This is a genomic window from Pseudomonas parafulva, from assembly GCF_002021815.1.
Lineage (GTDB): Bacteria > Pseudomonadota > Gammaproteobacteria > Pseudomonadales > Pseudomonadaceae > Aquipseudomonas > Aquipseudomonas parafulva_B.
Genome location: NZ_CP019952.1, coordinates 1,592,373 through 1,649,674, shown reverse-complemented (window position 1 = coordinate 1,649,674; position 57,302 = coordinate 1,592,373). Strand labels below are relative to the sequence as shown.

Below are 57,302 nucleotides of genomic sequence, written 5' to 3'. Positions count from 1 at the left end.
TCGCCCAAGGAAAACCGCGAAGTGCCGCCGCTGCGCTATGACGTCGCCGCGCAACTGAAAGCTGATTTCCCGGACCTTGAGATCGTGCTCAACGGCGGTATCAAGACCTTGGCCGACTGCCATTCCCACCTTCAGACCTTCGATGGCGTGATGCTGGGCCGCGAGGCCTATCACAATCCGTACCTGCTGGCCGAGGTGGATCAACAGCTGTTCGGCAGCGTTGCACCGGTGGTCACCCGCACCGAAGTGCTGGCGCAGTTACGGCCTTACATCGTGGCGCATATGCAGGCAGGGGGTGCGATGCATCACGTGACCCGGCATATTCTCGGCCTGGCCCAGGGCTTCAAGGGCGCTCGCCGGTTCCGCCAGCTGCTTTCGGCAGACATCCACAAGGCGGCCGAGCCGCTGGCCGTGTTCGACCAGGCCGTCGAGTTGTTGCAGGGGCGTTGAGGGCGCTGGCGTGTCACGCAAGCGCCTGCCGGTTGCGCGACACGATGCAGGGCCCAGCCTGAAGGGAACCTGGGAGACGGTGGGTACTCGAACATTCACCTCTCGTACAGCCGGGCCCTTGAGCGACCGTGGGGGCTGGGGTAATGTCGAGCCCATTGCACAGGACAGAGCACGCCCATGACCTCCAAGCTGGAACAACTCAAGCAGTTCACTACCGTGGTCGCCGACACCGGTGACCTGGACGCCATCACACGCCTGAAGCCGGTAGATGCCACCACCAACCCGTCGCTGCTGCTGAAGGCTGCTGCCATCCCGGCCTATGCCGAGTTGCTCAAGCGCGTAAAGGGCGAGGCCAACGGTGATGTGGACCAGGCCTGCGACATGTTCGCGGTGGCGGTGGGTTCGGGCATTTTGAAAGCCATCCCCGGGCGTATCTCGACCGAAGTGGATGCGCGGCTGTCGTTCGACGAACCTGCCCTGCTGGCCAAGGCGCGCTCGCTGATCGAGCTGTACGACAAGGCCGGTGTTGGCCGTGACCGTGTGCTGATCAAGCTGGCGTCTACCTGGGAAGGCATACGCGCCGCCGAAAAGCTGGAGAAGGATGGCATCCAGACCAACCTGACCTTGCTGTTCTCCTTCGCCCAGGCCCAGGCCTGCGCCGACGCCGGTGTGTTCCTGATTTCGCCGTTCGTGGGCCGGATCTACGATTGGTACAAGAAAAGCACGGGCAATGAATACACCGGTGCCGATGATCCAGGCGTACAGTCCGTCACGCGGATCTACAACTACTACAAGGCCAACGGCTACGACACCGTGGTCATGGGCGCCAGCTTCCGCAACACCAACCAGATCGAACAGCTCGCCGGTTGCGATCGCCTGACCATCAGCCCAGAGCTGCTGCAGCAGTTGAGCGAGGATCAAGGCGACCTGCAGCAGGTACTGAAGCCAGGCAATGCCGGGGAGCCCAAGCGTCAACTGAGTGAGAGCGAGTTCCGCTGGGACATGAACGAAGACGCCATGGCTACCGAGAAGCTGGCCGAGGGCATCCGCCAGTTTGCGCGCGATCAGGAGAAGCTTGAGAAGGTCATGGCTGAAAAAGGCTGATCCAGCCATGTTGGGGCGAGACAGCTTTGCCGGTGCCTCTCTGGGCCGCGATGCGGCGGGGTAGCCCGAAATTTATACCTTTGAGCTCATATCGCCGGGCCCGCTGCGCGGGCCATCGCGGCACAAGACCGCTCCTACAGGTAACGCGTAATGCTCAGGACAGCTTTGGCCGTTCGGAGCACTTGCACTGCATCTGGATGCTTGAGTTTTGCCTGGGAGCATTCCCGGCCGTGCTGGGCGGCGCAGCAGGCCCAGGACTTCAACGTCGCGGTCCTACCATCGGGCTACCGCCCTGTTTGCACTACTTCTGAACCGGCTCATAAAGGCTCACGGCACTCGCATCCACCTTTTTCGGCAACAGCCCTTCACGATAGAAGGCATTGGCGATGCGCTGCTGCTCGCCCAGGTTTTCTGGCCTGACCGGCTGTACGTCGTAACTGCGCCGGGCGTTGGCCTGTTGCACCGTGGCACTGTCCAGGTTGCCCCACAGTGGACCGAGAATGCGCGCGGCCTGGGCCGGGTGGGCTTTGGTCCAGGTGCCGGCCTCACGCAAGGCGAGGTAGACCTGCTGCAACACCTCAGGATGAGCCTTGGCATAGTCGCTGCCCGCCAGGTAGTAGCGCTGATAGCTGGCCAACTCGCTCCCATCGGCAAGTATGCGTGCATTCTGCTGACGTTGGGCGCTGGCCACATAAGGGTCCCACGTCACCCAGGCATCGACCTTGCGGTTCTCGAACGCGGCGCGGCCATCGGCCGGTATCAGGTAGGCGGGGCTGATGTCCTTGAACGTGAGCCCGGCCTGGGCCAGCGCCTGGATCAGCAGGTAATGGCTGCCTGCTGCCTTGGTCACGGCCACGCGCTTGCCCTTGAGGTCGGCCAAGGTCTTGAGGGTCGAATCCGCAGGCACCAAGATAGCCTGAGCGGTCGGCGACGGTGTCTCTCGGGCGAAGTACGTAAGCTTTGCACCTGCTGCCTGGGTGAACACAGGCACAGTGTCGGCAACATCCGCCGAAATATCGACATTGCCCAGGTTCAGCGCTTCCAAAAGCGGCAATCCGCTTGGAAATTCATGCCACGTGACGCGAATGCCCTCGGCCCGCAGGCGCTGCTCCAGGCTGCCACGAGCCTTGAGCAGCGTCAGCAGGGTCGAGGATTTCTGATAACCGATGCGCAACGTTTGGTCGGCGTTAGCCAGGCTTGGCAGCACCGTGCTGGCCAATAGCGCCAGGCAAAGTCTGCGCAGAGTGTTTACGCTCATCAGGATATCTCCGGGTCAAGGTTGCGCAGCCAGCTTGGTGCTTTTGGGAACGGTAAAGCCGCTGGCGAAAGTGGGTGCCACTTCAAGGCGTTCAGTCATCAGCCCGTGGGCATGGTAGAAATCGGCCGTCTCCTGCTGAGTGGCGATGGTTTGGGGGTCGATCACCTGCCAGCGCAAGTGGCGACGCTCAAATTGCAGACGGGCCGCGTCCTGGGGGAAGCCGATGATAGCGGCAAGGGTTTTCGAGTAACTGTCCAGGTGCTGGTTGGCCCAGACCTGCGCCTGGGCCAGGCGGTTGAGGTAGTCCTGCACTGCAGCCTGCCGTGCAGGTTCGCTCAACGCCTTGTCGGTAGCGGCGAGGAAGCTGTTCCCACTGGAAAGACCCCGCCCATTGACCAGCACCCTTCCCTGCCCACTGAGCTCAGCCAGCGCGGTGTAAGGCTCCCAGGTGGCCCAGGCGTCTACCGAGCCATTGGCCAGAGCGATCTTGGCATCCACCGGCCCGAGAAACCGCAACTGCACATCCTTTTCGCTCAGCCCGACCTGCGCCAAGGCCTTGAGTGCCAGATGATGCCCGATGGAACCTCGCCCGGTTGCAATGCGCTTACCCTTGAGTTCAGCCGCTGTGCGCACCGGCGAATCGGGCCTGACCAGCAGCGCGGTACCGTAGGGATCAGACTTGTCGACCGCCACGGCCTTGACCGGCGCCCCTGAGGCGAGCACGAACAACAGCGGCGCATCACCAATGATGCCGGCATCGATCGCACCGGCATTGAGCGCTTCGGCGAGGGGCGCAGCTGCGGGAAATTCCGCCCACTGGATGTCGTAGGGGAGATCGCGCAGCGCGTCAGCCGCCTCCAGCTGGGCCCGCATGTTGCCCTTTTGATCACCGATGCGCAGGGTCAGGCGCTCCAAGGCGCTGGCCTGGCCCATCAACAGGATGGCTGCCGCCAGGGTCAATACTTTCATTCGAATGAACATGGAACGCCTCTTCGTCCTGTGGGGCGGCGTCGTGCAGCCCGAGCGGACGACTCTAGCGACTATTTTTTAATAACTTAAATTGATTTTAGGAATAACCTAATATGCATTTTTGAATTATTGAGTATCGGTCATGGCATTTCTGCTGATCGGGATTATGCTAATGCCTTATTTTTTTACCGTTCAGGCAAGAGCCGAATCATGAAAATCGATGACATGGACGCGTTCGTCGCCGTCATGCGTTGCCAGTCGACCAACCTGGCTGCCGAGGCGCTGCATGTCACCCAACCGGCCATCACCCGGCGTGTGCAGAACTTCGAACAAGACCTTGGCGCGACCCTGCTCGACCGCAACACCAAGCCCCTCAAACCTACCCCCATGGGGCTGCGGGTCTATGAACAATGCAAAGCGATCCTGCGCGAGATCGACTCGTTGCGCGAACTGGTGGCCAACGACGGCGCCCCGTCCGGGACGTTGCGCCTGGGCGTTCCGCAGACCCTGGGGGACGTGGTGCTGCTCGACGCCTTGGCGCAGATCCGCCAGGCCTACCCACAACTGCGCACCCAGGTCACCAGCGGCTGGGGTAGCAGCCTGATCGGGCGTATGGACAACGGTGAACTGGACGCTGCCGCCGCGTTGTTTCCCCCTGGCAAGATCTTTCCCGACGGGATCGCCAGCCAATCCATCGCACGTATGCCGCTGAAGGTGGTTGCGGCCAAGGGTAGCGCGGGCAAACGCAGTTACAAACTCAAGGATTGTTACACCCGCGGCTGGGTACTGAACCCCGATGGCTGCGGCTTTCGCGCGGGGCTGCAACGCGCCCTGAGCGAGCAAGGGCTGAGCCTTTCGATCAACCTGGAGACATTCGGCACTGAGTTACAGCTGGGGTTGGTCGCAAATGGTCAGGGGCTGGGGCTGGTTCCGGAGCCCTTGCTGCAAGCCAGCCGGCACCGCGATTCGCTCGATGTACTCACCGTCAGTGATTTCAAGCCACAGGTAGACCTGTGGCTTTTTCATCCTCGCTACCTGGGTAATCTTCAGGAGCCGGTAGAGTTGTTCGGCAACGTGGCCGGGCAACGTTTGCAGGGCTGCTATCACCCTGGCTGATCTAAACCTGAATCATCAGGGTGATGAAACTCAACGCACGATATACGTAAATCGCATAACTAAATTTGGATTAAATTCTATTTACTGATAATTAGCATAGAACCAAAAAGACTTTTACAGCGTTCATCCATACGAATACGGTCTTAAGGAACACACCGTCATTCAGGGATGAAACCCATGAGTCACCCCTCAGGCAGCGCGCTCGCCGAGCTGACGCAGGCCCTTGCGGCCAATGCCGAGCGCTATGACCGCAGCGCTCGGTTCCCTCAGGACAATTTCGACCTGCTGCACCGCCACGGGCTGCTCGCCTACACAGTGCCGCGCCACCTTGGCGGTGGCGGTGCGGACCTGGCGAGCGCGCGCCGCGTGATCAGCGCAGTTTCCAAGGGCGACCCGGCCACCGGGCTTATCCTGGTGATGCAGTACTTGCAGCATGTCCGTGCGCATCGGGCAGCAGACTGGCCGGAACGCCTGCGTCACCGCATCGCCCGCGACGCCGTGGAACACGGTGCACTGATCAATGCGCTGCGCGTCGAGCCCGAACTTGGCACCCCGACCCGCGGCGGCTTGCCCGCCACCGTGGCGCGCCGCACGGCGCAGGGCTGGCGCCTGAGCGGGCGCAAGATCTACTCCACGGGCAGCCATGGTCTGACCTGGTTCCTGGTCTGGGGCCGCAGCGACGACGCTGTCCCTTTGGTAGGCGGCTTTCTGGTACACCGCGACACACCCGGCATCAGCATCGTCGAGGACTGGGACCACTTGGGCATGCGTGCCACCTGCAGCCATCAGGTGCATTTCGAGGACGTGCTGATCCCGCTTGATCATGCCGTCAGCGTCAGCCCGACCAACGCCCCGAAAGCCGAACTCGATGAAGACAGCCTGCTGTGGATGAGCGTACTGCTGCCAGCGGTCTACGACGCGGTGGCACAGGCGGCGCGCGATTGGTTGGTGGCATTTCTCACGCAGCGCACACCGTCGAACCTGGGTGCACCTCTGGCGAGTCTGCCGCGTTTTCAGCAGACGATCGGGCGCATCGATACCCTGCTCTTTGCCAACCAGAGCCTGCTCGATGGCGCTGTCGCCGGGCACACCGCAGCCCACCATGCCGGGCAACTGAAGCAGCTGGTCAGCGCCAATGCCATCGAGGCCGTGACGCTGGCGGTCGAAGCGGCGGGCAACCCTGGGCTTTCGCGGCACAATGCCCTGGAACGGCACTACCGCGACGTGCTCTGCAGCCGCATCCACACCCCCCAGGACGACGTCGTCTTCAGCCAGGCCGGCCGAGCCGCACTGGCACAGGTGCAGGCATGAGCCATTCAACGATTGCCAGCCACCTCGACGCCCAGGCCAATCACTACCTGCGCAAGCAGTTACCGGGTCATCGAGTCATCGATGTTCCTCCCGGTCAGCTGAGCCTTGAAGTGGCCACCGACGTGTTCATCCTGCGCCCGATCAATGTGCGGGGTCAGCGGATCGACAGCCCGCCGGTACAGTGGCCCTGGGGGTTGAAGTGGGTGCAACTGGTGTCTTCGGGCATCGATCTTTACCCCGAATGGATCTTTGGCGGGCCCCCTGTCACCAGCGGCAAGGGCGCCAATGCCGAGCAAGTGGCCGAGTTCGCGTTGGCACTGATGTTCGCCGCGGCAAAGCAATTGCCAAGCCTCTGGGTCAAGAACGCCGACTGGCGCCTCACCGCACTGGCGCCTTTGCGCGGGCGCACCTTGGGCATTCTGGGCTTCGGCAGTATTGGCCAGAGCCTTGCTCATAAGGCCGTGGCGCTCGGCATGCGGGTAACGGCCCTGAGCCGGCCAGGGCAGCCTATCACCCAGGTGCGCGGCGTGGAGCGCGCCAACGATCTACGACAGTTGTTCGCACAGAGCGACCACCTCGTGCTGGCCGCCCCACTCACCCGTGACACCCGTGGGCTGATCGATCGGCACGTACTGAACGAGGCCCGACCAGGCTTGCACCTGATCAATGTCGCCCGTGGCGGGCTGATCGATCAGCAGGCGCTGCTGGAGGCGCTGGACAGCGGTGTAATCGCCCGCGCCAGCCTGGATGTGACCGATCCCGAGCCGCTGCCCGCTGACCACCCGCTTTATCACCACCCACGCGTGTTCCTGTCGCCCCACACCTCGGCCATTTCCGATGAAGGTTACCCGGCGTTTCTCGAAGCCTTCATCGCCAATTTCCACCGCTACCGCGAGCGAGCACCCCTGACCAATCTGGTCGACACCGCCCGTGGTTACTGATCACCGGAGAACACCTCAATGAGTTCACTGTCTGCCGTCAAGCCCACCGCCAACAACGTGCGCGACCGGGTCAGCACCGAAGAATGGGAGGTGCGTGTCAAGCTGGCCGCCGCCTACCGCCTGGCGGCCCTGTTCCGCTGGACTGACCATATCTACACGCACTTTTCCGCCCGTGTACCAGGGCCGGAGGAACATTTCCTGATCAATGCCTTTGGCTTGCTGTTCGACGAAATCAGCGCCTCGAACCTGGTCAAGGTGGACGTCGACGGCACCATCATCGACGACCCGCTGGGCCTGGGCATCAACCAGGCCGGCTATGTAATTCACAGCGCCATTCACCGCGCCCGGCCCGACCTCAAGGCTGTGCTGCACACCCACACCCGTGACGGCGCAGCGGTGTCAGCCCAGCGCGCCGGCCTGCTGCCCATTTCCCAGCATGCCCTGGCGTACTACAGCCGGGTGGTTTACCACGATTACGAGGGCGTGGCCCTGGACCTGGACGAGCAGCAGCGACTGGTGGCCAACCTCGGTGACAGCAATATCCTCATCCTGCGCAACCATGGGCTGCTGACCGGGGGCATCAGCGTGGAACATGCATTTCGCGAACTGCATGGGCTAGAGCGTGCCTGCAATATTCAGGTGGCCGCCCAGGCCGGGGGCAACGATCAATTGCTGCATGCATCGCAGGCGGCCATTGCCAAGGTGCATGAGCAATCCAAGCGCTTTTCCGATGGCAAGGGGGAAGGCATCCAGCGGCATTGGGACGCGTTGATCCGGCAACTGGATCGCGAGAGCCGCGACTACCAGAACTGATCGCTCCAGGCTGGATGTGCCTGCGCTAGGGGCAAGCTCGCCCGCTCAGGCGCCTCCATGTTCCGACGATCGACACGTTGTCAGTGGCGACCGGCTCGCCTTGCGCGTGGCCGGACACCGACGCACTCATCTCCTTGAAGGACCACGCAATGCCCCCACTGCACCACCTGTTTGCCTTCGGCGCCCTGACCCTGGCCCTCACTGCCTGCTCCCCTGGCAATGAAGCCAGTGCTGGCAAAACACTCAACATCGCCTTCTGGGGCGACAACACCACCCTGGTCAGCCTCGATCCCTTCCAGGTCTACTGGTTGGAGCACCGTGTGCTGCTGCGCAACGTGGCTGAGTCGCTCACGGATCAAGACCCCGACAGCGGGCAGATCATCCCTTGGCTGGCCAAAAGCTGGGAAGTCAGTGCCGACGCCCTGAGCTACACCTTCCACCTGCGTCAGGACGTCACGTTCAGCAATGGCGAGCGCTTTGACGCGCACGCCGTCAAAGCAGCCTTCGACAGCAACAAGGCATTCGCGGCTCAGTTGCCCGCCACCTTCGGCGCTACCTACCTGGCAGGCTACGACCATGCCGAGGTGGTCGATGACTTCACCGTGCGCCTGGTGCTATTGCGACCCAATGCAGGCTTTCTGCAGGCCACGTCCACCACCAACCTGGCTATCCTCGCCCCAGCTTCGTACCAGCTGCCCGCCAAAGCGCGCTCATTGGGCAACATCATCGGGACGGGACCGTTCACCCTCGACCACTACACACCCGAAGTGGGCGCCCGCCTGGTCAAGCGCAGCGACTACGCATGGCCCTCGGCCAACGTACATAACCGGGGCGCTGCGCATGTGGACGCCATCAACATCAGCTACATCCCTGAAGAAAGTGTGCGAAATGGCCTGTTCCTTCAGGGCAAGGCCGATATCCTGTGGCCGCGCAACCCCTTCTCGGAGGTCGATCTCAAACTGTTCCAGGCCAAGGGCGCCACCATCCAGAGCCGGTCCTTGCCAGGCCCCGCGTTGAACCTCTACCCCAACACCCGTGACAACCGCTTGCTGGCTGACCGACAGGTTCGCCTTGCGCTGCAAAAAGCCATCGATCGCACCAGCTATGCGCATACCGTGTACAACGCGCAGTTCCCCGTCGTGAGCGGCGTGTACGACGTCACCACGCCGTACTTCAAGCCCCAGGCCAACAAGCTCGTCTATGATCCGGCTGGCGCCGAACAGTTGCTCGAAGCTGCCGGTTGGCCCAAGGGCAAAGACGGTTACCGGTACAAGAACGGCAAGCGCCTGACATTGCGCTACAACCTCACCCCGGCCGAAAGCGCCGGTGACGTGTTGGTGCAGGACCAACTGCGCAAGGTCGGCATTGACCTGAAACTCAATGTACTGACCCGCGCCGAATGGGTCGCGGGTAACGCAGCAGGCAGCTATGACCTGACTTCCACCTACATGACCCGTGCCGACCCGATCATTTTGCAGACGATTCTTGACCCACGTTCGGCCAACAGCGCCACGCTGGCCACCAATACCTACGAGCCGCAGACCCTGACCCGGGCACAGGCGCTGCTCGACAGTGGCATCACCGCGACTGACGATGCGCAACGGGCCCAAGCCTACGGGCAGCTGCAAGACCTGCTGATCGACGAAGCCTCCGCCTTCCCGCTGTACGAGCGCGTCTGGCAAGCCGCCACCGCACCTCGGGTCAAGGATTTCCGCTGGACCGCCGAGGGCTTTGCGCTGTTCAGCGACATCGAGGTCAGCCAGCCATGAAGCGCTATCTGATCACCCGCTTGGGTCAGGCGCTGCTGGTACTGTGGGGCGCGTACACCATCACGTATTTCATCCTCTACCTTTTGCCTGGCGACACCCTGACGATCATGCTCAGTGCCTCCGGCATGGAGGCCGATGGCCTGTCACCCGAAGCATTGGCCAAGGCCCGTGCTTTCTATGGGCTAGACAAAGGCCTGTTCGAGCAATACATCGACCTGCTGTGGCGTGCCCTGCACGGTGATCTGGGGCAGTCGCTGTCGCTGGGGCGACCTGTTACCGCGCTGCTGGCCGAACGCTTGCCGCAAACCTTGGCGCTGGCGGGCTCTGCCATCGTGCTGTCGGTGGTGGGTGGGGTCGGCCTTGCCTACCTGACCGCCTACCTGCAATGGCGACCGCTCAAGACGGCACTCGCCCGGGTGCCTTCGCTGGGCTTTTCCATCCCCGTGTTCTGGATGGGCCTGTTGCTGATCCAGGTCTTCGCCTTCGCGCTGGGCTGGTTCCCGGCCACTGGCAGCCAAGGTTTTGCCAGCCTGGTGCTGCCGGCAATCACCCTGGCGATACCCAGCGCCGCTGTGTATGCCCAAGTGTTGCAGCGGGGCTTTCAAGGGGTGTGGCAGGAACCCTACATCACCACCGCCTTCGCCAAAGGGCTCAGCCGCGCCCAGGTCCAGGCCCGCCACGGCCTGCGCAACGCCACGCTGCCGCTGCTGACCCTGATCGGCCTGCAGGTCGGCAACACGGTGTCCGGTGCCGTGCTGGTCGAGACCATCTTCTCGCGCAATGGCGTAGGCCGGTTGGCCCAGGAAGCCGTGCTGCGTCAGGACATACCGGTAGTGCTGGCGATTGTCGCGGTATCGGCGGCCGCTTTCGTGCTCGTCAACCTGATCGTCGATCTGCTCTACCCCTACCTCGACCCTCGCATCACCCCTACGGCCAAGGTGAACTGAGATGACCATGGATATTCCCCTGATCGCACCCGACGCCGCCTCAACCAGCGATGAGCCGTGCACACGCCGCATCTGGGAACGACGCACGCGGTATCAGCGCGTCCATCGCGCCTTGACGCCGCTGTTGCGCCGCCCTGGCTTCAGCCTGGCGCTGCTGATCGTCTTGTTCGCTTTATTTGCCGCACTGGCACCTCAGCTGCTCACCAGTTTCGACCCCTACGCCACGGCACCCGCCGACAAGCTCACGCCTCCAAACCTGGTGCATTGGTTCGGTACCGACGAGTTGGGCCGCGACCTGTACACGCGGGTGGTGTATGGCGCGCGCCTGTCGGTGATGGCGGCATTGCTGGCAGTGGCCATCGCCCTGGTGGGCGGCCTTGGCCTTGGCGTACTGGCGGGATTTGCCGGAGGGCACCTGGATGCAGCCCTGATGCGCCTGATCGACGTCTTGCTTGCCCTACCCGGCTTGCTGTTGGCGCTGGCGATCGTCACGGCCATCGGCTTTGGCACGGTGCCCGTGGCCGTTGCGGTGGGTGTCGGGATCATTCCAGGCTTCGCCCGCACGACCCGCGCCGAGGTGCTGCGCATCAAATCGCTGGCGTACGTCGAAGCGGCGCGCCTAGCCGGCGCCAGTTGGACGCGCACCCTGATGCGCCACGTACTGCCCAATGCGTGGGGCCCGGTGGCGGTACTGGCCACCCTGGACTTTGGCGCCGCGATCCTGGCCACCGCTGGGCTCAGCTTTCTGGGCTTCGGCGCAGCGCCGCCCGCTGCTGAGTGGGGCACGCTGATCGCCAACGGGCGCCATTTTCTCGTTACAGCGCCGTGGGTATCCCTGCTGCCGGGGCTGTTCGTGGTGGCCGTGGTGTTCAGCCTCAATCACCTGGCGCGTAGCGCCGAGGAGCATGCCCGATGAGCCAGCAACCCTTGGTCAAGGTGCGCAACCTGACCATCAGCTACGCCGTTGCAGGGCAGCGCACCCAGGCCGTGAGCCAGCTTTCGTTCAGCCTGGCCAAAGGCGAAACACTGGCTATTGTCGGGGAGTCTGGCTCCGGCAAGTCGACCCTCGCCAACGCCCTGCTCGGCCTACTGCCGATCAGCGCCCAGATCGATCAAGGTCAGTTGTGGGTGGACGGGGTCGATGTGGCCCAGGCTGACGAGCGCACCAGGCGCCGCTTGCGTGGGCGCACCATTGCCTTGGTGCCGCAGGATCCAATGGTCAGCCTCAACCCTACCCTGCGCATCGGCCAGCAGATCGGTGAAGCACTGGTGTTGGCCCGAGGCCGTCGTTATCCCGGCCTGGCCACAGACATTCAGGCTCTGCTGGCCCAGGTAGGTCTGGACCAGCCCGCGCAGCGCGCTCGCCAGTACCCCCACGAGTTGTCCGGTGGCATGCGCCAGCGGGTACTGATTGCCATCGCGCTGGCCGGCGAGCCCAAGTTGATCGTGGCTGACGAACCCACCAGCGCCCTGGATGTCACGGTGCAGCGGCGGATCCTCGACCACCTGCAACACCTGACGGCCGAGCGCGGCATCTCGCTGCTAATCATCACCCATGACCTGGGCATGGCGTGCGACCGTGCTGACCGCCTGCTGGTAATGAAGCACGGCAAGCTCATCGAGCACGCCTCGCCCAGGCAGATTCTCTGGGGTGCGCAGCAGCCCTACACCCGTGAACTGCTGGCGGCAGCGCCCGCCTTCGTGTCGCGACGCAGCGCCGTCTTGCCAACCGATAAGCCTCCCCTGCTTCGGCTGCACAACATCTGCAAACGCTTTGTCTTGCCTGGGCAGCCCAGCCCGTTCACCGCCCTGCATGACCTGAACCTTACCGTGCACGCGGGCCAGACCTTGGCCATCGTAGGCGAGTCTGGCTCGGGTAAAAGCACAGCGCTGCGTATTGCTTTGGGGCTGGAAACGCCGAGCCAAGGCCATGTGGAATTGGCAGGGCAACCTGTCAGCGCATTGAGTTGGCAGCAGCTGCGTCCCTTACGCAGGCGCATCCAGCTGGTGCAACAGAACCCGTTTGCCGCGCTGGATCCACGCTTCACCGTGTACGACAGCATCGTCGAGCCGCTGGTGTCGTTCGGCCTGGGCAAAGGTGAGGCACTGGAGCGCAGGGCGCGGGAATTGATCGCCAAGGTGCACCTGCCTGTGCATTTCCTGGATCGCCTGCCGCATGAGCTGTCAGGTGGCCAGCGCCAGCGCGTGGCCATTGCCCGAGCCCTGGCACTGGAGCCGGATCTACTGCTGCTGGACGAACCGGTCAGTGCCTTGGATGTGTCGGTGCAGGCACAGATTCTTGCCCTGCTCTCAGAACTACAGCGCGACCTGGGCATGGCCTACGTGCTGGTCTCTCACGACCTGGCAGTGGTGGCAAGCATGGCCGACCACGTGCTGGTGCTGCAACACGGGCAGGTCGTCGAACAGGGCCCGGCCGCAGAGGTGTTCGGCCGACCCGCCAGCGCCTACACGCGGGCACTGATCCAGGCCATACCAGGGCACTCGCGCAGCGTGCTGCCGGTAGCGATCTGACCACTGCGCCGCGCCCGTCCACTGCACTACCTAACGCCTGTCAAGCCACATGGCTTGGCGTCTTCCCCACTGGAGCAGGAGTATCACCCCAATGACCCTCGAATTCATCGGCCTGATCGGCCCTCAGGAAAGCAGTGAATCGCAAGCGCCCCGTGGCCCGCTTGTCGATCTGGCGTTTATCAAGGCATTCGCCCAGGCGCAGGAATACGCCGGTTTCGACAAAGCGCTGCTGGCGGTCAGCACCAGTGCGCCGGACTCGATGATCCTGGCCAGCTACGTCGCTGCGCTGACCGACCGCATTGGCCTTCTGGTGGCGCATAGGCCCGGTTTTCAGGCGCCCACCTTCGCCGCCCGGCAGTTCGCCACCCTCGACCAATTGAGCGGTGGCCGCGCCGCGATCAACGTGATCACGGGCGGCGACAGCGGTGACCTGCAGCGCGACGGCGACTATCTGGACAAGGATGCCCGCTACGCCCGCACCGACGAGTACCTGGAGGTGATGCACAACACCTGGACGCAGCGCACTGCCTTCGATCATCACGGCACCCATTACCAAGTTGAAGACAACCTCACACTGGTCAAGCCCGTCGGCAAATTACCCGTCTACTTCTCGGGCGCCTCGGAGGCAGCAGTGGAGGTCGCGGCCAAGCACGCCGATGTGTACATGATGTGGGGCGAGCCACTGGCGCAAGTGCGCGAGCGCATTAGACAGGTGCGCAAGGCTGCAGCCCGCTACGGGCGAGAACATCACATTCGCTTCAGCCTGTCGCTGCGCCCGATCCTCGGCGCCACAGAAGCAGAAGCCTGGGCGCGTGCCGAGCGCATTCTGGCCGACGCCCAGAACACTATCGGCATCCGTCAAGGCAACCGCCGCGAAAAGAACTTCGGCAAGAGCAATGCAGGGTCCGAGCGCCTGGTTCAGCTCGCCAAGGAACGCAAAGTGCATGACACCCGGCTGTGGACCGAGATCGCAGCCCTGGGCGGCGGGGCCGGCAATTCCACGTCCTTGGTGGGCACCGCCGAGCAAGTGGCCGAGGCCGCGCTGGCCTACTACGAATTGGGCGTGAGCACGTTCCTGTTTCGGGGGTTCGAGCAGCTGCGCGATGCAGTGGAATACGGCCAGGACCTGATTCCGCGCATTCGTCAGCAGGTGGAGCGATTCGAGGCGCAGCGCCAGACACGCTTGGGCTAGGGTGTACGCGGGTTCGAGCGCTGTCAAACAGTGCCCGACCCGCCTGGGCGTCATCCCATACCCGCGTGTGGGTGTCTGGGGTCTACCGGTTGAACCGCGGGATGGTCAGCCCAAGGCTTTCGCGCAACGTGCTGCCTTCATAAGCCGTGCGATAGATCCCGCGCTCTTGCAGCAACGGTACTACCTGCTGGGTAAAGCGGCGAAATTGCCCAGGGTGCCCAATGTAGATGTTGAAACCGTCCAGGGCCCTGGCTTCGAACCACTCGGCCATCTTGGCCGCTACGGTCGAGGGCGACCCCACGAACGCGCCCGGGCGCAGCTGACGCCCGAATTCCACCGCCTGGCGCAAGCTGAAGCCTTTCTCACGGGCTTGGTCGGCAATGCGCTTGGCGTTGGTGTAAAAACTGCTGCGCGCGTAGTCCAGACTCTGCTGCGGGAAGGGTGCGTCCAGGTCGTACTGACTGAAATCATGCCACCCAAAATTGCGCCCGAACTCTTTGAGGGCCAGTTCGAAGCTGTGGTCGACCTGATGGTAGTGACGTTCGATCTCTCGGGCAGCTTCGTCGGTATCGCCTACGTAGATCTCCGCCCCCGGCAGCACCAGCAATTGCTCCGGGTCCCGCCCCAAGCGCTGGGCACGGCCCTTGATGTCCCGGTAGAACGCCTGCCCCTGCTCGATGCTGGCGGCGTGGGTGAATACCACATCGGCAGTGGCGGCGCCCAGGTCGCGGCCCTGCTCGGAATCGCCCGCCTGGAATATCACCGGCTGCCCCTGGGGCGAGCGCTGAATGTTCAAAGGGCCCTCGACCGAGAAGTGTTCCCCTTTGTGATCCAGACGATGCAGCTTCGAGGGGTCCAGAAAACGGCCACTGGCCCGCTCGCGTGGGAAGGCATCCTCCTCATAGGAATGCCACAGGCCTTGCACCACCTCTACATGCTCCTGGGCGCGGGCGTAGCGGGTGTCGTAGTCATAGTGCTCATCCAGGCCGTAGTTGCCTGCCGTGCCGGCATCGCCGCTGGTGACCACGTTCCAGCCGGCTCGGCCTTTGCTGATCAGGTCCAGGGAGGCGAGCCGGCGGGCGACGTTGAATGGCGCGTTGTAGGACGTGGTAAGCGTGCCGACCAGGCCGATGTGGCGAGTGCTGACCGCCAGCGCGGACAGAAGCGTCAGCGGCTCCAGGCGATTGAGGTAGTGCGAGGGTGAACCTTCGGTGATGAACTGGCTGTCGACAATGAACATCAGGTCGAACAGCGCGGCCTCTGCCTGACGAGCGATGTCGATGTACCAATCAATATTGACGCTGGCGTCTGCGGGCAGCTCGGGGTCAAGCCACAGGTTATGCCGCCCCGGACCACCGCATCCCATGGTCAGCGCGCCGAGTTTGATCTGTCGTTTGCTCATGGGGAACCTTCAGTCAATTGCGGTCGAAGCGTGGCCCGCCAAGGCCGCACCAAACGAGGTGTCGAACAGGTCTGCCGCCGGATAGGCCTTGATCAGGCCCAATCCTGCGAAGAACTCCACGGTTTTCTGCGCGTCGGCGATCACCTGCTGGTCCAGTGGCGCAAGGTCAGTGCGCGCGCGGGCGAACCATACGCGGGCGATGTCTCGATCGGCGCGGGTGCGCTGAGCCCAGGCGTCGGCATAGGCTTCGGTATGGGCAGGGTCGCTCAGAGCCCACTCCCGGGCTTTTTTCAGGCGCTCGAGGAAGTCGGCTATCTGCGCACGCTTGTGCTCCACGGCCTGGCTGTTGGCGACCACGAAACTTTGCGCCGGTATCACACCCTCGGCGGTAGCCAGTACCCGAGCACCTTGGCGCTCCTGCTGGGTGACATAGGGCTCCCAGGTAGCGATCACATCCACAGCTGCGCCATCCAACGCATGGGAGGCGTCCAGTGCACTGAGGTAGCGCAGCTGGAGGGTATCGCGGGGCACGCCGGCCTTGTCCAAGGCACTGAACAGCAGTTGCTGGCTCCACGAACCTTTCCAGATTGCGGCGCGTTTGCCGCGTAGATCCTGGAGGCTACGTATCGGCGAGTCCTTGCGCACCAGGATGGCCACCCCCGCAAGGTTCTGCCGACTGACGGCGATCACCTTGATCGGCGCCCCCAGGGCGCCCAGAAACAGCGGCGGCGCATCGCCGAGCAAGCCGATGTCCAGACTGCCAACATTGAGCGCCTCGGCCACCGGCGAGCCTGCGGTGAACTGCTTCCACTCCAGTGAATAGGGCAGATTGTCCAGCACGCCGGCGGCTTCCATGACGGCGCGGGCGTTGTAGCTCTGATCGCCCACGACCAGCGCCTGGGCAGCGGCGGCGAGGCTGAAGGTTGTGGCCAGCACGGTGGCTGTCAGGTGTTTGAGATAGCGCACGTTCGTCTCCGTAGACCCATTAGGGGATGTGAGGCGATCCGCGCGTGCGGTCTGGCCGGTGGTCAGGTTATAGCTTCAAAGCATTAACATTCAGTTTTTTATAATCTAATGCGCAAATATCAGCTTGTGAAATGCGCTTTAGGCATAACCTCATGCAAGATTCATCTTTTGCGCAAGCGCAAACCCCCTAATCTTTATATTCTCAATTTACATATTAGGTTATTACTATTTTGCATTTTGCGAATATATTACCGATTTGTTAGGGTCTTTCAAATCCTGGACCACCGAGCCTGACCCATGCCCCACCCCCTTCGCCCGGAGCGCCTGCGCCGCTTTATCGACCAATTCGCCACATTGCTCGACCAACAGCCTGACGAGATAACCCTGCTTGATCGGGGCAAGCATCTGCTGGCTGAATTGGTAGTCCATGACGACTGGCTGCCAGTCGATCTTGCCCAACCCGATCCAGAGCGTTATCAGCAATACCTGCTGCACTGTGACTCACGCCAACGCTTCTCGGTGGTCAGCTTCGTCTGGGGCCCCGGGCAGCGCACCCCCATCCATGACCATCGCGTCTGGGGCCTGATCGGCATGCTGCGTGGCGCTGAGCTCGCTCAAGGCTTCGCGCGCGGTGCATACGGTGCGTTGCAGACCGAGGGCGCGCCGGTACGCCTAGAGCCTGGCCAGGTCGAAGCGGTATCGCCGGCCCTTGGGGACATCCATCAAGTCAGCAATGCCTTCGCCGACCAGGTGTCGATCAGCATTCACGTCTACGGCGCCAACATCGGGGCCGTCACGCGCGCCGTGTACACCGTGGACGGAAGCGAAAAACCCTTCATCTCCGGCTACTCCAATGCCCACCTGCCCAATATCTGGGACCTGTCCAAAGAGAACCCTGCCCGATGAGCACCGTCAGCACACGCCACTACCAAGACATCCGCCGTGCCCTCCTGGCGCAAGAAGAGCTAGCCCTGATCGACGTGCGCGAAGAAGCCCCCTTTGCCCAAGCCCACCCCCTGTTTGCGGCCAACATTCCCCTGTCAAAACTGGAGTTGGAAGTGCTGGCCAGAGTGCCGCGGGCAGACACCGCCATCACCGTATACGACAACGGCGAGGGCCTGGCAGCAGAAGCCTTGCAGCGGCTACGGTCACTGGGCTACAGCGACGTGGCGCTTCTTGAAGGGGGACTGGCCGGCTGGGAGGCTGCAGGTGGGGAGCTGTTCCGCGACGTGAATGTACCAAGCAAGGCCTTTGGTGAACTGGTGGAAAGTGTGCGGCACACGCCATCGCTGAGCGCCGAGCAGGTACAGGCGTTGCTGGAGCAAGAAGCCAACGTGGTGGTGCTGGACGCGCGCCGCTTCGATGAATACCAGACCATGAGCATCCCGGGCAGTGTCAGCGTACCTGGCGCCGAGCTGGTGCTGCGGGTGGCTGAGCTGGCACCGGACCCGAGCACCCAGGTGATCGTCAATTGTGCTGGCCGTACTCGCAGCATCATCGGCACTCAATCATTGGTCAATGCGGGCATCCCCAACCCCGTGGCAGCGCTGCGCAACGGTACCATCGGCTGGACGCTGGCGGGCCAGCAGTTGGCCCACGGCCAGCAGCGACGCTTCAGCGAAGTCGAGGCAGGCACCCAGGCCCAGGCTGGAGTCAAGGCTCGCGCAGTGGCCGACCGTGCCGGTGTCCTGAGGATCGACCGCGCCGGGCTTGCCCAATGGCAGGCTGATACCAGCCGCACCACTTACCTGTTGGATGTGCGCACGCCCGAGGAATATGGCTCAGGCCACCTGCCAGGTAGCCGCTCGGTGCCAGGTGGCCAGCTGGTACAGGAAACCGACCACGTCGCCAGTGTACGTGGCGCGAGAGTCGTGCTGGTCGATGACGACGGCGTGCGCGCGAACATGACGGCCTCGTGGCTGGCGCAGATGGGCTGGCAGGTGGCAGTACTCGACGGTTTGCACGCTGCTGACTTCACCGCCACCGGCCAGTGGCAGCCACCGTTGCCAGCGTTACCACCGGTCAGCACGGTTGAGGTGGAGCAACTGGCAGCCTGGTTGGAAGAAGGCGATACCGTATTGCTCGATTTCACCACCAGCGCCAACTACGTTAATCGCCACATCCCAGGTGCCTATTGGGCCATCCGTGCCCAACTGCCGAAAGTCTTGGAAAACGTGCCACAGGCAAGCCGGTTTGTGCTGACCTGCGGCAGCGGCCTGCTGGCACGCTTCGCCGCCCGTGACCTCGAAGCCCTCACGCGCACGCCCGTCTACCTGCTTGAAGGCGGCACTGCACAGTGGATCGCTGCCGGGAATCCGCTGGAGAGCGGTGAGTCACGGCTTGCCGTGCCGCGTAGCGATCGCTACCGACGACCTTACGAAGGCACGGACAATCCCCGGGAGGCCATGCAGGGATATCTGGATTGGGAATTTGGCTTGGTCGATCAGCTCGGCCGCGATGGCACCCACCGTTTCAGGGTGGTTTGATTTACCGCAGGCATTGGCCTGCAGCCTGTGCCCTCGTAGGCTTGCACCGGGTACAGGTAGCGCAGCAGCTAAACGACACGTGTTCACCGGCTGCTGTCAGTCAAAAAGAGGCGCCACCTGCTCAATGTTGCCTGATGGCCCTGCCATCAGCGCACGCTTACAGCTACCGCGTAGTTGGCCACTTCTGGTGAAGCGGCCATTGGCCCGTCACAATGCAGCGAACAGGGTCAACTGCGCTCCAGCGCACTCACCAGGTCATGAAAGGCTTCGCGATTGGACTCATTCAAGCCCATCAGAATACGGTGCGCTTCCAACACCTTGGCGCGCACCACCTCCTCGTTCTGATCCTGGGATGGCAGGTCGGACAGGCATTCGGGGCATGGGATGGGGCGGTCGACGATGTTGAACACCTGATCGAACCCCATCGATTGCAACAGGCGGGAAATATCCGGGTTGGTAGTCACGACGGTCGGCAGCAGACCCACTTTCTGTCGCGACAGGATCGACAACTTGGCGAGCAAGCCAAGGGTGGTGCTGTCGATGCTTTCGGTTTCGGTCAGGTCGATCACGATGGTCGAGAAATTCAGCGCGGTGAATATTCGCTCGATCGTTGCATCGAGCGCCGAACACAAGGTCAGGCGCACTTCACCGACGAACTTCAGTACGAAGGTACCGTCCTGCTCGGCGAACTGGATTCTACCGGTACTCATTGAAGGTTCCTGCTCAACACCAATAGGGCGATATCATCCGGCATCTCCCCTAGCGTAGCCAATCCAAAACGTTGACGCAGCCCATCCAGGCTACCCTCTGCCGCCCTGACGATTTCAGGCAACGCGGCTTCTTTATCTTTGAGCGTATCACCTGGCAAAAGGTCCAGGATGCCATCGGACATCAGGCTCAGGCTAAAACGCGGTGGCAGTTCGATCACCAGGTCCTGATAGCGGGCCTCCTCGAACAGCCCCACCGGCAAGCCGCGGCCTTCAAGGTAGCGGGTGTGCTCGGGCGTGTGCAGCACCGGCAGCGGCAAGTGCCCGCCTACGGCATAGGTCAGCAACCCGGTGTCCTCATCGATCACCCCGCCCACCATGGTCACGTGCTTGCCCAGCTTGCAGTTGATCAACCCACGGTTGATGTGGCTGAGTACTTCAGAAGGCTGGAACTCGCGCATGTTTTTGCCACGCTTGAATTCGAACAGAAGGCGGGTGGTCATGAACTTCAGCAGCACGGTGACAAAGGCCGAAGAAGCGCCGTGCCCGGACACGTCGGCCAAGTAAAAAACAATGCGCCGCTCATCCACACGGAAGTAGTCGGCGAAGTCACCTGACAGATACAGCGACGGGATGATCTGGTGCTCGAAGGCAAAATCACCCACATGCCAAGGGCTCTGGGGCAACATGTTCATCTGCACTTGCCGACCGGCGGTCTGGTCTTCCTGCAACAGGTGCAGACTGGCCTCCAGTTCGCGGTTGGCAGCCTCGAGCTTCTCGCGGTAGCGCTGGTTTTCCAGCACAAGGTGGGCGCGATCCAGCGCACGGCGCACCGAGTGCTCCAGCACCGCCAGGTCTTCGAGTGGCTTGATCAAGTAGTCCGCAGCGCCCAGGCGCAATGCATCCACCGCATCGGCCATGACACCGGCACCCGACACCACGATCACGGGTAACTGCGGTGCACGCGCGCTGATCTGACGAATTAGTTCGAGCCCGCCCATTTGCGGCATGCGCAAATCGCAGATCACAAGATCAGGCTGGTGTTCTTCGAAGACCTGAAGCCCCTGCTGGCCATTGCCAGCCTGGAGAACGCTGAAGCCACTGTCTTCAAGATACGCGGCGAGGCTTGCACGGACCACGTCGTCGTCATCGATGATCAGCAGCGTTGCACTGGTTTTCTGCATGTGGGCGAACGGCGCCGATTGGGGTTTGTGCAGCGAGCCGGTAAGGCAGACCAACAGCTGCGGGAATTCTTAACAGGTCGCAGGCTCTTTGCAGTTGTAGGGCAAGAAGGCCTACCCGGCAACTGAGAGATATGCGGTGTAAGGCGCAGACGGTACTCCCATCCGCCAGGGGTTTCAAGCATCGAACGGTACGCTTGAGCGGCTTTACAGGGCAAATCACCGAGACTTATAAGAAACCTTCACGATGTAACCTCACAGGAAGGATGCAGCATGCTCGATACCGCCACCAGCCACAGCGAGAAACGCGATTTCATCCGCATGCGCATCGACACGCCGGTCACCCTGGTGCACGAGGGTAACGTCATCGCCGCCGTGTGTCTCGACCTGTCCAGTAGCGGGATGCAAGTAAAAGCCCCTCAGCCGTTCCAGGTCGGGGATCGGCTGGAGGTGCGCCTGGAGTCTGATCACCCGTCGCTCGAAGGCTTGCACGCCACGGCGGAAGTGGTGTGGATCGCGGCCCAGGCGGATGGGCAGCATACGTTCGGGCTGCGCATCCTGGCCATGCGGTAGGGTTAGAAATCGTCCTCGACTTCGCCGTCGCGCACCTTGAACTCACGGTTCTGCAGGTAGGCGTTGCGAATGAAGATGTATTTGTCCCCCTGAATCAGCTTCTCGGCCGGCAGCAGGCTCGCACGGGTATCCACCACATCCAGGGCGAAGGCCGAGTTGCGGGTAGGGACATGGTCCACGTAGCGATAAGGCCGGGTGAAGGTGTCCGGGTACTTGGCTACGCCATCGCGCACGGTGCTGGGGCCGAGCAACGGAATGACCACGTACGGGCCGCTGGGTACACCCCAGTAGCCCAGGGTCTGACCGAAGTCTTCATCGCTGCGCTGCAGGCCCATCTTGGTGCCGACATCGAAGAACCCCGCCAGGCCGAAGGTGGTGTTGACGATCAGGCGCGCCGTGTCCACCCCTGCCGCATGGGGCTTGAGCTGCAGGACGTTGTTGGCCAGGTTGGTCACATCGCCCAGGTTGCGGAACATATTGTGAATGCCGTCTTCGAGAAACTGCGGCGTCACGGTGTCGTAGCCCTTGGCGAGCGGCTTGAGCGCGTAGGTATCGAGGGTATCGTTGAAGCGGAAGATCGGGCGATTGACCGCTTCCCAGGGGTCTTCTTCGGTCGCGGCCTGGGTAGCCGCCACGGGCGCCAGCAGCATGCTGGCGCATACACAGGCCTGGGTGACTCGTTCGATCACACTGGCACCGATCCTACGCATAGTGTTTCTCCATCAGGATTATCGGCCGCAAGCGCAACGGGCGCGCTGCTGTAGTGCGGCAGTATAGAGTTTTGCAGGCCGATAGACAGCTTTCGGCAGCCATGAAGTTTAATGTGACCAAGTGTTGCGTCAGTCGTGCTACGCGATGGCTGCAAGATTCAGCGGAAAAGCCATTGGTCGCCTGCCTTGTGGATGAAAATCATCGCTTGGCAGTTGATACGCGAGAAATACAGACACAGCCCAGCGGCTGCCAGTCATGCAAATCCAAGGCGAAGGGTTTACGCTCAATACAGGCCAGAACCTTTGCCGCCTCGCTGAGGTCCATGGCTTGCCAAACCCATGATGGAGAATTGCCAATGCCTGCCCGCGAATTGCAAGAGCGCCTCAACAGCCTGCGCGAGCAACTGGATCGCAACGTGCCACTTTCGGACGAAGAGCTGGCTGCGCTCCACGAAGAAGCGCGCCAGATCGAAGCGCAACTGAAGCTGGAAAACGCCACGCCTGACAACAACCTGGCCGACGGTGTGAACCTCGCCGTGGAGCGATTTGAAGCCGACCACCCTGACCTGACGGCCACCCTGCGCAGCATTGCCAACTCGCTGCACAGCATGGGTATCTGAAACATACCGCTCGGGCTGCTGCGCGCCCAGCGCAGCGCAGTGGCCTGTCTTGACCCGCACTCAGGCCAGAGGCGAACAGCACATGGCCTGCTGTCAGGATCGGCTGCAGTTCAACGCAGGCGCACCTCTGCGGCGGTCACTGCCTGGCCAGCCGCCCATTGTTCACGACGATTTCCCCCATGCTGCGGTAGGGGTTGATGTCCAGCCCACCTCGGCGCACATACCGGGCATAAACGGTCAAGTGCTCAGGCTGCACTAGATTTTTCAGGTCCAGATAGATGCGCTCCACGCATTGCTCATGGAAGTCCGCATGCTGGCGGAAGCTGATGAGGTAGGTCAGCAGGCTGGCATGATCAAGCGCGCTGCCTTTGTAGGCCACTACCACACTCCCCCAGTCAGGCTGTCCGGTGACCGGGCAGTTGGACTTGAGCAAATGGCTGTGCAGCGTCTCTTCGACCACCTGATGGGCATCGCATTGCAACAGCTCCGGTTGCGGCTGCGCATAGTTGGAAATAGCCACGTCCAGCCCATCGATGCAGGTGCCTGGCAAAGCGACCACGCCTTGGGCCTCAACCTCTTCCAGCGTTTTGACCTTGACCCCTACCGCCTTGCCGGCGGCCGCCGAGAGATCCCTCTCAAGGCACGCCTGCAACGGCTCAATGCCCGCAAAAACGGTCTGGTTCAACGAGTTCAGGTAAAGCTTGAATGACTTCGATTCGATGATGTTGGGCGAATCAGCCGGGATGGCGAACTCGCCTATGGCTACCACGGGCTTGCCCGAGGGCAGCAGCCAGGACAGCTCGAAGCAATTCCAGTAATCCACACCTTGCCACGGTAGCGTCTGCGCGGTGACACCCAGCTCCGCCCACTTGGCGGTGCGTGGGATCGGGAACAACAGCTCCGGGGAATAGGTGGCGACGTATTCACTGGACTTGCCCAGCGGGGAGTGTTCGGCGGCAGGGTGCATTGGAACTGACCTGAAAGTGTGGAGTGGACGCTAGCGTTCGTACGGTGCGCGCCCCCATTCTGGGGCAATCGTGTCGTGTACAGGATGACGCGTAGGGCGCCCAGTCTACCCTTTTGCTTGCCGCCTTGCAGCGCCACTCATTCGATGATCAGCGGCCCCACCATGCCCGCTTGGTAATGGCCTGGCACATTACAGGCGAATTCGATGGGTGCAGAGGCCTTGAAGGTCCAGGTCAACTCGGCGCGCTGGCCAGGCATCACCAGCACCGTGTTACCGCCGCCATGCCCATGGCCTGCGCCATGATCATGTCCGCTCATGGCGCCATGCCCCATGCCCTGTTCGCCTACGGCCGCAGTGAACAGCTCGCCTTGCATGGCAATCATCTGCTTCTGGTGTTCGGCATGCATGGCCTTGTCACCCAGGTTGAACTCGTGGGGCAATTGCCCTTCGTTGATCAACACGAAGCGCACCGTCTCACCCGCCTTGACAGTGAGGCTGGCGGGCTCGAAGGCGATGTCCTTGAGCCTCACCTCGACCGTGCGGGTGGCTTTTTCGGCTGGCGCAGGCTCACCGAAAGCCAGTGTATGGGCGGTGCCTGCCTGAGCAAGACTACTGGCCAGCGTCAGTGCGCAGGCAAAGATAAAGCGAGACATCGGGGTTTCCATTCGTTGGATTGAACAGCGCGATGTTAAGCCCATGCGACTGCCATGAACCTGACCGCTGCATTACAAGCCTGTCAGTTTGGCCGAACGCCGCGCAGGTCACGTATGATCCTGGCACCTGTGCGCCGGCTGGACTCCACCGCGGCGCCGCATCGCCAGCCGGAGCTTGCCTCAATGAAACTGTTGATCGTCGAAGACCAAGTGCGTACTGGCCAGTACCTGCATCAGGGCCTGAGCGAGGCCGGCTTCACGGTAGAGCTGGCCACCGATGGCGAGACAGGCCAGTTCCTGGCCCTGACGGGCGATCACGATCTGCTGATCCTGGATGTGATGCTGCCAGGGCGCGACGGCTGGCAGATCCTCAAGGCCGTGCGACAAGCCGGTATCGATACGCCTGTGCTGTTTCTGACCGCCCGCGATGCCATCGAGGACCGGGTACATGGCTTGGAACTGGGCGCCGATGATTACCTGATCAAGCCATTCGCCTTTTCGGAGCTGCTGGCGCGTGTGCGCAGCCTGCTCAGGCGCGGGGCTACGCCCAGTGCCGATACCTCGCTGGCGGTGGCGGACCTGCGCCTTGACCTGATTCGCCGGCGTGTCGAGCGCGGCGGCCAGCGCATCGACCTGACCGCGAAAGAATTCGGTTTGCTCGAGCTGCTGTTGCGCCGTCAGGGTGAAGTGCTGTCCAAGGCGCTTATCGCGTCCCAGGTATGGGACATGAACTTTGCCAGCGACACCAACGTGATCGAAGTGGCCATTCGGCGACTGCGGGCCAAGGTGGACGATGCCTACGACGACAAGCTGATCCACACGGTGCGCGGCATGGGTTATGTGCTGGAAGTGCGTTCATCGTGAGGCGCCGCATTTCGCTGACCAGCCGCCTGGCGCTGCTGTTCGCCGCCTGCACAGCTGCGGTTTCGCTAGGGGCGGGCCTTGTGTTCAATCAGGCCAGCGAGCAGCATTTCATCGAACTCGACCAGCAGTTGCTGGCGTCGCGCCTGTCATTGTTGCGCCGTCACCTCACTGACGTCGGCACACAAGCCGATCTGCAAACCCGCCTGCCTGCCCTGCACGAGGAGCTGAGTCATCAGGCCGACCTGTCCGTGCGGGTCACCTCAGGCAATGGCGCCACCTGGTTCGAGAGCCGCGCTGGCCTCCCCCCTGCGCCCTCCTCCACGGGTTTGAACACGCTGCACGCGCAGGGCACGGACTACCGTAGCCTTGCTGTGGCGCTGATGCCCGGCAGCGCCTCACCGCACCTTGTGCTGTACCTTGACATCACCCATCACCAGCATTTTCTGCAAGGCATGCAGCGTCTGGTCTGGCTGACAGTCGGGCTGTCGGCGCTGGTCACCGCCCTGCTGGGCGGCTGGGCAGCACGTAGTGGCCTGCGCCCCTTGAGGCAGATGGGGCGCATCACCGCACGCGTCTCTGCCCGCTCGCTCACCACTCGCCTACCTGTGGAGCAGATGCCTGCCGAACTGGCCCAATTGGCTGACAGCCTCAATGCCATGCTGCAGCGCCTGGACGATGCGTTTCAGCGCCTGTCGGCGTTTTCGGCCGATATCGCCCATGAACTGCGTACGCCGCTGTCCAACCTGCTGACCCACACCCAGGTCACCCTGACTCGTCCACGCAGCCTCGACGCCTACCGGGAGGCCTTGCATGACAATCTCGAAGAGCTGCAAGCAATGGCGCAGATGATCAATGACATGCTCTTCCTGGCCAAAGCCGACCAGGGGCTATTGGCACCCGGTGACACTCCACTGGCGCTGCATGATGAAGTGGATTCGCTGTTGGAGTATTACGCCCTGGCGGCTGAAGAAGCGGCCGTGCAGCTGACACGAGAGGGGCAAGCGTGGCTGCCCGGCGACCGGACCATGCTGCGCCGGGCACTTTGCAACTTGCTCGACAACGCCTTGCGCTTCACGCCGGCGGGCGGACAGGTGCGGATCACACTGGCGGCAGGGCCGAGCATTACCGTGGCCAACACCGGCAGCGCCATCGAGGCGACGGCACTGCCACGGCTGTTCGATCGTTTCTACCGGGTAGACCCTTCCAGGCATGACGGCGGCGAACACGCCGGCCTGGGCCTGGCGATCACGCAGTCGATCGTGCAGGCCCATGGCGGGCGGATTCAGGTGGCGAGCGAGTCCGACTGGACCCGCTTCACGCTGGACTTCACAGGCCGGTAAAGGCTCCGTCAAACCGCCAAGCCAATGGCCGGTTGTACCTGGGAAGCCCGGTAGGCTGGGTAGAGGGTAGCCAAGAAGCTCATCACCAGCCCCGCCGCGCAGATCATCACCACGTCCCCGCTTTGCAGCTCCGATGGCAGGCTGCTGATGAAGTACACGTCGGAGGTGAAGATATGCTGACCGCTGATCCGCTCCAGCCAGCCCACGATCTGGCTCACGTTGAGCGCGGCGATCACCCCCAGCACGCCGCCGATCAGCGTGCCGACCACGCCAATCAAGCTGCCCTGGACCATGAACGTACCCATGATCTGCGCAGGCGTTGCCCCGAGGGTACGCAGGATGGCGATATCCGGCCCTTTGTCGTTTACCACCATGACCAAGGTGGCGATGATGTTGAACGCGGCCACGGCAATGATCATCAGCAGCAACAGGCCGATCATGGTCTTTTCCATCTTCATGGCGCTGAACAGGCTACCTTGAGTATGGGACCAGTCATCTGCCCGATAGCCCTCACCCAGCTGCGCTGCGATGGCCTTGGACACCTGCGGGGCGGCGTACAGGTCATGCAGTTTCAGCCGCACACCCTGCACCTGGCCGGGCGCCCAACGCTGCATGCTCGCGGCATCGGCCATGTGAATGTAGGCCTGGGAACCATCGAGTTCGGCGCCCACCTTGAAGATGCCCACCACGGTCAAGCGCTGCATGCGTGGGGTGATCCCGCCAGGCTCGCTGCTGATCTCCGGCACGATCAAGGTCAGTTTGTCCCCGGTATTCAGCCGAAAGCGGCGGGCCGTCAGCTCGCCGATCACCACGCCAAACTCGCCCGGCTGCAAGTCCTGCAGGCGGCCCTGAACGATGTGCCGCCCTACGATCGACACCTTGTTTTCCTCGGCCGGGTCGATACCGCCAACCTGAATCGGCTGCATGGCGCCCTTGTAGGACAGCATGCCTTCCATTTCGGTGATCGGGGCCGCGGCAACCACGGCAGGGTTTTTCATGGCCGCATCGGCCACCTGCTGCCAGTTGTCCAGCGGCTGCTGGCCCAGGATGGCCGCGTGGGGTACCAGGCCCAGGATGCGCGAGCTCATTTCGCGCTGGAAGCCGTTCATCACCGACAGCACCACGATCATGGCCAGCACGCCCAGGGACAGGCCGATCATCGAGGTCATGGAGATGAACGAGATGAAATGGTTGCGACGCTTGGCCCGGGTATAGCGCGCGCCGATGAAGATGGGCAGGGGTCTGAACATGTGCGGATACACCCAATCAAAACAGGTCGCGGGATGAAAGGGTCACCCCGCTCGGTCGGTCAGATCGCCACCAGGTGGCCATTGTCGAGTTTCAGTACACGGTCCATCTGACGCGCAAGGCTCAGGTCGTGGGTCACCACCAGGAACGCCGTGCGCGAAGCGCTGGACAGTTCCTGCATCAACTCCTGGATGCCCTGTGCAGTATGGTGATCGAGGTTCCCGGTGGGTTCGTCCAGCATCACCAGGCCTGGGCGGTTGACCAGCGCACGTGCGATGGCCACTCGCTGACGCTCGCCGCCAGACAGCTCGGCCGGCTTGTGATTGAGGCGATGCCCCAGCCCAACGCGTTTGAGCAGCGCCTCGGCACGTTCACGCGCCTCTGGAATAGCCGTACGGCCTATCAGCAGTGGCATGCACACGTTCTCGAGGGCCGTGAATTCGGGCAGCAGGTGATGAAACTGGTACACGAAGCCCAACTCGCGGTTGCGCAGCAGGCCCCGGGCGCGCTCGCCCAACGCCGACAGCTCTTCGCCGGCCAGCCAGACACTGCCCCGGGTGGGGCGATCCAGGCCGCCCAGCAGGTTGAGCAAGGTGCTTTTGCCCGACCCCGAACTGCCGACAATGGCGATGCGCTCGCCGGCGTGCAGTTCCAGGTTCAGGCCAGACAAGACCTGCACCGACTCGGGGCCCTCATCGTAGGACTTGCCCAGGTTGCGGCAACTCAGAACGGCTTTATCACTCATGCGCGACTCACTCATAACGTAACGCCTCTGCCGGCTGGGTGCGTGCCGCACGCCAGGCAGGGTACAGGGTGGCGAAGAAACTCAGGACCAATGCCGCACCACAGACCATGTACACATCCTGGGCCTGGATCTGCGAGGGCAGGTAATCGATGAAATACACGTCGGCGTTGAGGAATTTGTGGCCGATCAGGTGCTCGATACCGGCGATGACCGTGCTGACGTTGAGCGCCGCAATGATGCCCACCACGGCCCCGATCAACGTGCCCACCACACCGATCACAGTGCCCTGCACCATGAAGATGAGCATGATTTGCCCAGGGGTGGCGCCCAACGTGCGCAGGATGGCGATGTCCCCCCGCTTGTCGTTGACCACCATCACCAGTGTGGAAATGATGTTGAACGCGGCAACCGCGACGATCAGCAGCAACAGCAGGCCGATCATGGCTTTTTCCATGCGAATGGCCTGGTAGAGATTGCCATGGGTACGGGTCCAGTCGCGGCTATAGAAATCCTGGTCACCCAGTTGTTGGGCGATGTCGTAGGCCACGCGCGGGGCCTGGAACAGGTCATCGAACTTCAAGCGCAGGCCCTGCACCTGGTCGGGCTTCCAGCGGTGCAGGCGCGACAGGTCGGCGATGTTGGTCAGCCCCAGGTAACCGTCGATCTCGCCGGCCCCCACATGGAAGGTGCCCACCACGGTGAAGCGCTTCATGCGCGGGAACATGCCGGCCGGCGTGACGCTGACCTCCGGGGCCACGAAGGTGAGTTTGTCGCCTACGGCCACACCCAACTTGGCCGCGGCCTTGTCACCGATCATGATGCCCCACTCGCCGGGCGCCAACTGGTCCAGCCGGCCCTGCTGGACGAAGTTGTCGATGATCGACACCTCCCGTTCCCGGGCCGGATCGATGCCGTTGAGCAGGACCTTCTGCACCTTGCCGTCATGGGTGAGCAGACCCTGCATCTGGGTGAAGGGCGCGACCGCCACCACCTGCCGATTCTGCTTTACTTGTTCGGCAAGGGCAGGCCAGTCGGCGATGGGCTGGCCGCTCTCGAGCGTGGCGTGAGGGATCATGCCCAACACGCGGGTGCGCATCTCGTGGTCGAACCCGTTCATCACCGACAGCACCACGATCATGACTACCACGCCCAGGGCGAGGCCGATCATCGAGGTCAGGGAAATGAACGAGACGAAGTGATTGCGACGTTTGGCACGGGTATAACGCGTGCCGATGAATGCGAAAAGAGGTCTGAACATGTCGGGGCTTGTTCGGATGGAAGGGAACGTCCTTGTGGCGAGGCGCCTATGGCGGCTTTACACTCGGACCACCGCCGCTACCATGGGTTCGCCATGACGACATTAGACGAAGAAGATCGCCGCGAATACTACCGCATCGCCGATCGGATCGCACTTCAAATCAGCCCATTGAGCGCGGCCGAAGCCCTGGATCCAGATGTGTTGCAGGATGATTCCCCGCTGTTCAATCTGCTCAGCGAGCTGCACCTGGCCGACTTCGAGGCCCAGCACCTGCTGCGCCAGCTCAGCGACAAGGACCGCACCCTTGCAGCGTTTTTGCGGGTACAAAACAAGCGCCTGGACGTGCTCAGCGCCGTGGTCGCCCATACCCTGCTGGGCGAGGTAGGCCAGCCGCAGGCAGTCGTGGTGTCCGAAGGTGGCCTGGAGTGCATCCAGCCAGAGCCCTTTGCACAGGGTACCCAGGTGAAGGTACAAATGGTGCTGATGCCGCGCGCCCACGGCCTGCTGTTGCGCGGCAAGATCGCCCATTGCGAGGCCAGGCCCCAGGGCGGCTTCGAGGTCGGCATCGAATTCATCGACATGGTCGATGCCCAGCGCCAACTGCTTGCCCGCTACATTCTGCAACGCCAGCAACAGCAAAGACGCCAGCAACTGGAACAGAACGCCCCATCACCCTGACTCATTTTCTCACTGAAGGAACGAACGTGACCCTGATCTACGGCCATCGCGGCGCCAAGGGCGAAGCACCCGAGAACACCCTGAACAGCTTCCGCCAGTGCCTGTCCCACGGCATCATGCGCTGCGAGCTGGATCTGCACCTGTCGGCCGACAACCAGCTGATGGTGATCCATGACCCTACCCTCAAGCGCACCACCGGCAAGCGCGGCAAGGTGGTCGAGCACCCGGCCGAAGACCTGGTCAAGCTCGACGCACGTCAGGGTGGCCCGGGCTGGGTCCAGCCCTGCCCCATCCCACGCCTGGAAGAGCTGTTCGAGAAGTGCCCGTTCGAGCACTGGCAGCTGGAAGTCAAGAGCGCCTCGCGCACCCGCGCAGCCACTACGGTGCTGGCCATACGCGAGCTGGCCCAGCAGTTCGGCTTGCTGGACAAGGTGACGATCACCTCAAGTTCACGCGAAGTGCTGGGCGCCGCTCAAGAATTGGTGCCGGACGTGCAACGCGGCCTGGTGGCCGAATACGCCTGGCTCGACCCGCTGAAGGTTGCACAGAATTATGGTTGCCAGATGCTGGCACTGAATTGGACGTTGTGCACCCCGGAACGCCTGCAAAAAGCGCAGAAGCAGGGTTTGCACGTATCGGTATGGACGGTCAACGAGCCGGCGCTGATGCGCAGGCTCGCTGATTTTGGCGTGGACAGCCTGATTACAGACTTTCCCGGTTTGGCCAGGACCACCCTCGGGCAGGGTTGAATTCGGTCTCTCCGACCGGCTCAGGCCACCGGTCGGAGCCGCTCAAAAAAGCCGGTTCAGACCGTCATAGGCCGCTACCCGATAGGCCTCTGCCATGGTCGGGTAGTTGAACGTGGTGTTCACAAAGTACTTGAGGTTGTTCAGCTCGCCTGGCTGGTTCATCACTGCCTGGCCGATATGCACGATCTCGGATGCCTGGTAGCCGAAGCAGTGCACACCCAGCACCTGCAGGGTCTCGCGGTGGAACAGGATTTTCAGCATGCCCTGGGGCTCACCGGCGATCTGCGCCCGGGCCATGCTCTTGAAGAAGGCCTTGCCCACTTCATAGGGCACCTTGGCCTGGGTCAGTTCCTGCTCGTTCTTGCCGATCGAGCTGATCTCCGGAATGGTATAGATGCCCGTCGGCACATCGTTGACGAAACGCCAGCTGCCGTTGTCGACGATGCTGCCTGCGGCCGAGCGGCCCTGGTCGTGCGCGGCACTGGCCAGGCTCGGCCAGCCGATCACGTCGCCTGCGCCGTAGATATTCGGCACGCTGGTGCGGTAGGCCTCGTCCACTTCGATCTGACCGCGGCTGTTGACCTTGATGCCGATGTTCTCCAGCCCAAGCTTGTCGGTATTGCCGGTCCGCCCGTTGCACCAGAGCAAGGCATCGGCCTTGATCTTCTTGCCCGACTTCAGGTGCAGGATGACGCCGTTGTCCAGGCCCTCGACCCGCTCATAATCTTCGTTGTGGCGCACGGTGATGTTGTTGTTGCTGAAGTGGTAGCTCAGGGCCTGGGAGATTTCCGAATCCAGGAAACTGAGCAGTTGCCCTCGGTTGTCCACCAGCTCGACCAGCACACCAAGGCCGCTGAAGATCGAGGCGTACTCGCACCCGATCACGCCGGCGCCATACACAATCAGCTTGCGCGGGGTGTGGCTGAGGCTGAGGATGGTGTCGCTGTCGTACACACGCGGGTGGTTGAAGTCGATGTCTGCTGGTCGGTAGGGGCGCGAACCGGTGGCGATGATGATGTGCTTGGCGTTGAGTTTTTCCACCACGCCATTGGGGCAGACCACTTCGACGGTCTGCTCGTCAGCGAAGCTGCCGGTGCCGAAGAACAGGTCGACGCGGTTGCGGGCGTAGTAGCCCGTGCGCGAGGCCACCTGCTTGGCGATGACCTTTTCGGCGCTCTTGAGCACGTCCGGGAAAGAGAACCAACGCGGCTCGCCGATGGCGCGGAACATGGTGTTGGTGTTGAACTGCATGATCTGCCGCACCGAGTGACGCAGTGCCTTGGACGGGATGGTGCCCAGGTGGGTGCAGTTCCCCCCGACCTGGCGACGGGTGTCGACCATTGCCACCTTGCGCCCTGCTTTGGCGGCGTTCATTGCCGCACCTTCCCCGGCCGGGCCGGAACCCAGCACCACTACGTCGTAGTTGTAGACAGCCATGCGTACTCCTTCAGAACTGGCCCGCAAGCCACGGTCGCTTGCGGCGCACGATCATGCCGCCTCGGCGCCATGAGAAAAATCGGGTGCAGTCTAATCAAGCGTGAACGGCGCGCACATTAACCCTTGGTCGCGTCGTAGGCCAATTTCGCCCGCACTACATAAAGCACCGTCTCCCTGGCGGCAATCATCCTTGTCCACGCTTTCGACCACCTTGCACTGCCTGCTCAGACGGAAAAACCGCCCAGGCACCTGCGAAACGGCGGTTATTGTCCCTGAAATGTTGCGCTGAGTCACTCGATGACCCCCTGCGCTCTGCTAGGACAAGCGCCCTTGCACGGCAGCGCAAACGAAAACGGGAACCCAAAGGTTCCCGTGTGTTCAGCGTCTGACTGGCCGATCAGCGTGGAAAGGCAGGCGGGTTGACCCCGGCCATGTCTTCCATCACGCGCACGACCTGGCAGCTGTAGCCGAACTCGTTGTCATACCACACGTAGAGCACGACGCGATTGTCGTTGCAGATGGTGGCTTCGGCGTCTACCACACCGGCGTGGCGCGAACCCACGAAGTCGGTGGAGACCACTTCCTGGGAGCTCACATAGTCGATCTGCTTGTGCAGGTCCGAGTGCATGGCCGTCTGGCGCAGGTACTCGTTGATTTCCTCGCGGCTGGTGGCCTTTTCCAGGTTCAGGTTGAGGATTGCCATCGACACGTTCGGCGTCGGCACGCGAATGGCGTTGCCGGTCAACTTGCCCTTGAGCACAGGCAGGGCCTTGGCGGCGGCGGTGGCAGCACCGGTTTCGGTGATGACCATATTCAGCGGCGCGGCGCGGCCACGGCGGCTGCCCTTGTGGAAGTTGTCGATCAGGTTCTGGTCGTTGGTGAACGAGTGAACGGTTTCGACGTGGCCGTTGACGATGCCGTACTGGTCGTTGACGGCCTTGAGCACCGGCACGATGGCGTTGGTGGTGCAGGAGGCGGCGGAGATGATCTTGTCATCGGCCGTGATCTCGCCGTGGTTGATGCCATGCACGATGTTCTTCAGGGCACCCTTGCCAGGTGCGGTGAGGATCACGCGGCTGGCACCCGGGCAGGCCAGGTGCTGGCCCAGGCCGTCGGCATCACGCCATACGCCGGTGTTGTCCACGATCAGCGCGTTGTCGATGCCGTACTGGGTGTAGTCGACTTCGCTCGGGTTCTTGGCGTAGATGATCTGGATCAGGTTGCCGTTGGCCGTCAAGGTGTTGTTGGCTTCGTCGATGGTGATGGTGCCATCGAACGGCCCATGCACCGAATCACGACGCAGCAGGCTGGCACGCTTGACCAGATCGTTCTCGGCGCCTTTGCGCACGACGATGGCACGCAGGCGCAGGCCGTCGCCACCACCGGTCTTCTCGATCAGGATACGCGCCAGCAGGCGACCGATACGGCCGAAACCATACAGCACGACGTCGGTGCCTTTGCGCGCGGCGGCGTTCTGCTGGCCCACCACGTCAGCCAGTTCTTCACGCACGAACTGCTCGGCGCTGCGGCCGTTGCCTTCGAGCTTGAACTTGTTGGCCAGCTTGCCCAGGTCGACCGAGGCGGCGCCCAGTTTCAGCTCGCTCATGGCCTTGAGCAGGGGGAATGTCTCGTGAACGGACAGTTCGGTTTCGTCGGTCTGGCGATGACGCGCAAAGCGGTGTGCCTTGAGGATCGAGATAACCGAACGGTTGATCAGGCTGCGGCCATAGATCGAGCTCACCACATTGTTGTTGCGGTAGAGCTGACCGATAAGCGGGATCATCGCTTCAGCCAGGGCTTCACGATCGATCCACTCACCAAGACACTGGTCGGGCTTCTGAGTCACGGGAACCTTCCACATGTAGGGACAGAAAAAAGGGGCTACATTATGACGCCCCGATGCGTAACCGGCAATGAGCGCCTGTCGTGGTCACGCACATCGATCATCCTGCCCCATTGGAGCCTGACAGCCGCCAGCGTCACCGGTACAATCGGTCTCTTTGCCGAAACGCTTGGAGTGCAATCTCCCGTGTCAGTTCTGCGCCTACCGCAACTGTCGGCTACCGCCGGCAAACAAACCTGGGGCAACCTGCCCGGTGCCGCCCTCAGCCTTGCCATCGCCGAGGCCGCCAGCAGCGCTGGCCGCTTCACCCTGCTGCTGACGGCAGACAGCCAGGCCGCCGACCGCCTGGAGCAGGAACTGAAGTTCTTCGCGCCCGAGTTGCCGGTGCTGCCGTTTCCCGACTGGGAGACCCTGCCCTACGACCTGTTCTCGCCCCACCAGGACATCATCTCCCAGCGCATCGCCAGCCTGTACCGGCTGCCGGAGCTGAGCCACGGCATCCTGGTAGTGCCCATCACCACGGCCTTGCATCGCCTGGCCCCTACCCGCTTCCTGCTGGGCAGCAGCCTGGTGCTGGACGTGGGCCAGACCATCGATGTGGAGCAGATGCGCAGCCGCCTGGAAGCCAGTGGTTACCGCTGCGTGGACACCGTCTATGAGCATGGCGAGTTCGCCGTGCGTGGGGCCTTGATCGACCTGTTCCCGATGGGCAGCAAGCTGCCCTACCGTATCGACCTGTTCGACGACGAAATCGAAACGCTGCGCACGTTCGACCCCGAGACCCAGCGCTCGATCGACAAGGTCGACTCCATTCGCCTGCTGCCGGCACGCGAATTTCCGATGCAAAAAGAGGAAGTCACCCGGTTCAAGGCACGCTTTCGCGAGCGTTTCGACGTGGATTTTCGCCGCAGCGCGATCTTCCAGGACCTGGCCAGCGGCATCATCCCGTCCGGTATCGAGTACTACCTACCGCTGTTCTTCGAAGAAACCTCGACTCTGTTCGACTACCTGCCGGCCGATACCCAGGTGTTTTCGCTGCCGGGCGTTGAGCAGGCGGCCGAACACTTCTGGAACGACGTACGCGGGCGCTACGAGGACCGCCGGGGCGACCTGAGCCGGCCCTTGCTGCCGCCGGCCGAGCTGTTCATGCCGGTTGAAGACTGTTTCGCGCGCCTCAAGCAGTGGCCACGGGTGGTGGTCAGCCGCGATGACCTGGACCCAGGCGCCGGGCGCCAGCGCTTCGCCGCTCGCCCCCTGCCTGACCTTGCCATCGAAGCCAAGGCCAACCAGCCGCTGGCGGCATTGGCAGGGTTTCTCGACCAGTTCGATGGGCGCGTGTTGTTCACCGCAGAATCGGCCGGACGCCGCGAAGTGCTGCTTGAGCTGCTCGAACGGCTCAAGCTGCGCCCGAACACGGTCGAAGGCTGGACCGACTTCGTCACCGGTAGCGAACGCCTGAACATCACCATTGCACCGCTCGACGAAGGCCTGCTGCTCGACGACCCGGCCATGGCCCTGATCGCCGAAAGCCCGCTGTTCGGTCAGCGGGTGATGCAGCGCCGCCGCCGCGACAAGCGCGGTGAAACCGCCAACGATGCCGTCATCAAGAACCTGACCGAGCTGCGTGAAGGCGCGCCGGTGGTGCATATCGATCATGGCGTGGGCCGCTACCTGGGCCTGGCGACGCTGGAAATCGACGGCCAGGCCGCCGAGTTCCTGACCCTCCAATACGCCGAGGGCGCCAAGCTCTACGTACCGGTTGCCAACCTGCACCTGATCGCCCGCTACACCGGCAGCGATGACGCGCTGGCGCCCCTGCACCGCCTGGGCTCGGAAACCTGGCAGAAAGCCAAGCGCAAGGCCGCCGAACAGGTACGCGACGTCGCCGCCGAGCTGCTCGACATCTATGCCCGCCGTGCAGCGCGCAAGGGTTACGCGTTCGCCGACCCGGCCGCCGACTACGCCACGTTCAGCGCAGGCTTCCCGTTCGAAGAAACCCCCGACCAGCAAGCGGCCATCGAAGCGGTACGCGCCGATATGCTGGCGCCCAAGCCCATGGATCGCCTGGTGTGCGGCGACGTAGGCTTCGGCAAGACCGAGGTGGCCATGCGTGCAGCGTTCATCGCCGTGCACAGCGGTCGCCAGGTGGCTGTGCTGGTGCCCACCACCCTGCTGGCCCAGCAGCATTACAACAGTTTCCGCGACCGTTTTGCGGACTGGCCGGTCACCGTCGAGGTGATGAGCCGCTTCAAGTCGGCCAAGGAAGTGGCCAACGCCGCGGCCGAGCTGGCCGAGGGCAAGATCGACATCCTGATCGGCACCCACAAGCTGCTCCAGGACGACGTGCGCTTCAAGGACCTGGGCCTGGCCATCATCGACGAAGAGCATCGTTTCGGGGTGCGTCAGAAAGAGCAGCTCAAGGCGCTGCGCAGCGAAGTGGACATCCTGACCCTGACCGCCACGCCCATCCCGCGCACCTTGAACATGGCCGTGGCGGGCATGCGCGATCTGTCGATCATCGCCACGCCGCCGGCCCGGCGCCTGTCGGTACGCACCTTCGTCATGGAACAGAACAACAGCACCGTCAAGGAAGCGCTGCTGCGCGAACTGCTGCGCGGTGGCCAGGTGTATTACCTGCACAACGATGTGAAAACCATCGAGAAATGTGCCGCCGACCTGGCCGAACTGGTCCCAGAGGCGCGCATCGGCATTGGTCACGGCCAGATGCGCGAGCGCGAGCTGGAGCAGGTGATGAGCGACTTCTACCACAAGCGCTTCAACGTACTGGTGGCCTCGACCATCATCGAAACCGGCATCGACGTGCCCAGCGCCAACACCATCGTCATCGAGCGTGCCGACAAGTTCGGCCTGGCCCAGTTGCACCAATTGCGTGGCCGGGTCGGTCGCAGCCACCACCAGGCCTATGCCTACCTGCTGACGCCAACGCGCCAGAAGGTCAGCGGCGACGCCGAAAAACGCCTCGAAGCCATCGCCAACACCCAGGACCTGGGCGCCGGGTTCGTGCTCGCGACCAACGACCTGGAAATCCGCGGGGCTGGCGAGTTGCTCGGGGACGGCCAGAGCGGTCAGATCCAGGCGGTGGGCTTTACCCTGTACATGGAAATGCTCGAGCGCGCCGTCAAGGCGATCCGCAAGGGCACCCAGCCCAACCTCGAACAACCGCTGGGCGGCGGCCCGGAAATCAACCTGCGCCTGCCAGCCCTGATCCCCGAGGACTACCTGCCGGACGTGCATGCGCGGCTGATCCTGTACAAGCGCATCGCCTCGGCGGCCGATGAGGAAGGCCTCAAAGACCTGCAGGTCGAGATGATCGACCGCTTCGGCCTTCTGCCAGAGCCCACCAAGAACCTCATGCGCCTGACGCTGCTCAAGTTGCAGGCGGAGAAACTGGGCATCAAGAAAGTCGACGCCGGCCCCAATGGCGGCAAGCTCGAGTTCGAGGCCGAAACGCCAGTCGATCCTCTGACCCTGATCAAGCTGATCCAGGGTCAGCCCAAGCGCTACAAGTTCGAAGGCGCCACCCAGTTCCGCTTCATGGTCCCGATGGAGCGGCCTGATGAGCGTTTCAACACCCTTGAGGCGCTGTTCGAGCGCCTGACACCAAAGCCTGCCTAAGGAAGATCCATGCGCGCCATTCGCTGTCTGACCCTGCTGCTGGTGGCGTTTGCCCCAGCGGCATTCGCCCAGGGCCCGTATCAGGTCGAAATGATCCTGGTAAGGCAGAACAACGTACCCGCGTTCACCAGCCCGTTCGCGCCTGAAGACTGGAGCGCTGGCGCGCCACGGCTGGACAAAGGCGCAGAGCAGCGCCCGGTGCTCGAAGACGAGGCCACACGCTTGAGCGCCACGGCCGACTACACGGTACTCATGCACCGGGCCTGGCAACAGCAGGTAGGCGATGGGCCCAGTCGCATCGCATTCGGTGAAGGTACCGAGCAGTTCGGCCATTTCCCGATCGAGGGCAACCTGAGCATCACCCAGGGTCGCTTCATCCAGGTCGAAGCCAACCTTTGGGTCAACCAGCTCGACGGCAACGGCAGCGTGCTGCAGAGCGAGCAGTTTCGGCAGGCCAACAGCAATGTGAAAGGCGGACAACTGACCTACCTGGACGGCGGTCATCTGGCCATGCTCCTAAAGATAACCCCACCCGGCACACCCAAGATGCCATCGCTGGACATGCTGGAGCAGTAGCCCATGAGCCGTAACGGACCTGATGCCTTCGAGCTGCTGAACGAGTACCCCAACTGGATCGAATGTTTCGACGCAGGCACTCTGAGGCGAGGCGAGGTTTACGCGAGCGAGGGCATGGCTGAGCTGGAGCACCTAAACGGGCGAAGGTTTTCCGCTCTGTGCAAAGGCAGTGCAGGACAAACCTACCGGCAGAACATCGAAGTAAGCGTGCATGCCGGGCGCCTCCTTGTAGAAGGCCGGTGCAGTTGCCCTGTTGCGCGCAACTGCAAGCACTGCGCAGCCGCGCTGCTGCTGATCAGCGATCCCTTCGACAAGCCACTGATAGCCAAGCCCACCTCTGCGCAGATGTCAGCCGAGCTCCAGCATTGGCTCAGCAACCTCGAACAAGCGCCCGCACCGGCCGAACCTGGCAAGGACAAGCGTGGGCGCTCGGTCTGCTACAACCTGAACCTCCAGGACGATGCCAGTTGCTCGGTGGTCGTGCGCAAGGGCACCGAAACAGAAGACGGCATTCGCTTCAGCCGGGTGCAATCGGTCTACGACTTCCTATATGACCGGCCAAAATTCGTGACCGAAGAAGACGCGCGCATCCTGCGTCTGCTCTCCTCGCTCAACCAGGGGGGCGGCCAAGAGCGGGGCTACAGGTTGACAGGGGCCGAAGGCGGCGAGTTGCTCCAGCGCATTATCGACACGGGCCGGCTGTACCTGCTAGACACTCAGCCACAACTGCGGCCTGGGCCGGTGCGCCAGGGCGAGTTTCGCTGGGTGCGCCTAGACAACGGTGCATACCGTGGCTTGTGGTTCACCGGCGAAGATGAATCCAACTGCGTCATCCCATTGCTTCCGCTGTACTACCTGGACCTGGTCACCCATGAGATCGGTGTCCTGGAACATGGGCTCAACTCCCACGTTGCGATGCAACTGACCCTCGCACCCGAGGTGCCGGAGCACCTGGTCGTGCCGCTCAGCCACAAGCTCAACGCCTTGAGCCATGCCGTGCCGACGCCGACCGAGGTCCAGGAGCAACACGTCGATGACATCCAGCCCTCCGCGCACCTGGTACTTGGGAGCCTGGAGTTCACCGCCTACATGCCCAAGACCGGTCGCATGCAGCGCCAGACGCAGCACCGCGCCGCGCTGTCGTTCGACTACGACGGCCTGTCGGCCAGCGGCAATACCGACAAGCCGCTGACGCGCCTGGTGGGCAGCGTGAGCCAGCGCATCAGCCGCCAGCCCAAGGCTGAGCAAGCCCTGCGCAATGTCCTGCGTGACATGGGGTTCAAGGTCGCGACCCGGCAGAGCAAGGCACTGCCCGACAGCGCCGGCGAAATGTTCCTGCTTCCCGACGACGAGGCCTGGCTGCAATTCGTGCGCACCAACCTGCCCCAGCTGCGTGAAGCGGGCTGGCAGGTGGACGTCAACCGCGACTTCGCGTTCGACTTGCAGGAGGTAGAAGACTGGTACGCCACGGTCGATGAAACGCCCGGCCATGAATGGTTCGACCTTAAGTTGGGTATCGTTGTCGAAGGGCAGCGGCACAGCCTGCTGCCCATCGTCCTGCAACTGTTGCGCAACAGCCCTGAGCTGCTACGCCCGAGCGAACTGGCCAAGCGCAACGACGAGGAGCACCTGCTGATCGATCTCAACCGCGGCCGGATCGATGCCCCTGCCCTGCGCGTAGCTCTGCCTTATGGCCGGGTCAAGGCCGTGATGGCGACCTTGGGCGAGCTCTACCTGAGCGAACCTGAGGCCGGGACGGCACTGCGCATGAGCCGAGCAGACGCTGCGCGCCTGAACGGGATCGAAGCGCTGCCCCTGCATTGGGAAGGCGGTGAGCATGTGCGCGACCTGGGTCGCCGCCTGCGCGATGCCAGGGATCTGCAGGTCGCCCCCCCTGCCGGCTTGCAAGCCAACCTGCGCGGCTACCAGCAGCAAGGGCTCAACTGGCTGCAAGCACTGCGGGAAATGGGCACCGGTGGCATCCTTGGGGATGACATGGGCCTGGGCAAGACCTTGCAGGCCCTGGCCCATGTGCTGCTGGAAAAAGAAGCGGGCCGTTTAGGCGCGCCAGCACTGGCTGTCATGCCGACCAGCCTGATACCCAACTGGCTGGACGAGGCGCAGCGCTTCGCACCCGGCCTTCGGGTGCTGGCCCTGCACGGGCCAGCCCGCAGCAAGCATTTCGCCCGCCTGCACGATTACGACCTCATCCTGACCACCTATGCACTGGTACCCCGCGATCTTGCGCATTTGCGTGCACAGCCATGGCACCTGCTGTTGCTCGACGAGGCGCAGAACATCAAGAGCAGCACCAGCAAGGCAGCCATGGCCGTGTGCCAACTGCAGGCTACCCAGCGCCTGTGCCTGACCGGTACACCGATGGAAAACAATCTCGGCGAGCTGTGGTCGATCTTCCACTTCCTGATGCCCGGCTGGCTGGGTGACCTCAAGCGCTTCAATCAGGACTACCGCACGCCTATCGAGCGCCAGGGCAATACCGAGCGCCTGACCCACCTGATCACGCGCATTCGCCCCTTCCTGCTGCGCCGCACAAAAGAGCAAGTCGCCACCGAGCTGCCAGCCAAAACAGAGCTGGTGCACTGGGTCGAACTGAGTGACGCACAGCGGGACACCTACGAGGCCGTGCGGGTGGCGATGGACAAGAAGGTTCGCGACGAGGTAGCCCGCAACGGTGCCGCACGCAGCCAGATCGTCATCCTCGATGCACTGCTCAAGCTGCGCCAGGTGTGTTGCGACTTGCGCCTGGTCAAGGGCGTGGACATCAAGGGCAACCAGAGCGACAAGGGCAAGCTGGGCGCGCTGCTGGAGATGCTCGAAGAGCTGATGGGCGAAGGCCGCCGCGTGCTGCTGTTCTCCCAGTTCACCTCGATGCTGGCGTTGATCGAGCAGGAACTGAAAAAGCGCAGCATCCGTTACAGCCTGTTGACCGGCGACACTCGCGACCGCCGCACCCCTGTCCAGCAGTTCCAGGAGGGGGACAGCCAGGTCTTTCTGATCAGCCTCAAGGCAGGCGGGGTGGGATTGAACCTGACAGCAGCCGACACCGTCATCCATTACGACCCGTGGTGGAACCCGGCCAGCGAAAACCAGGCGACCGACCGGGCCTACCGCATTGGCCAGGACAAGCCCGTGTTCGTGTTCAAGCTGATCACCCGCGGCACGGTGGAGGAAAAGATTCAGCTGTTGCAGCAGGAAAAAGCAGCGCTGGCTGCCAGCCTGCTAGACGGTGGCAAGGCCGGGCAATGGCGACTGGGGGACGAGGAAATAGAGGCGCTGTTTGCGCCGTTGCCGGGCAAGCGCGGTCGGTAGCAGCTGTCGGAACGCGTACCCGCTGGGTATACGCGTTCCGACAGACTGCTGGACGATGAGCGGCTAGTCGATCAACTGCGCGTCCTTGAGCGCACACAGCGCCTGCAGCCAACGCGGATGCTGGCGATAATCGGTGCAGGCGGTGCCTTGGCCGCGCATGCTGGCGATCCGAGGTGACGGCGTGACCCGCATACGCTGAGCAGCACCCAGCGCCAGTTCGGCCGCAGCACGGTCGTTGCAAACCAGCCCCATGTCGCACCCGGCACTGAACGCGGCCTCGATGCGGCTGGCCGCATCACCGACCACATGAGCACCGGCCATGGACAGGTCGTCACTGAAGATGACCCCGTCGAAACCTAGCTCGCCGCGCAAAATATCTTGCAGCCACCGGCGGGAAAAGCCTGCCGGACGGTTGTCGACCTGCGGGTAGATCACATGGGCAGGCATCACTGCCGCCAGTTGACCGCTCAGGCGGCTGAACGGCACCAGGTCTGCCCCACGCAGTTGCTCCAGGCTACGCTCGTCAGTGGGTATCGCCACGTGGGAATCGGCTTCTGCCCAACCATGGCCTGGGAAATGTTTGCCACAGGCAGCCATGCCTGCCGCGTTCATGCCGCGGATGAACGCGCCGGCCAATTGCGTAGCCCGCAGCGGATCACCTTCGAAGGCGCGGCTGCCCACCACCGCGCTGCGCTGGTGATCCAAGTCCAGCACCGGAGCGAAGCTCAGGTCCAGGCCAACGGCAAGGACTTCGGTCGCCATCAACCAGCCACATTGCTCGGCTAGGTACTCGGCATTGGCAGTGTCGGCCAGGGCACGCATCGCCGGCAGGCGCACGAACCCCTGGCGCAGACGCTGTACCCGACCGCCCTCCTGGTCGACGGCCAGGATCAGGTCCGGGCGCAGCGCACGAATGGACGCGCACAACGCACGCACCTGGCGCGGGCTGTCGACGTTGCGGGCGAAGATGATCACCCCCCCCACTTCGGGCTGGCGCAACAGCTGCCGGTCTTCGGCGGTCAGCCAAGTACCGGCGATATCCACCATCAAGGAGCCTTGCAGGCTGGCGGTCATGAGAAATCCTTCAATAGAGACAGGGGAAAGCCCGCTTAGGGCTGGCGACTGGCGAGTTCATGCCTTGGCGGGGGCTGCACCGCTGACAGTCTTGCTGCGCGGGCGCAACTGGGCGCTGGCCATGGCCGCATCGGTGACGCCGGTATCGGCACGCATGCCGGCAGCCAGGAACGGCACCATCAAGCGCATCACCTGCTCGATGGAGGTGTTGATGCCAAAGTCAGTCTCGGCGATGGCTCGCAGCGCCTTGATGCCCGACATGCTGAACGCAGCAGCCCCGAGCATGAAATGCACACGCCAGAACAATTCGAGCGGAGGAATGCGTGGCGCGGCTTCGTTGACCAGCAACATGTAGCGGCGGAACACCTTGCCATACATGTCTTCGAGGTAGCGGCGCAAATGGCCTTGGCTCTGGCTGAACGCCAGGCCCAGCAGCCGCATGAAGATCGACAAGTCGTTGTTGCTGCGCGGCTGCACGGCAAGGGCTTGCTCGACCAGCATCTCCAGTAACTCTTCGAGGGTAGGCTTGTGCTCGGGGCGGGCCTGGCGCCGCTCCAGCTCGCGCTCAAGGCTGGCGCAGAATGGCCCCAGGAAACGAGAGAAGACCGCCTGGATCAGCGCTTTCTTGGAACCGAAGTGGTAATTCACCGCCGCCAGGTTAACGCCGGCCTTACTGGTGATCAGCCGCAACGAGGTTTCGGCGAACCCGCGCTCGGCGAACAGCTGCTCGGCAGCATCGAGGATGCGTTCAACGGTTTCCGATTGGGCCATGACTACTCCAAGCACTCCGCCATACAAACAGGTGTTTGAAACATACGTTTCAACCCCCCTTCTGTCAAGCGTTCGTGACCGGCCGGTCAACCATACCGATGCGAGGGCGTTTGGCGGCGAACGCGGTGTAATCCGTGGCCATCAGCTGGCCTGGGCGGTGGGAGAGCTTGCGGCGAGCTGAATACTGTATATAATCCCAGGCACTGTACAAAAAGACAGAGCGCTGATCATGTTGAAACTGACGCCACGCCAAGCCGAAATCCTCGCCTTCATCAAGCGCAGCCTCGAGGATAACGGCTTTCCGCCGACTCGTGCCGAGATTGCCCAGGAGCTGGGCTTCAAGTCACCCAATGCCGCCGAAGAGCATCTCAAGGCGCTGGCCCGTAAAGGCGCTATCGAGATGACGCCAGGCGCCTCCCGAGGCATTCGCATTCCCGGCCTCGAAGCCAAGGCCGAAGAAGCCGGGCTCCCGATCATCGGCCGCGTTGCTGCCGGCGCCCCGATCCTTGCCGAGCAACATATCGAGCAATCCTGCAACATCAACCCAGCCTTCTTCCACCCCCAGGCCGACTATCTATTGCGTGTGCACGGCATGAGCATGAAGAACGTCGGTATCCTCGATGGCGACCTATTGGCGGTGCATACCTGCCGCGAAGCCCGCAACGGCCAGATCGTCGTGGCGCGCATCGGCGACGAAGTCACCGTCAAGCGCTTCAAGCGCGAAGGCAACAAGGTTTGGCTGCTGGCCGAAAACCCGGAATTTGCCCCTATCGAAGTCAACCTGAAAGATCAGGAACTGGTGATCGAGGGCTTGAGCGTCGGCGTCATTCGCCGCTGAATCAGGAGGCGTCATGCAGCCATTCACCCATACAACCGAGCAAGTCCAGTTGCCGCTGTTCGAAGCATTCCTCGCCCAGCCTGTCCTGCCTGGCCTCAAGGCCAGCGAACTGGCGCGCAAGAGCGACATGCCCGACCTGTTCAGCGAATTGTCACTGCACGGCGCCCCTAGTCACTGTCACACCTTGCTGGCACCTGTGCTACGCGAACTCAGCGAAGAAGACGAAACACGCTGGTTGACCCTCATTGCACCACCGTCGAGCCTGACACAGGCCTGGCTGCGCAGGGCTGGGCTCAACCGCGAACGCATTCTGCTGCTTCATCCGCGGGGCAACCAGCTTCCCTTGCAGTTGGCGTGCGAAGCCTTGCGCCTGGGCCGTAGCCATACCGTGGTCAGCTGGTTGGGGAGCATCAATGCCAACGCACGTCAGCTGCTGTTGCGTGCGGCAAGCGTAGGTAACGCGCAAAGCCTGAACATTCGTTTCGGCTGACACTGCGGCATTCGTACTACCGGCCTGACCGCTCCAGGCCATGCTCGCCATGACGAGTAAAGAACGCCCAAAAAGCGCAACGCTTTTCCGACACTCCCACACTCATTTGTTCGATACGTTTGCCGCCGACACCGGCCAGGCCGGTGGCAGCCATCTCACGACTGCGCGTTTCAGTGCAGAACGCGCGGCCCTTCGTCACGTTCGAGCTCGCCATCCACAAGCCGTCCAGCCATCTGCACACCCACGCTGAGCATGGCTTTGGCCACCTCGACGTGCTGACCCTGCAGGAATACTTTGGCATCCTCTGAGAAATCCAGGGTTACCAGTGAGCCTTCATCCTCGGCGCGACGCAGTTCGATGCGGCCATCAGGCAACTCGACAATTTCCAGAAAAGACGTAGACATAAAGGGCGGTTCTCCACGAAAGGCGAGCATTGTACCAGCGCTCGACGCTGTCAGCACTCACTCAACGCATCGCGAAAACGCCTGACGAGTGCCTTGAGATCGCTGCGCCACGCCTCAAGCTCGGCACGGGACAGCGGCGCAGGCACCTGCTCATCGAGGCTGACCGCCTGGATCAACGGCTGGGTGACGTCAGTCTTGGGTGGTTTGCGCATCACAGGCGCTCGGAACAAGTCAGCATAGGCAGCCAGCATCTGCGCCAGCCAGGTTTCCCGTTGCCGGGCAAGCTCCAGGAGCTCGGCAACTTCTGGTATGGCGATGCCATTGAAGGCGTCCTGCGCCAGAGCCTGCTCAACGCTTGCCAGCGCAGGCAAGCGGTAGTAACCACTGATTTCGTGACATAGGCCAAGCAAGGCACCATGCAGATGAAACAAGGCCGACTCCCGCTCAGCCTGCACCAGCCCCTGGGCGTTCATGGCCTGGCTCTGTTCAGCCCTGGCCATCGATTCCAGTGCCAGCCCGGCAAAGTACAGTTTTTGATTAGTGCGGGTATAGAGCTCCTGGGCCATGTGCTGCCCTCCCATCAAGTGGCTTAGCGGATTGCTGCATCATAAATGAAAGGGGCCGTGCTGCGGCCTTTCGTGATATCAGCTCACGAAAGACCGCAGCACGGCCCCATCCCTGGACGCTGGAACTCAGCGCTTGTCTTCGACTTTCCAGGCCTTGCCATCGTAAAACGCTTTCCAACCCGTGGGCTTGCCGTCCACTTCCGACTGGACGTACTGCTCCTTGGTCTTGCGACTGTAGCGAATTACGGTTGGTCGACCCTCGGGGTCTTTCTGCGGCGCTTCGCACAAGAAATGGTACTTGGGATCGATTTCATGTTTGTGCGGGACAATCTCGCACACCAGGGGCGCACGTGTTTCGCGGTTCTTCGGGAACTGGCTGGCAGCCAGGAACAGCCCCGAAGCACCATCGCGCAGCACATAGGTGTCGTCCACCTTCTCGCACTTAAGCTCGGGCATGTCGACTTTGTCCATCTTCGGCGGCGCCGCTTCACCGCTTTTGAGCAGCTTGCGGGTGTTCTTGCACGCAGGGTTGGTGCACCCGAAGAACTTGCCGAAGCGTCCGGTCTTGAGCTGCATTTCGCTGCCGCACTTGTCGCACTCAAGGCTTGGGCCTTCGTAGCCCTTGATGCGATAGCTGCCCTCTTCGATCTCGTAACCCGGGCAATCAGGGTTGTTCCCGCAAATGTGCAGCTTGTGCTTTTCATCGAGCAGGTAAGCGTCCATCGCCGTTGCGCAAACTGGGCAGCGGTGCTTGCCAAGCAGCACGCGCGACTCCGATTCGCCCTCATCGTCAGCAGCGATCTCGTCACCAGGCACGAGGTTGACCGTGGACTTGCAGCGCTCTTTAGGTGGCAGGCTGTAACCGGAGCAGCCCAGGAACACGCCCGTGGACGCTGTACGAATCATCATCGGGCGACCGCACTCCTTGCAAGGAATGTTGGTCATCGTCGGCTGATTGGCACGCATGCCGTGTTCGCTGGATTCGGCCGTCTGCAATTTCTTGCTGAAGTCGCCGTAGAACTCGTCCAGCACGTTCTTCCAGTCGCGCTCGCCGTGGGCGACGTCGTCGAGGTTTTCCTCCATGCCGGCGGTGAAACCGTAGTCCATCAAATTGGAGAAACTCTCGGAGAGCCGCTCGGTCACGATGTCGCCCATCTTTTCCGAATAGAAGCGACGGTTGTGCAACGTTACATAGCCACGGTCCTGAATGGTCGAGATGATCGCCGCGTAGGTCGATGGTCGGCCAATGCCGCGTTTTTCCATTTCCTTGACCAGGCTGGCCTCGGTGAACCGGGCAGGCGGCTTGGTGAAGTGCTGGCTAGGGTCAAGCTGCATCAGCTTGAGCGCTTCACCCTGCACCATCTCAGGCAGCACGTCGTCTTCGCCAGGCTTGCTCTGCTGCGGCAACACGCGGGTGTAACCGTCGAACTTCAGGATGCGGCCCTTGGCACGCAGCTCGAAGCTGCCCGCTGCCACGGTCACGCTGGTGGACAGGTACTGGGCCGGCGGCATCTGGCAGGCCAGGAACTGACGCCAGATCAGCTCGTACAACCGCTCGGCATCGCGCTCCATACCGCTGAGCTTGGTCGGGTGGGTGCTCACGTCCGACGGCCGGATGGCTTCGTGCGCCTCCTGGGCCCCTTCCTTGCTGCCGTACACCTGCGGCGTTTCGGGCAGGTACTGCTTGCCGAATTCGCGCTCGATGTAGCTGCGCGCCATTTCCAGCGCATCGCTCGACAAGTTGGTCGAATCGGTACGCATGTAGGTGATGTAACCCGCTTCGTACAGACGCTGGGCCATCATCATGGTTTTCTTCACGCCGAACCCCAGGCGATTGCTCGCTGCCTGTTGCAGGGTCGAGGTGATGAAGGGCGCCGATGGCTTGCTGCTAGTCGGGCGGTCTTCACGCTTGACGACGCTGTAGCTCGATGCCTTGAGCTTCTCCAGCGCGGCCATGGCCTGGGTTTCGTTCAGCGGCTTGAAGGCCTCGCCATTTTCACGGGCGACTTCGAAGCGAACCTTGGCGTTCTTGGCGGTGCCGAGATCGGCATGGATTTCCCAGTATTCCTGAGGAATGAAGGCGCGAATCTCGCGTTCACGCTCGACCACCAGCTTGACGGCTACCGACTGCACCCGCCCGGCCGACAGGCCGCGGGCAATCTTGGACCACAGCAGCGGGGACACCATGTAGCCCACCACACGGTCGAGAAAACGACGCGCCTGCTGCGCGTTGACCCGATCAATGTCGAGCTCACCAGGCTGCGAAAACGCTTCCTGAATGGCCTTCTTGGTGATTTCGTTGAACACCACGCGCTTGTAGCGGGTATCGTCGCCACCGATGGCCTCACGCAGGTGCCAGGCGATTGCCTCCCCTTCGCGGTCCAAGTCGGTCGCGAGGTAGATGGTGTCGGCATCCTTGGCCAGGCGGCGCAGCTCGTCGATCACCTTTTCCTTGCCAGGAAGGATCTCGTACTTGGCTTTCCAGCCCTGGTCCGGGTCGACGCCCATGCGTGCAACCAATTGGCGGCGCGCCTTTTCCTTGGGCGAAAGGGCCGGTGCCTCACCCGCCGCCTTGCCACGCTTGGCGGCCGGCTCTTTGCTCGCGCTCGCCGAACCGCTGGTGGGAAGGTCTCGGATATGGCCGATACTCGACTTCACCACGTACTGGTTGCCCAGGTACTTGTTGATGGTCTTGGCCTTGGCCGGGGATTCCACAATGACCAGCGATTTGCCCATGGATCGGAGTATTCCTGAATCTGAAGATTGAAAACACGTCAGGTACCAGACGCGGCACCGCTATATATAGTGGCGAAACTGCGAGGTCAAGTTCAGAACATCACGCCTGCGACTTGGCCGACGTCCCGCACAACCCCTCTTCGGCCTTGATCAACGCAAAGCGTGGCACCTGTTCGCCGTCGACTTCCACCGACTCGCGGAACATCGACAGCGGGCGCACCCAGAAGCTGTAATCACCATACAGGCATTGGTAGAACACCATCCACTCCTCGCTCTCAGAGTGCCGCGCGACACTGAACACACGGTACTCCGGGCCCTTGTAATGCCGGTACACACCTGGCTGGATCTGCATGTGGACTACCTCCTGGTTCGATTGAAACCGAAAAAACAAAACCGGGGCACAAGGCCCCGGTCGCTGTCCTTCTCCTGCGCCTTAGACGCGTTCGAATACAGTGGTAATACCTTGGCCAAGGCCGACACACATGGTCGCAATCCCCAGCGTGCCGCCATTTTGCTTCATGACGTTGAGCAGGGTGCCGGAAATACGCGCCCCGGAGCAACCAAACGGGTGGCCCAAGGCGATCGCACCGCCGTGCAGGTTAACCTTCTCATTCATCTTGTCGAGCACTTTCAAGTCTTTCAACACAGGCAGGGCCTGTGCGGCGAACGCCTCGTTGAGTTCGATGAAGTCAATGTCGGCCATGCTCAAGCCCGCGCGCTTGAGGGCTTTCTGGGTGGCCGGCACTGGGCCATAGCCCATGATCGCGGGGTCGACGCCAGCCACAGCCATGGCACGAATGACCGCCAGAGGCTCGATACCCAGGTCCATTGCACGCTGCCCCGACATCACGATCATGCACGACGCACCGTCGGTGATCTGGGAAGAAGTGCCTGCGGTCACCGTTCCACCTTTGGGGTTGAAGGCCGGCTTGAGCGACGCCAGGCCCTCGAGGGTGGTTTCCGGACGAATGGTTTCGTCGAAGTCGAACACTTTCAGGAAACCATTCTCGTCATACCCCTGCATGGGAATGATCTCATCCTTGAACTTGCCCTCTACGGTGGCCTTGTGCGCCAGCTGGTGCGAGCGCAGGCCGAACTGGTCCTGCTGCTCACGCGTAATGCCGTGCATCTTGCCCAGCATCTCGGCCGTCAGGCCCATCATGCCCGAAGCCTTGGCCGCATGCAGCGCCAGATGCGGGTTGGGGTCTACGCCATGCATCATGCTCACGTGCCCCATGTGCTCGACGCCGCCTACCACGAACACGTCGCCGTTGCCGGTCATGATCGCTTGGGCGGCGGTGTGCAGCGCGCTCATCGACGAGCCGCACAACCGGCTGACGGTCTGTGCCGCGGACGTGTGCGGAATCTGGGTCATCAGCGATGCCATGCGGGCGATGTTCCAGCCCTGCTCCAGGGTCTGGTTCACACAGCCCCAGATCACGTCCTCGACTTCCTTGGGATCGACCTTGTCGTTGCGCTCAAGCAACTTGCTGATCAGGTGCGCCGACATGTCTTCGGCGCGGGTACTACGGTGCATGCCACCCTTGGAGCGGCCCATTGGCGTGCGACCGAAGTCGACGATCACCACGTCTCTTGGATTAAGGCTCATATCAAATCTCTCGCTCTAGCTCGTTGACCGCTCAGTTGAAGAAGCGCTGGCCCGTCTTGGCCATCTCACGCAGCTTGGCGGTCGGGTGGTACAGCGGCCCCAGGTCGGCATAGCGATCGGCCAGGGCGACGAATTCGGCTACACCCAGGGTATCGATGTAGCGCAGCGCACCGCCGCGGAAGGGTGGGAAGCCAATGCCGTAGACCAGGCCCATGTCCGCCTCGGCGGCGGTCTCGACGATGCCATCTTCAAGGCAGCGCACGGTTTCCAGGCACAGCGGGATCATCATCCAGTTGACGATGTCCTCGTCACTGACTTCACGCTGCTCGTACACGATGGGCTTGAGCACCTCGAGCACGCTGGCATCGGCGACCTTTTTCGGCTTGCCGCGCTTATCGGTTTCATAGGCGTAGAAGCCCTTGCCGTTTTTCTGGCCCAGGCGGTTGGCATCGTACAAGGCGTCGATGGCAGAGCGGCGCTCATCCTTCATACGATCGGGGAACCCCTCGGCCATGACGTCACGGCCATGATGCCCGGTGTCGATGCCCACCACGTCCATCAGGTACGCTGGGCCCATGGGCCAGCCGAATTTTTCCATGACCTTGTCGATGCGCACGAAGTCCACCCCCGCGCTGACCAGCCTGGCGAAGCCGCCGAAGTACGGGAACAGGACGCGGTTGACCAAAAACCCTGGACAGTCGTTGACCACGATCGGGTTCTTGCCCATTTTCTTGGCGTAGGCGACGGTGGTGGCGACTGCCGCTTCACTGGATTTTTCGCCACGAATCACTTCCACCAGCGGCATCATGTGCACCGGGTTGAAGAAGTGCATGCCCACGAAGTTTTCCGGGCGCTTCAACGCTTTTGCCAGCAGATTGATGGAAATGGTCGAGGTATTGGATGCCAGGATCGCATCCTCCCTCACCTGCCCTTCCACCTCGGCAAGCACGGCCTGCTTGACCTTCGGGTTTTCGACCACTGCCTCGACCACGATGTCTACGTGGGCGAAATCACCGTAGGACAGCGTCGGGCGAATCGCATTGAGCGCCTCGGCCATCTTGGCCGGTGTCAGCCGACCTTTCTCGACCCGATTGCCCAGCAGTTTGGACGCTTCGTTCAACCCAAGCTCGATGGCCTCTTCGCGGATATCCTTCATCAGGATCGGGGTGCCCTTGACCGCCGACTGATAGGCGATGCCACCGCCCATGATACCGGCGCCCAGCACGGCCGCCTGCTTGACGTCACGGGCAATCTCGTCATGGGCCTTGGCCTTGCGCTTGAGTTCCTGATCGTTCAGGAACAAGCCGATCAAGCTCTGTGCGACCGATGTCTTGGCCAGCTTGGCAAAGCCCGCCGCTTCGATTTCCAGTGCCTTGTCACGACCGAAGTTAGCCGCTTTCTGAATGGACTTGATCGCCTCCACAGGCGCTGGGTAATTCGGGCCTGCCTGCCCAGCGACGAAGCCTTTGGCGGTTTCGAAGGCCATCATCTGTTCGATGGCATTGAGCTTGAGTTTTTCAAGCTTGGGTTGGCGCTTGGCCTTGTAGTCCAGCTCGCCGCTGATGGCGCGTTTGATCAGGTCCAGAGCGCCGGCCATGAGCAACTCAGGCGCGACCACAGCATCGACGGCACCCACTTTCAGGGCGTCTTCGGCACTGTTTTCCTTGCCCGCGGCGATCCACTCGACGGCATTGTCCGAGCCGATCAGGCGCGGCAGGCGCACGGTGCCACCAAAGCCTGGGTAGATGCCCAGTTTCACTTCGGGCAGGCCGATGCGCGCGGTGGTGGCCATGATGCGGTAGTCGGCTGCCAGACACATCTCCAGGCCACCGCCCAGGGCGATACCGTTGATGGCCGCAACCGTGGGCACCTGAAGGTCTTCGAATGCGTTGAAGATACGGTTGGCTTCCAGGCTGCCGGCGACCAATTCGGCCTCGGGCAACTTGAAGTTGTCGACGAACTCGGTGATGTCGGCACCAACGATGAACACGTCCTTGCCGCTGCTGACGATGACACCCTTGACCGACGCATCGGCCTGGATGGCGTCCACAGCCTGGCGCAGCTCGCTCAGGGTCAGGCGGTTGAACTTATTGACGGACTCACCCTTGAGGTCGAACTTGAGCTCGACGATGCCACTTTCAAGAGCCTTAACCGTGATGGCTTTACCTTCGTAAATCATCAACTGATCTCCAAGATATGGAAGCTGAACTGTACACGCCGATCGCTGCGGCATCGCAGCCATCATGGCCACCTGCCCCAGGCACACCCGTCAGCGCGCGAGTCGAGCACATGAATGAGTGACGTGCAATGCAAACGCTCAATTCATACGCCCGTTTGATTTGGGTGTGCACACATTCTCCGAAAAGATCTGCATTGTCAAATGCTGCACCCACGGCAGAAAAGCCGACTTTGCGGTCACTTTCCACAGGCCGGGCACGACCGATCATGGGGCTGATCGCTGCCCATTCATGCTGGCAATTTTCAAACCTTGTCAGCCTTGGCGTGCTCTGCAGTCTGGCTGATCCGGGCACAAGCGCCAGCCCCCACATGACGCGATGAATTCACTGGCCTGCCCCGCCTTCGCTTGAGGCAGAATGACAAAGCGGCGATTGAGCAGGCCCCTGTCAGGGACCGCCGAATCGCCGCTGTGTCGTTGCACCGCATCTCAGGGTGTCTTGGACAGCCCGCCGAGTGCCTTTGGGGTCAGGCCAGTGTCTCCAGCACATAGGCAACGTCCTGCAATCCAGCCGTATCTCCGCGCTCCGTCCAGTAGAGCGCTATCATCCGCGCATCGGCCTCGACCTTGTAGGCGCTTGCCGGCAGACGGGCCAGCGCTTGCATGAAGCGTGGGTCTTCGCAAGGTTCTCGCCACTGGTTGCACCATACGCCAGGGCTGATCTGCCAGAAGCTGAAGCTGTCGACATGCCCCCGCTTGCGGGCCCGATGATATTGCGGGCATGGGCTCGGCGGCTGCTTTTCCAACCAGTACGGCCACTGCTGAGGCGCCAGCTGCATGGCCAGACCCATGCGCCGCGCCTCCAGGCGCAAGCGCATCTGCTCGCTCTGATTGCGCGAGTTGCGCAGCCAGGAGAGCGGGCTGAGAATCAGCGCAAGGATTGACACCACCAGCAATACCGTCATATCAGTAGTTCCCATAAACCGTTGCAAATGAGCTGGTTAGCCATTTTTCACGCATGACCCGCCCGAAAGCGACCATACTTCTTCTATAGCGATTGCCTGGAGTAGAGCTCATGACCTACCAACATCTGCTGGTCGCCGTCGACCTGACGGAAGAATGCGACCCTGTGATCAAGCGCGCCATGGCGCTGGCCCAGCCAACCAACGCCAAGGTCTCACTGGTGCACATCGTCGAACCCATGGCCATGGCGTTTGGCGGGGACGTGCCGATGGATCTGTCGCAATTGCAACAGCAGCAGTTCGACCAGGCCAAGGAACGCATGGATCGCCTGTTCAACAAATATCCGGACATTCAGCGCGGCGACTCGCACTTGACTTACGGACAGCCCCGTCAGGAAATTCATCAATTGGCCAAAGACCAGAAATGCGACCTGATCGTCGTGGGCAGCCACGGTCGCCACGGCCTGGCGCTGCTACTGGGCTCCACGGCCAATGACGTTTTGCATGGCGCACCCTGCGATGTGCTGGCAGTGCGACTGCAGAAAAAGGACTGAACCTGTCCATCGCGGCACGTCAAGCCGCAACGCCAGGTGCCTCGGGTTTGTCTCCTCCCTCCGGCACCTGGTAGCGGGCTCGCCCGCCACGCGCAGGCCCTAAGCGCACTGTCTGCTTAGCCTTCCAACTCGGCCCAGCGTTCCACCAGGGCATCGAGCTCACCTTGCAGCTTCTCGATGTTCGCCAGCACCGCTGACGTCTCCGCGATCGGACGTTGATAGAAACCGGCCGCGCTCACCTCTTCCTGAGCCTGGGCCATGCGCTGTTCCAGCGCGTCGATCTGACCTGGCAGCATCTCCAGCTCACGCTGCAGCTTGTAGCTGAGCTTTTTCTTCGACTCCTCGACCACTGGCGCAGCGACGGCTTGCGGCTTGGCCTCGACCTTCTCCACCACCGCACTGTTGAGCGTTGACTTGCCGCCCTTGCTCTCGGTGACCCCAAGCAGCTTTGGCGAACCGCCCTGACGAATCCAGTCTTCGTAACCGCCCACGTACTCGCGGACCAAGCCATCGCCTTCGAACACCAGGGTGCTGGTCACGACGTTGTCGAGAAACGCTCGGTCGTGGCTGACCATCAGCACGGTACCCTTGTAGTTGGAGAGCACCTCTTCGAGCAACTCGAGGGTTTCCACGTCCAGGTCGTTGGTGGGTTCGTCGAGCACCAAGAGGTTGGCCGGCTTACTGAACAGCTTGGCCAGCAGCAGACGCGCACGCTCGCCGCCGGACAATGCCTTGACCGGGGTGCGGGCCCGCTGCGGGCTGAACAGGAAGTCACCCAGGTAGCTCAGCACATGCCGGCTCTGCCCCTCGATCTCGATGAAGTCACGGCCTTCGGCGAGGTTATCGATGACGGTCTTTTCCAGGTCCAGCTGATGGCGCATCTGGTCGAAATAGGCGACTTCAAGCTTGGTGCCGCGTTCGATCTTGCCCGACGTGGGCTCCAGATCACCCAGCATCAGCTTGAGCAAGGTGGTCTTGCCGGTGCCGTTGGCCCCCAGCAGACCGATACGGTCCTGGCGCTGCAGCACCATGGAAAAATCCTTGACAAGCATCGGCCCGTCCGGGTGCGAGAAGCTGACGTGCTCGAGCACCATGACCTGTTTGCCCGACTTGTCGGCCGCCTCGATCTGGATGTTGGCCTTGCCCTGCCGCTCCCGGCGCTCGCCGCGCTCAACGCGCAGCGCCTTGAGTGCCCGCACGCGGCCCTCGTTACGGGTGCGACGGGCCTTGATGCCTTGGCGGATCCACACCTCTTCCTGGGCCAGGCGTTTGTCGAACAGGGCGTTGGCGGTTTCCTCGGCGGCCAGCGCGGCCTCCTTGTGCACCAGGAAACTGGCGTAGTCGCCGTTCCAGTCGATCAGGCCGCCTCGGTCGAGCTCGAGGATGCGGGTGGCCAGGTTCTGCAGGAAGGATCGGTCGTGGGTGATGAACAACACAGCGCCGTTGAACCCGCGCAGTGCTTCCTCAAGCCAGGCGATGGCACCGATGTCCAGGTGGTTGGTCGGTTCGTCGAGCAGCAACAGGTCGGGCTCGGACACCAGTGCCTGGGCCAGCAATACACGACGGCGCCAGCCGCCGGACAACTCCGCCAAGGTCTTGTCCGCCGGCAACTGCAGGCGGCTCAGGGTGCTTTCAACCACCTGCTGCAGGCGCCAGCCATCGCGGGCCTCCAGCTCGTGCTGCACGTGCATCAGCTTTTCCAGGTCTTCATCGCCCTGGATGTTCTGACTCAGGTGATGAAACTGTGCCAACAGCTCGCCAACGCCATCCAGGCCTGCCGCCACCACGTCGAACACCGTGCGCTCGTCGGCCAATGGCAGTTCCTGGGGCAACTCGCCGATCTTCAGCCCAGGGGCGCGCCAGATGTCGCCGTCATCGCCTTTCTGCTCGCCCTTGACCAGGCGCAGCATGCTCGACTTGCCGGTGCCGTTGCGGCCGATGATGCACACCCGCTCGCCACGAGCGATCTGCCAGGACACCTTGTCCAGCAGCGGCATGGCGCCGAATGCGAGGGACACATCGCTGAATTTGAGCAGGGTCATGTTCGTCTCCATAAATCGGGCGCGCATTCTACCTGAGTTGGCCCTGCGCCGACATCCGCAAGGCCAGCGCCTGCCACCCACGGCGACATCCGGTCGAACTTAATATCCCGATACAAGCACAGTGCTTTCACCTGTCATCCGCAAACGGCTAAGCTAGGGCCATCGTTCCCAACAGTGCTGGCCCAGCCGCCACTTTCCCATGGTTCAACTGCCCGGACGTATCATGCGCAGCCGCCTGTTACAAATTGCTTCATGCCTGTTGCTCACCGCTGCCACCGGCGCGGCCCAGGCCACCGACATCACCGTGCAACGTCAATACTACGATGAAGCCAAGCGTGCGCTGGCCAAGGGCGACAAGGGCCCGTACCTGCGCTATGCCCAGGCGTTGAGCGACTATCCGCTGACACCTTACCTGGCCTATGACGAACTGACCGCGCGCCTGAAATCTGCCAGCAACGAGGAGATCGAGGGTTTCCTGGCCAAGCATGGCGATCTGCCGCAAGCCAACTGGATGAAACTGCGCTGGTTGCGCTGGCTGGCCGAACGCGGCGAGTGGCAGACCTTCGCTAACTACTACGATCCCAAGCTCAACTTCACCGAGCTCGATTGCCTGAACGGCCAGTACCAGCTTAGCCACGGGATGCGCACCGAAGGCTTTGCCACGGCAGACAAGCTGTGGTCGGTGGGCAAGTCCCAGCCTGCTGCCTGC

50 protein-coding genes (2 of these 50 cut by a window edge) are annotated in these 57,302 nt (G+C 62.3%); 26 read left to right on the top strand and 24 right to left on the bottom strand.

Annotated features, from left to right (window positions below; translation table 11 throughout):
• Both dusA and tal read left to right on the top strand, forming a co-directional pair.
• Positions 1–450 carry the 3' portion of a tRNA dihydrouridine(20/20a) synthase DusA gene (gene dusA / locus B2J77_RS07365; RefSeq protein ID WP_392515962.1) on the top strand. 561 nt of this gene lie to the left of the window's left edge, so only the last 450 of its 1,011 coding nucleotides appear in the window; its start codon lies off the left edge, out of view; the stop codon is at positions 448–450.
• Between the two features lie 177 nt (positions 451–627).
• On the top strand, positions 628–1,554 hold the full coding sequence (tal, locus tag B2J77_RS07360) for a transaldolase (RefSeq protein ID WP_078478279.1): 927 nt from the start codon (positions 628–630) through the stop codon (positions 1,552–1,554).
• 301 nt (positions 1,555–1,855) lie between these two features.
• Here tal and B2J77_RS07355 read toward each other — a convergent pair whose 3' ends face one another.
• Both B2J77_RS07355 and B2J77_RS07350 read right to left on the bottom strand, forming a co-directional pair.
• Positions 1,856–2,812 (bottom strand): aliphatic sulfonate ABC transporter substrate-binding protein, encoded by a 957-nt coding sequence (locus B2J77_RS07355; protein ID WP_058639633.1) that lies wholly within the window; start codon positions 2,810–2,812, stop codon positions 1,856–1,858.
• 15 nt (positions 2,813–2,827) lie between these two features.
• Complete coding sequence (locus B2J77_RS07350) at positions 2,828–3,793, bottom strand: ABC transporter substrate-binding protein (protein WP_078478278.1); 966 nt, start codon at positions 3,791–3,793, stop codon at positions 2,828–2,830.
• Positions 3,794–3,991: 198 nt separating this feature from the next.
• On the opposite strand from B2J77_RS07350, the gene B2J77_RS07345 reads away from it, so the two are divergent.
• From B2J77_RS07345 to B2J77_RS07305, 9 genes are all read left to right on the top strand, one after another.
• Entirely contained in the window at positions 3,992–4,897 is a 906-nt protein-coding gene (locus B2J77_RS07345; protein ID WP_078478277.1) for a LysR family transcriptional regulator, read from the top strand.
• A 177-nt stretch (positions 4,898–5,074) separates the two neighbouring features.
• Entirely contained in the window at positions 5,075–6,208 is a 1,134-nt protein-coding gene (locus B2J77_RS07340; protein ID WP_058605685.1) for an acyl-CoA dehydrogenase family protein, read from the top strand.
• A complete protein-coding gene (locus B2J77_RS07335; RefSeq protein ID WP_058639636.1) occupies positions 6,205–7,149 on the top strand; it encodes a D-isomer specific 2-hydroxyacid dehydrogenase family protein in 945 nt (314 codons plus the stop codon). The genes B2J77_RS07340 and B2J77_RS07335 overlap by 4 nt, the downstream gene beginning before the upstream one ends.
• Before the next feature lie 18 nt (positions 7,150–7,167).
• Positions 7,168–7,962, top strand: coding sequence for a class II aldolase/adducin family protein (locus B2J77_RS07330; RefSeq protein WP_058605687.1), 795 nt, complete (start codon positions 7,168–7,170; stop codon positions 7,960–7,962).
• A gap of 149 nt (positions 7,963–8,111) precedes the next feature.
• Entirely contained in the window at positions 8,112–9,731 is a 1,620-nt protein-coding gene (locus B2J77_RS07325; protein ID WP_078478276.1) for an ABC transporter substrate-binding protein, read from the top strand.
• On the top strand, positions 9,728–10,678 hold the full coding sequence (locus B2J77_RS07320) for an ABC transporter permease (protein ID WP_078478275.1): 951 nt from the start codon (positions 9,728–9,730) through the stop codon (positions 10,676–10,678). Before B2J77_RS07325 ends, B2J77_RS07320 begins: the two co-directional genes overlap by 4 nt.
• A 1-nt stretch (position 10,679) precedes the next feature.
• The gene (locus B2J77_RS07315) at positions 10,680–11,594 is read left to right on the top strand and encodes an ABC transporter permease (protein ID WP_058639639.1); all 915 of its coding nucleotides are present in this window, start codon (positions 10,680–10,682) and stop codon (positions 11,592–11,594) included.
• Positions 11,591–13,210, top strand: a complete 1,620-nt coding sequence (locus B2J77_RS07310; RefSeq protein ID WP_078478274.1) for a dipeptide ABC transporter ATP-binding protein — start codon at positions 11,591–11,593, stop codon at positions 13,208–13,210. Before B2J77_RS07315 ends, B2J77_RS07310 begins: the two co-directional genes overlap by 4 nt.
• Before the next feature lie 91 nt (positions 13,211–13,301).
• Entirely contained in the window at positions 13,302–14,402 is a 1,101-nt protein-coding gene (locus tag B2J77_RS07305) for an LLM class flavin-dependent oxidoreductase (protein WP_058639641.1), read from the top strand.
• Positions 14,403–14,484: 82 nt separating this feature from the next.
• On the opposite strand, the gene B2J77_RS07300 is transcribed toward B2J77_RS07305, so the two are convergent.
• A complete protein-coding gene (locus B2J77_RS07300) occupies positions 14,485–15,804 on the bottom strand; it encodes an LLM class flavin-dependent oxidoreductase (protein ID WP_078478273.1) in 1,320 nt (439 codons plus the stop codon).
• Positions 15,805–15,813: 9 nt separating this feature from the next.
• The gene (locus B2J77_RS07295) at positions 15,814–16,770 is read right to left on the bottom strand and encodes an ABC transporter substrate-binding protein (RefSeq protein WP_058639642.1); all 957 of its coding nucleotides are present in this window, start codon (positions 16,768–16,770) and stop codon (positions 15,814–15,816) included.
• A gap of 297 nt (positions 16,771–17,067) precedes the next feature.
• Here B2J77_RS07295 and B2J77_RS07290 point away from each other — a divergent pair, with 297 nt between their 5' ends.
• Positions 17,068–17,676 (top strand): cysteine dioxygenase, encoded by a 609-nt coding sequence (locus B2J77_RS07290; protein WP_058639643.1) that lies wholly within the window; start codon positions 17,068–17,070, stop codon positions 17,674–17,676.
• Positions 17,673–19,256 carry a rhodanese-related sulfurtransferase gene (locus B2J77_RS07285; RefSeq protein WP_078478272.1) on the top strand — a complete coding sequence of 528 codons (1,584 nt, stop codon included), beginning with the start codon at positions 17,673–17,675 and terminating at the stop codon, positions 19,254–19,256. The genes B2J77_RS07290 and B2J77_RS07285 overlap by 4 nt, the downstream gene beginning before the upstream one ends.
• 227 nt (positions 19,257–19,483) lie before the next feature.
• On the opposite strand, the gene rssC is transcribed toward B2J77_RS07285, so the two are convergent.
• Entirely contained in the window at positions 19,484–19,966 is a 483-nt protein-coding gene (gene rssC, locus B2J77_RS07280) for an anti-sigma factor antagonist RssC (protein ID WP_058639645.1), read from the bottom strand.
• Positions 19,963–21,147 (bottom strand): two-component system response regulator RssB, encoded by a 1,185-nt coding sequence (gene rssB, locus B2J77_RS07275; RefSeq protein WP_058639675.1) that lies wholly within the window; start codon positions 21,145–21,147, stop codon positions 19,963–19,965. Before rssB ends, rssC begins: the two co-directional genes overlap by 4 nt.
• A 270-nt stretch (positions 21,148–21,417) precedes the next feature.
• Here rssB and B2J77_RS07270 point away from each other — a divergent pair, with 270 nt between their 5' ends.
• The gene (locus B2J77_RS07270; RefSeq protein ID WP_078478271.1) at positions 21,418–21,717 is read left to right on the top strand and encodes a PilZ domain-containing protein; all 300 of its coding nucleotides are present in this window, start codon (positions 21,418–21,420) and stop codon (positions 21,715–21,717) included.
• A gap of 2 nt (positions 21,718–21,719) precedes the next feature.
• Here the strand turns inward: B2J77_RS07270 and B2J77_RS07265 are convergent, their stop codons facing one another.
• Entirely contained in the window at positions 21,720–22,427 is a 708-nt protein-coding gene (locus B2J77_RS07265; RefSeq protein WP_058605700.1) for a VacJ family lipoprotein, read from the bottom strand.
• A 356-nt stretch (positions 22,428–22,783) separates the two neighbouring features.
• On the opposite strand from B2J77_RS07265, the gene B2J77_RS07260 reads away from it, so the two are divergent.
• Positions 22,784–23,047, top strand: coding sequence for a DUF4404 family protein (locus B2J77_RS07260; protein ID WP_023534264.1), 264 nt, complete (start codon positions 22,784–22,786; stop codon positions 23,045–23,047).
• Positions 23,048–23,183: 136 nt separating this feature from the next.
• On the opposite strand, the gene queF is transcribed toward B2J77_RS07260, so the two are convergent.
• Together queF and B2J77_RS07250 are read right to left on the bottom strand one after the other, a co-directional pair.
• Positions 23,184–24,014: an NADPH-dependent 7-cyano-7-deazaguanine reductase QueF gene (gene queF / locus B2J77_RS07255; RefSeq protein WP_058639647.1), complete on the bottom strand. Its 831-nt coding sequence runs from the start codon at positions 24,012–24,014 to the stop codon at positions 23,184–23,186.
• Positions 24,015–24,151: 137 nt separating this feature from the next.
• A complete protein-coding gene (locus B2J77_RS07250) occupies positions 24,152–24,667 on the bottom strand; it encodes a cupredoxin domain-containing protein (RefSeq protein WP_058639648.1) in 516 nt (171 codons plus the stop codon).
• Between the two features lie 183 nt (positions 24,668–24,850).
• Between B2J77_RS07250 and B2J77_RS07245 the strand changes: the two genes are divergently transcribed.
• Together B2J77_RS07245 and B2J77_RS07240 are read left to right on the top strand one after the other, a co-directional pair.
• The gene (locus B2J77_RS07245; protein WP_058639676.1) at positions 24,851–25,531 is read left to right on the top strand and encodes a heavy metal response regulator transcription factor; all 681 of its coding nucleotides are present in this window, start codon (positions 24,851–24,853) and stop codon (positions 25,529–25,531) included.
• Positions 25,528–26,871 carry a heavy metal sensor histidine kinase gene (locus B2J77_RS07240; RefSeq protein WP_078478270.1) on the top strand — a complete coding sequence of 448 codons (1,344 nt, stop codon included), beginning with the start codon at positions 25,528–25,530 and terminating at the stop codon, positions 26,869–26,871. Before B2J77_RS07245 ends, B2J77_RS07240 begins: the two co-directional genes overlap by 4 nt.
• 8 nt (positions 26,872–26,879) lie before the next feature.
• Here the strand turns inward: B2J77_RS07240 and B2J77_RS07235 are convergent, their stop codons facing one another.
• The 3 genes from B2J77_RS07235 to B2J77_RS07225 are packed head-to-tail and all read right to left on the bottom strand — an operon-like array spanning position 26,880 to position 30,122.
• A complete protein-coding gene (locus B2J77_RS07235) occupies positions 26,880–28,121 on the bottom strand; it encodes a lipoprotein-releasing ABC transporter permease subunit (protein WP_058639650.1) in 1,242 nt (413 codons plus the stop codon).
• A gap of 59 nt (positions 28,122–28,180) precedes the next feature.
• Entirely contained in the window at positions 28,181–28,864 is a 684-nt protein-coding gene (gene lolD / locus B2J77_RS07230; RefSeq protein ID WP_194286099.1) for a lipoprotein-releasing ABC transporter ATP-binding protein LolD, read from the bottom strand.
• Between the two features lie 7 nt (positions 28,865–28,871).
• Positions 28,872–30,122, bottom strand: coding sequence for a lipoprotein-releasing ABC transporter permease subunit (locus B2J77_RS07225; RefSeq protein ID WP_058605705.1), 1,251 nt, complete (start codon positions 30,120–30,122; stop codon positions 28,872–28,874).
• 93 nt (positions 30,123–30,215) lie between these two features.
• Here B2J77_RS07225 and B2J77_RS07220 point away from each other — a divergent pair, with 93 nt between their 5' ends.
• Positions 30,216–30,800, top strand: coding sequence for a PilZ domain-containing protein (locus tag B2J77_RS07220; RefSeq protein ID WP_078479401.1), 585 nt, complete (start codon positions 30,216–30,218; stop codon positions 30,798–30,800).
• A gap of 26 nt (positions 30,801–30,826) precedes the next feature.
• A complete protein-coding gene (locus tag B2J77_RS07215; protein ID WP_058605706.1) occupies positions 30,827–31,549 on the top strand; it encodes a glycerophosphodiester phosphodiesterase in 723 nt (240 codons plus the stop codon).
• A 42-nt stretch (positions 31,550–31,591) separates the two neighbouring features.
• Here B2J77_RS07215 and sthA read toward each other — a convergent pair whose 3' ends face one another.
• Both sthA and B2J77_RS07205 read right to left on the bottom strand, forming a co-directional pair.
• On the bottom strand, positions 31,592–32,986 hold the full coding sequence (gene sthA, locus B2J77_RS07210) for a Si-specific NAD(P)(+) transhydrogenase (protein ID WP_023534167.1): 1,395 nt from the start codon (positions 32,984–32,986) through the stop codon (positions 31,592–31,594).
• A 397-nt stretch (positions 32,987–33,383) separates the two neighbouring features.
• Positions 33,384–34,847 (bottom strand): glyceraldehyde-3-phosphate dehydrogenase, encoded by a 1,464-nt coding sequence (locus B2J77_RS07205; protein ID WP_027915082.1) that lies wholly within the window; start codon positions 34,845–34,847, stop codon positions 33,384–33,386.
• A gap of 168 nt (positions 34,848–35,015) precedes the next feature.
• Here B2J77_RS07205 and mfd point away from each other — a divergent pair, with 168 nt between their 5' ends.
• The 3 genes from mfd to B2J77_RS07190 are packed head-to-tail and all read left to right on the top strand — an operon-like array spanning position 35,016 to position 42,371.
• Complete coding sequence (mfd, locus tag B2J77_RS07200; protein WP_058605707.1) at positions 35,016–38,465, top strand: transcription-repair coupling factor; 3,450 nt, start codon at positions 35,016–35,018, stop codon at positions 38,463–38,465.
• 9 nt (positions 38,466–38,474) lie between these two features.
• Positions 38,475–39,041: a peptidoglycan binding protein CsiV gene (locus B2J77_RS07195; protein ID WP_058639653.1), complete on the top strand. Its 567-nt coding sequence runs from the start codon at positions 38,475–38,477 to the stop codon at positions 39,039–39,041.
• Between the two features lie 3 nt (positions 39,042–39,044).
• Positions 39,045–42,371, top strand: coding sequence for a DEAD/DEAH box helicase (locus B2J77_RS07190; RefSeq protein WP_078478268.1), 3,327 nt, complete (start codon positions 39,045–39,047; stop codon positions 42,369–42,371).
• Positions 42,372–42,434: 63 nt separating this feature from the next.
• Here B2J77_RS07190 and nagZ read toward each other — a convergent pair whose 3' ends face one another.
• Positions 42,435–43,433: a beta-N-acetylhexosaminidase gene (nagZ, locus tag B2J77_RS07185; protein ID WP_194286105.1), complete on the bottom strand. Its 999-nt coding sequence runs from the start codon at positions 43,431–43,433 to the stop codon at positions 42,435–42,437.
• A 69-nt stretch (positions 43,434–43,502) separates the two neighbouring features.
• Positions 43,503–44,216 (bottom strand): TetR/AcrR family transcriptional regulator, encoded by a 714-nt coding sequence (locus tag B2J77_RS07180; RefSeq protein WP_058639655.1) that lies wholly within the window; start codon positions 44,214–44,216, stop codon positions 43,503–43,505.
• A 229-nt stretch (positions 44,217–44,445) separates the two neighbouring features.
• Here B2J77_RS07180 and lexA point away from each other — a divergent pair, with 229 nt between their 5' ends.
• Together lexA and sulA are read left to right on the top strand one after the other, a co-directional pair.
• Positions 44,446–45,054: a transcriptional repressor LexA gene (lexA, locus tag B2J77_RS07175; protein WP_023534260.1), complete on the top strand. Its 609-nt coding sequence runs from the start codon at positions 44,446–44,448 to the stop codon at positions 45,052–45,054.
• Positions 45,055–45,067: 13 nt separating this feature from the next.
• A complete protein-coding gene (gene sulA, locus B2J77_RS07170) occupies positions 45,068–45,544 on the top strand; it encodes an SOS-induced cell division inhibitor SulA (protein WP_058639656.1) in 477 nt (158 codons plus the stop codon).
• Positions 45,545–45,714: 170 nt separating this feature from the next.
• On the opposite strand, the gene B2J77_RS07165 is transcribed toward sulA, so the two are convergent.
• From B2J77_RS07165 to B2J77_RS07135, 7 genes are all read right to left on the bottom strand, one after another.
• Positions 45,715–45,948, bottom strand: a complete 234-nt coding sequence (locus B2J77_RS07165; protein WP_023534164.1) for a hypothetical protein — start codon at positions 45,946–45,948, stop codon at positions 45,715–45,717.
• Positions 45,949–45,998: 50 nt separating this feature from the next.
• Entirely contained in the window at positions 45,999–46,514 is a 516-nt protein-coding gene (locus B2J77_RS07160; protein WP_058639657.1) for a DUF6586 family protein, read from the bottom strand.
• A 126-nt stretch (positions 46,515–46,640) separates the two neighbouring features.
• The gene (gene topA, locus B2J77_RS07155; protein ID WP_058606158.1) at positions 46,641–49,250 is read right to left on the bottom strand and encodes a type I DNA topoisomerase; all 2,610 of its coding nucleotides are present in this window, start codon (positions 49,248–49,250) and stop codon (positions 46,641–46,643) included.
• Between the two features lie 100 nt (positions 49,251–49,350).
• Positions 49,351–49,602, bottom strand: coding sequence for a DUF1653 domain-containing protein (locus B2J77_RS07150; RefSeq protein ID WP_058606157.1), 252 nt, complete (start codon positions 49,600–49,602; stop codon positions 49,351–49,353).
• An 81-nt stretch (positions 49,603–49,683) separates the two neighbouring features.
• A complete protein-coding gene (gene fadA / locus B2J77_RS07145) occupies positions 49,684–50,859 on the bottom strand; it encodes an acetyl-CoA C-acyltransferase FadA (protein ID WP_078478266.1) in 1,176 nt (391 codons plus the stop codon).
• Positions 50,860–50,890: 31 nt separating this feature from the next.
• Positions 50,891–53,038: a fatty acid oxidation complex subunit alpha FadB gene (gene fadB / locus B2J77_RS07140; RefSeq protein WP_058639659.1), complete on the bottom strand. Its 2,148-nt coding sequence runs from the start codon at positions 53,036–53,038 to the stop codon at positions 50,891–50,893.
• 524 nt (positions 53,039–53,562) lie between these two features.
• A complete protein-coding gene (locus B2J77_RS07135) occupies positions 53,563–54,000 on the bottom strand; it encodes a hypothetical protein (protein WP_078478265.1) in 438 nt (145 codons plus the stop codon).
• Positions 54,001–54,110: 110 nt separating this feature from the next.
• On the opposite strand from B2J77_RS07135, the gene B2J77_RS07130 reads away from it, so the two are divergent.
• On the top strand, positions 54,111–54,551 hold the full coding sequence (locus B2J77_RS07130) for a universal stress protein (protein ID WP_058606178.1): 441 nt from the start codon (positions 54,111–54,113) through the stop codon (positions 54,549–54,551).
• 116 nt (positions 54,552–54,667) lie between these two features.
• Here the strand turns inward: B2J77_RS07130 and B2J77_RS07125 are convergent, their stop codons facing one another.
• Positions 54,668–56,593, bottom strand: a complete 1,926-nt coding sequence (locus tag B2J77_RS07125) for an ATP-binding cassette domain-containing protein (RefSeq protein WP_058639661.1) — start codon at positions 56,591–56,593, stop codon at positions 54,668–54,670.
• Between the two features lie 223 nt (positions 56,594–56,816).
• Between B2J77_RS07125 and B2J77_RS07120 the strand changes: the two genes are divergently transcribed.
• Positions 56,817–57,302, top strand: partial view of a transglycosylase SLT domain-containing protein gene (locus B2J77_RS07120; protein ID WP_058639662.1) — the start only. It continues 1,440 nt past the right edge of the window; only the first 486 of its 1,926 coding nucleotides appear in the window; its start codon is at positions 56,817–56,819; the stop codon falls past the right edge of the window.

Excerpts from the sequence above, each read along its gene's own strand:
- B2J77_RS07265 (WP_058605700.1), bottom strand. The coding sequence starts at position 22,427 with ATGCGTAGGATCGGTGCCAGTGTGATCGAACGAGTCACCCAGGCCTGT.
- B2J77_RS07285 (WP_078478272.1), top strand. The coding sequence starts at position 17,673 with ATGAGCACCGTCAGCACACGCCACTACCAAGACATCCGCCGTGCCCTC.
- B2J77_RS07180 (WP_058639655.1), bottom strand. The coding sequence starts at position 44,216 with ATGGCCCAATCGGAAACCGTTGAACGCATCCTCGATGCTGCCGAGCAG.
- B2J77_RS07260 (WP_023534264.1), top strand. The coding sequence starts at position 22,784 with ATGCCTGCCCGCGAATTGCAAGAGCGCCTCAACAGCCTGCGCGAGCAA.
- B2J77_RS07345 (WP_078478277.1), top strand. The coding sequence starts at position 3,992 with ATGAAAATCGATGACATGGACGCGTTCGTCGCCGTCATGCGTTGCCAG.
- B2J77_RS07290 (WP_058639643.1), top strand. The coding sequence starts at position 17,068 with ATGCCCCACCCCCTTCGCCCGGAGCGCCTGCGCCGCTTTATCGACCAA.
- queF (WP_058639647.1), bottom strand. The coding sequence starts at position 24,014 with ATGCACCCTGCCGCCGAACACTCCCCGCTGGGCAAGTCCAGTGAATAC.
- sthA (WP_023534167.1), bottom strand. The coding sequence starts at position 32,986 with ATGGCTGTCTACAACTACGACGTAGTGGTGCTGGGTTCCGGCCCGGCC.
- B2J77_RS07330 (WP_058605687.1), top strand. The coding sequence starts at position 7,168 with ATGAGTTCACTGTCTGCCGTCAAGCCCACCGCCAACAACGTGCGCGAC.
- B2J77_RS07130 (WP_058606178.1), top strand. The coding sequence starts at position 54,111 with ATGACCTACCAACATCTGCTGGTCGCCGTCGACCTGACGGAAGAATGC.
- B2J77_RS07205 (WP_027915082.1), bottom strand. The coding sequence starts at position 34,847 with ATGTGGAAGGTTCCCGTGACTCAGAAGCCCGACCAGTGTCTTGGTGAG.
- B2J77_RS07335 (WP_058639636.1), top strand. The coding sequence starts at position 6,205 with ATGAGCCATTCAACGATTGCCAGCCACCTCGACGCCCAGGCCAATCAC.
- B2J77_RS07245 (WP_058639676.1), top strand. The coding sequence starts at position 24,851 with ATGAAACTGTTGATCGTCGAAGACCAAGTGCGTACTGGCCAGTACCTG.
- tal (WP_078478279.1), top strand. The coding sequence starts at position 628 with ATGACCTCCAAGCTGGAACAACTCAAGCAGTTCACTACCGTGGTCGCC.
- B2J77_RS07355 (WP_058639633.1), bottom strand. The coding sequence starts at position 2,812 with ATGAGCGTAAACACTCTGCGCAGACTTTGCCTGGCGCTATTGGCCAGC.
- B2J77_RS07350 (WP_078478278.1), bottom strand. The coding sequence starts at position 3,793 with ATGTTCATTCGAATGAAAGTATTGACCCTGGCGGCAGCCATCCTGTTG.
- fadA (WP_078478266.1), bottom strand. The coding sequence starts at position 50,859 with ATGAGCCTTAATCCAAGAGACGTGGTGATCGTCGACTTCGGTCGCACG.
- sulA (WP_058639656.1), top strand. The coding sequence starts at position 45,068 with ATGCAGCCATTCACCCATACAACCGAGCAAGTCCAGTTGCCGCTGTTC.
- B2J77_RS07325 (WP_078478276.1), top strand. The coding sequence starts at position 8,112 with ATGCCCCCACTGCACCACCTGTTTGCCTTCGGCGCCCTGACCCTGGCC.
- B2J77_RS07270 (WP_078478271.1), top strand. The coding sequence starts at position 21,418 with ATGCTCGATACCGCCACCAGCCACAGCGAGAAACGCGATTTCATCCGC.
- lexA (WP_023534260.1), top strand. The coding sequence starts at position 44,446 with ATGTTGAAACTGACGCCACGCCAAGCCGAAATCCTCGCCTTCATCAAG.
- B2J77_RS07320 (WP_078478275.1), top strand. The coding sequence starts at position 9,728 with ATGAAGCGCTATCTGATCACCCGCTTGGGTCAGGCGCTGCTGGTACTG.
- B2J77_RS07315 (WP_058639639.1), top strand. The coding sequence starts at position 10,680 with ATGACCATGGATATTCCCCTGATCGCACCCGACGCCGCCTCAACCAGC.
- B2J77_RS07190 (WP_078478268.1), top strand. The coding sequence starts at position 39,045 with ATGAGCCGTAACGGACCTGATGCCTTCGAGCTGCTGAACGAGTACCCC.
- rssB (WP_058639675.1), bottom strand. The coding sequence starts at position 21,147 with ATGCAGAAAACCAGTGCAACGCTGCTGATCATCGATGACGACGACGTG.
- topA (WP_058606158.1), bottom strand. The coding sequence starts at position 49,250 with ATGGGCAAATCGCTGGTCATTGTGGAATCCCCGGCCAAGGCCAAGACC.
- B2J77_RS07220 (WP_078479401.1), top strand. The coding sequence starts at position 30,216 with ATGACGACATTAGACGAAGAAGATCGCCGCGAATACTACCGCATCGCC.
- B2J77_RS07250 (WP_058639648.1), bottom strand. The coding sequence starts at position 24,667 with ATGTCTCGCTTTATCTTTGCCTGCGCACTGACGCTGGCCAGTAGTCTT.
- B2J77_RS07135 (WP_078478265.1), bottom strand. The coding sequence starts at position 54,000 with ATGACGGTATTGCTGGTGGTGTCAATCCTTGCGCTGATTCTCAGCCCG.
- B2J77_RS07305 (WP_058639641.1), top strand. The coding sequence starts at position 13,302 with ATGACCCTCGAATTCATCGGCCTGATCGGCCCTCAGGAAAGCAGTGAA.
- B2J77_RS07160 (WP_058639657.1), bottom strand. The coding sequence starts at position 46,514 with ATGGCCCAGGAGCTCTATACCCGCACTAATCAAAAACTGTACTTTGCC.
- fadB (WP_058639659.1), bottom strand. The coding sequence starts at position 53,038 with ATGATTTACGAAGGTAAAGCCATCACGGTTAAGGCTCTTGAAAGTGGC.
- rssC (WP_058639645.1), bottom strand. The coding sequence starts at position 19,966 with ATGAGTACCGGTAGAATCCAGTTCGCCGAGCAGGACGGTACCTTCGTA.
- B2J77_RS07225 (WP_058605705.1), bottom strand. The coding sequence starts at position 30,122 with ATGTTCAGACCTCTTTTCGCATTCATCGGCACGCGTTATACCCGTGCC.
- B2J77_RS07125 (WP_058639661.1), bottom strand. The coding sequence starts at position 56,593 with ATGACCCTGCTCAAATTCAGCGATGTGTCCCTCGCATTCGGCGCCATG.
- B2J77_RS07235 (WP_058639650.1), bottom strand. The coding sequence starts at position 28,121 with ATGTTCAGACCCCTGCCCATCTTCATCGGCGCGCGCTATACCCGGGCC.
- B2J77_RS07310 (WP_078478274.1), top strand. The coding sequence starts at position 11,591 with ATGAGCCAGCAACCCTTGGTCAAGGTGCGCAACCTGACCATCAGCTAC.
- B2J77_RS07300 (WP_078478273.1), bottom strand. The coding sequence starts at position 15,804 with ATGAGCAAACGACAGATCAAACTCGGCGCGCTGACCATGGGATGCGGT.
- B2J77_RS07150 (WP_058606157.1), bottom strand. The coding sequence starts at position 49,602 with ATGCAGATCCAGCCAGGTGTGTACCGGCATTACAAGGGCCCGGAGTAC.
- lolD (WP_194286099.1), bottom strand. The coding sequence starts at position 28,864 with ATGAGTGATAAAGCCGTTCTGAGTTGCCGCAACCTGGGCAAGTCCTAC.
- B2J77_RS07165 (WP_023534164.1), bottom strand. The coding sequence starts at position 45,948 with ATGTCTACGTCTTTTCTGGAAATTGTCGAGTTGCCTGATGGCCGCATC.
- B2J77_RS07195 (WP_058639653.1), top strand. The coding sequence starts at position 38,475 with ATGCGCGCCATTCGCTGTCTGACCCTGCTGCTGGTGGCGTTTGCCCCA.
- B2J77_RS07340 (WP_058605685.1), top strand. The coding sequence starts at position 5,075 with ATGAGTCACCCCTCAGGCAGCGCGCTCGCCGAGCTGACGCAGGCCCTT.